General features: G+C 46.7%; 43 protein-coding genes and 1 tRNA gene (2 of these 44 cut by a window edge). 22 read left to right on the top strand and 22 right to left on the bottom strand.

The features are described 5' to 3' along the window. Together dbpA and ACVA58_RS12450 are read left to right on the top strand one after the other, a co-directional pair. A protein-coding gene (gene dbpA / locus ACVA58_RS12445) for an ATP-dependent RNA helicase DbpA (protein WP_446510756.1) crosses the window boundary here: on the top strand, nucleotides 1–332 show its end. Its footprint begins 1057 nt before the window's first position; the window shows 332 of its 1389 coding nt (coding positions 1058–1389); its start codon lies off the left edge, out of view; it ends in the stop codon at nucleotides 330–332. A gap of 149 nt (nucleotides 333–481) precedes the next feature. Beyond that, nucleotides 482–733: an HPr family phosphocarrier protein gene (locus ACVA58_RS12450; protein WP_107346915.1), complete on the top strand. Its 252-nt coding sequence runs from the start codon at nucleotides 482–484 to the stop codon at nucleotides 731–733. Between the two features lie 82 nt (nucleotides 734–815). Here the strand turns inward: ACVA58_RS12450 and melB are convergent, their stop codons facing one another. The 6 genes from melB to ACVA58_RS12480 form a co-directional block, all read right to left on the bottom strand. Then, the gene (gene melB / locus ACVA58_RS12455) at nucleotides 816–2243 is read right to left on the bottom strand and encodes a melibiose:sodium transporter MelB (protein ID WP_446510757.1); all 1428 of its coding nucleotides are present in this window, start codon (nucleotides 2241–2243) and stop codon (nucleotides 816–818) included. 233 nt (nucleotides 2244–2476) lie between these two features. Beyond that, a complete protein-coding gene (gene melA / locus ACVA58_RS12460; protein WP_446510758.1) occupies nucleotides 2477–3823 on the bottom strand; it encodes an alpha-galactosidase in 1347 nt (448 codons plus the stop codon). Nucleotides 3824–4035: 212 nt separating this feature from the next. Continuing rightward, entirely contained in the window at nucleotides 4036–4839 is an 804-nt protein-coding gene (locus ACVA58_RS12465; RefSeq protein ID WP_446510759.1) for a hypothetical protein, read from the bottom strand. Nucleotide 4840: 1 nt separating this feature from the next. Further along, nucleotides 4841–5428: a hypothetical protein gene (locus ACVA58_RS12470; RefSeq protein ID WP_446510760.1), complete on the bottom strand. Its 588-nt coding sequence runs from the start codon at nucleotides 5426–5428 to the stop codon at nucleotides 4841–4843. Between the two features lie 127 nt (nucleotides 5429–5555). Beyond that, entirely contained in the window at nucleotides 5556–5900 is a 345-nt protein-coding gene (locus ACVA58_RS12475; RefSeq protein WP_446510761.1) for a DUF6559 family protein, read from the bottom strand. Between the two features lie 58 nt (nucleotides 5901–5958). Next, nucleotides 5959–6861 carry a LysR substrate-binding domain-containing protein gene (locus tag ACVA58_RS12480; RefSeq protein ID WP_446510762.1) on the bottom strand — a complete coding sequence of 301 codons (903 nt, stop codon included), beginning with the start codon at nucleotides 6859–6861 and terminating at the stop codon, nucleotides 5959–5961. A 103-nt stretch (nucleotides 6862–6964) separates the two neighbouring features. Between ACVA58_RS12480 and ACVA58_RS12485 the strand changes: the two genes are divergently transcribed. Then, complete coding sequence (locus ACVA58_RS12485) at nucleotides 6965–7336, top strand: DoxX family protein (protein ID WP_446510763.1); 372 nt, start codon at nucleotides 6965–6967, stop codon at nucleotides 7334–7336. Here the strand turns inward: ACVA58_RS12485 and ACVA58_RS12490 are convergent. Continuing rightward, nucleotides 7324–7782 carry a GNAT family N-acetyltransferase gene (locus ACVA58_RS12490; RefSeq protein ID WP_446510764.1) on the bottom strand — a complete coding sequence of 153 codons (459 nt, stop codon included), beginning with the start codon at nucleotides 7780–7782 and terminating at the stop codon, nucleotides 7324–7326. The genes ACVA58_RS12485 and ACVA58_RS12490 overlap by 13 nt on opposite strands. 118 nt (nucleotides 7783–7900) lie before the next feature. On the opposite strand from ACVA58_RS12490, the gene ACVA58_RS12495 reads away from it, so the two are divergent. Further along, nucleotides 7901–8596 (top strand): aspartate/glutamate racemase family protein, encoded by a 696-nt coding sequence (locus ACVA58_RS12495; protein WP_446510765.1) that lies wholly within the window; start codon nucleotides 7901–7903, stop codon nucleotides 8594–8596. Nucleotides 8597–8643: 47 nt separating this feature from the next. Here ACVA58_RS12495 and ACVA58_RS12500 read toward each other — a convergent pair whose 3' ends face one another. Continuing rightward, nucleotides 8644–9522: a helix-turn-helix domain-containing protein gene (locus ACVA58_RS12500; protein ID WP_446510766.1), complete on the bottom strand. Its 879-nt coding sequence runs from the start codon at nucleotides 9520–9522 to the stop codon at nucleotides 8644–8646. Between the two features lie 177 nt (nucleotides 9523–9699). On the opposite strand from ACVA58_RS12500, the gene ACVA58_RS12505 reads away from it, so the two are divergent. Together ACVA58_RS12505 and ACVA58_RS12510 are read left to right on the top strand one after the other, a co-directional pair. Next, nucleotides 9700–11046, top strand: coding sequence for a Na+/H+ antiporter NhaC family protein (locus tag ACVA58_RS12505; protein ID WP_446510767.1), 1347 nt, complete (start codon nucleotides 9700–9702; stop codon nucleotides 11044–11046). Between the two features lie 106 nt (nucleotides 11047–11152). Next, nucleotides 11153–12097, top strand: coding sequence for an NmrA family NAD(P)-binding protein (locus tag ACVA58_RS12510; RefSeq protein WP_446510768.1), 945 nt, complete (start codon nucleotides 11153–11155; stop codon nucleotides 12095–12097). Nucleotides 12098–12204: 107 nt separating this feature from the next. On the opposite strand, the gene tyrS is transcribed toward ACVA58_RS12510, so the two are convergent. Continuing rightward, the gene (tyrS, locus tag ACVA58_RS12515) at nucleotides 12205–13389 is read right to left on the bottom strand and encodes a tyrosine--tRNA ligase (RefSeq protein ID WP_446510769.1); all 1185 of its coding nucleotides are present in this window, start codon (nucleotides 13387–13389) and stop codon (nucleotides 12205–12207) included. 216 nt (nucleotides 13390–13605) lie between these two features. Here tyrS and ACVA58_RS12520 point away from each other — a divergent pair, with 216 nt between their 5' ends. The 10 genes from ACVA58_RS12520 to ACVA58_RS12565 all read left to right on the top strand — a co-directional run bounded on the left by ACVA58_RS12520 (nucleotide 13606) and on the right by ACVA58_RS12565 (nucleotide 19064). Further along, entirely contained in the window at nucleotides 13606–14499 is an 894-nt protein-coding gene (locus tag ACVA58_RS12520) for a LysR family transcriptional regulator (protein WP_446510770.1), read from the top strand. A 93-nt stretch (nucleotides 14500–14592) separates the two neighbouring features. Next, nucleotides 14593–15063: a DM13 domain-containing protein gene (locus ACVA58_RS12525; protein WP_446510771.1), complete on the top strand. Its 471-nt coding sequence runs from the start codon at nucleotides 14593–14595 to the stop codon at nucleotides 15061–15063. A gap of 26 nt (nucleotides 15064–15089) precedes the next feature. Beyond that, nucleotides 15090–15335, top strand: coding sequence for a Rho-binding antiterminator (locus tag ACVA58_RS12530; RefSeq protein ID WP_446510772.1), 246 nt, complete (start codon nucleotides 15090–15092; stop codon nucleotides 15333–15335). 299 nt (nucleotides 15336–15634) lie between these two features. Next, nucleotides 15635–16063: a DeoR family transcriptional regulator gene (locus tag ACVA58_RS12535; protein WP_446510773.1), complete on the top strand. Its 429-nt coding sequence runs from the start codon at nucleotides 15635–15637 to the stop codon at nucleotides 16061–16063. Continuing rightward, nucleotides 16047–16415 carry a hypothetical protein gene (locus ACVA58_RS12540; protein ID WP_446510774.1) on the top strand — a complete coding sequence of 123 codons (369 nt, stop codon included), beginning with the start codon at nucleotides 16047–16049 and terminating at the stop codon, nucleotides 16413–16415. The genes ACVA58_RS12535 and ACVA58_RS12540 overlap by 17 nt, the downstream gene beginning before the upstream one ends. Beyond that, complete coding sequence (locus tag ACVA58_RS12545; RefSeq protein ID WP_446510775.1) at nucleotides 16412–16873, top strand: DUF1349 domain-containing protein; 462 nt, start codon at nucleotides 16412–16414, stop codon at nucleotides 16871–16873. The genes ACVA58_RS12540 and ACVA58_RS12545 overlap by 4 nt, the downstream gene beginning before the upstream one ends. 79 nt (nucleotides 16874–16952) lie before the next feature. Then, the gene (locus tag ACVA58_RS12550) at nucleotides 16953–17342 is read left to right on the top strand and encodes a VOC family protein (protein ID WP_446510776.1); all 390 of its coding nucleotides are present in this window, start codon (nucleotides 16953–16955) and stop codon (nucleotides 17340–17342) included. 54 nt (nucleotides 17343–17396) lie between these two features. After that, complete coding sequence (locus ACVA58_RS12555; protein ID WP_446510777.1) at nucleotides 17397–18041, top strand: HAD family hydrolase; 645 nt, start codon at nucleotides 17397–17399, stop codon at nucleotides 18039–18041. 121 nt (nucleotides 18042–18162) lie between these two features. Next, nucleotides 18163–18858 (top strand): DUF4336 domain-containing protein, encoded by a 696-nt coding sequence (locus ACVA58_RS12560; protein WP_446510778.1) that lies wholly within the window; start codon nucleotides 18163–18165, stop codon nucleotides 18856–18858. A gap of 115 nt (nucleotides 18859–18973) precedes the next feature. Next, nucleotides 18974–19064: transfer RNA gene (locus ACVA58_RS12565), tRNA-Ser, on the top strand. Nucleotides 19065–19200: 136 nt separating this feature from the next. Here ACVA58_RS12565 and ACVA58_RS12570 read toward each other — a convergent pair. From ACVA58_RS12570 to ACVA58_RS12620, 11 genes are all read right to left on the bottom strand, one after another. Then, nucleotides 19201–20124: a ParB/Srx family N-terminal domain-containing protein gene (locus tag ACVA58_RS12570; protein ID WP_446510779.1), complete on the bottom strand. Its 924-nt coding sequence runs from the start codon at nucleotides 20122–20124 to the stop codon at nucleotides 19201–19203. A gap of 9 nt (nucleotides 20125–20133) precedes the next feature. Continuing rightward, complete coding sequence (locus ACVA58_RS12575; RefSeq protein ID WP_446510780.1) at nucleotides 20134–21147, bottom strand: manganese-dependent inorganic pyrophosphatase; 1014 nt, start codon at nucleotides 21145–21147, stop codon at nucleotides 20134–20136. 97 nt (nucleotides 21148–21244) lie between these two features. Beyond that, nucleotides 21245–22279: an HlyD family secretion protein gene (locus ACVA58_RS12580; protein ID WP_446510781.1), complete on the bottom strand. Its 1035-nt coding sequence runs from the start codon at nucleotides 22277–22279 to the stop codon at nucleotides 21245–21247. Between the two features lie 3 nt (nucleotides 22280–22282). Continuing rightward, entirely contained in the window at nucleotides 22283–23596 is a 1314-nt protein-coding gene (locus ACVA58_RS12585; protein WP_446510782.1) for a glycosyltransferase family 2 protein, read from the bottom strand. Beyond that, a complete protein-coding gene (locus ACVA58_RS12590; protein WP_446510783.1) occupies nucleotides 23583–24941 on the bottom strand; it encodes a TackOD1 domain-containing metal-binding protein in 1359 nt (452 codons plus the stop codon). Before ACVA58_RS12590 ends, ACVA58_RS12585 begins: the two co-directional genes overlap by 14 nt. A 61-nt stretch (nucleotides 24942–25002) precedes the next feature. Next, the gene (locus ACVA58_RS12595) at nucleotides 25003–27210 is read right to left on the bottom strand and encodes a type I secretion system permease/ATPase (RefSeq protein WP_446510784.1); all 2208 of its coding nucleotides are present in this window, start codon (nucleotides 27208–27210) and stop codon (nucleotides 25003–25005) included. Then, a complete protein-coding gene (locus tag ACVA58_RS12600; protein WP_446510785.1) occupies nucleotides 27191–29245 on the bottom strand; it encodes a bifunctional diguanylate cyclase/phosphodiesterase in 2055 nt (684 codons plus the stop codon). The genes ACVA58_RS12595 and ACVA58_RS12600 overlap by 20 nt, the downstream gene beginning before the upstream one ends. 16 nt (nucleotides 29246–29261) lie before the next feature. After that, nucleotides 29262–29960, bottom strand: coding sequence for a transglutaminase-like cysteine peptidase (locus tag ACVA58_RS12605; protein WP_446510786.1), 699 nt, complete (start codon nucleotides 29958–29960; stop codon nucleotides 29262–29264). Between the two features lie 33 nt (nucleotides 29961–29993). Next, a complete protein-coding gene (locus tag ACVA58_RS12610; RefSeq protein WP_446510787.1) occupies nucleotides 29994–30614 on the bottom strand; it encodes an OmpA family protein in 621 nt (206 codons plus the stop codon). 8 nt (nucleotides 30615–30622) lie between these two features. Next, on the bottom strand, nucleotides 30623–31912 hold the full coding sequence (locus tag ACVA58_RS12615; protein WP_446510788.1) for a TolC family outer membrane protein: 1290 nt from the start codon (nucleotides 31910–31912) through the stop codon (nucleotides 30623–30625). A gap of 69 nt (nucleotides 31913–31981) precedes the next feature. Beyond that, nucleotides 31982–33382 carry an HlyD family type I secretion periplasmic adaptor subunit gene (locus ACVA58_RS12620; protein WP_446510789.1) on the bottom strand — a complete coding sequence of 467 codons (1401 nt, stop codon included), beginning with the start codon at nucleotides 33380–33382 and terminating at the stop codon, nucleotides 31982–31984. 271 nt (nucleotides 33383–33653) lie between these two features. Between ACVA58_RS12620 and ACVA58_RS12625 the strand changes: the two genes are divergently transcribed. After that, nucleotides 33654–45146, top strand: coding sequence for a retention module-containing protein (locus tag ACVA58_RS12625; protein ID WP_446510790.1), 11493 nt, complete (start codon nucleotides 33654–33656; stop codon nucleotides 45144–45146). 130 nt (nucleotides 45147–45276) lie between these two features. Here ACVA58_RS12625 and ACVA58_RS12630 read toward each other — a convergent pair whose 3' ends face one another. Beyond that, nucleotides 45277–46845, bottom strand: a complete 1569-nt coding sequence (locus ACVA58_RS12630; RefSeq protein ID WP_446510791.1) for a cytochrome-c peroxidase — start codon at nucleotides 46843–46845, stop codon at nucleotides 45277–45279. 659 nt (nucleotides 46846–47504) lie between these two features. Between ACVA58_RS12630 and trpB the strand changes: the two genes are divergently transcribed. Continuing rightward, on the top strand, nucleotides 47505–48728 hold the full coding sequence (gene trpB, locus ACVA58_RS12635; RefSeq protein ID WP_446510792.1) for a tryptophan synthase subunit beta: 1224 nt from the start codon (nucleotides 47505–47507) through the stop codon (nucleotides 48726–48728). A 189-nt stretch (nucleotides 48729–48917) separates the two neighbouring features. Continuing rightward, a complete protein-coding gene (gene gltS, locus ACVA58_RS12640) occupies nucleotides 48918–50144 on the top strand; it encodes a sodium/glutamate symporter (RefSeq protein WP_446510981.1) in 1227 nt (408 codons plus the stop codon). Nucleotides 50145–50211: 67 nt separating this feature from the next. Here the strand turns inward: gltS and ACVA58_RS12645 are convergent, their stop codons facing one another. Further along, nucleotides 50212–51789 (bottom strand): EAL domain-containing protein, encoded by a 1578-nt coding sequence (locus tag ACVA58_RS12645; protein WP_446510793.1) that lies wholly within the window; start codon nucleotides 51787–51789, stop codon nucleotides 50212–50214. Between the two features lie 257 nt (nucleotides 51790–52046). Between ACVA58_RS12645 and ACVA58_RS12650 the strand changes: the two genes are divergently transcribed. The 3 genes from ACVA58_RS12650 to ACVA58_RS12660 form a co-directional block, all read left to right on the top strand. Further along, nucleotides 52047–53030: a SphA family protein gene (locus ACVA58_RS12650; protein ID WP_446510794.1), complete on the top strand. Its 984-nt coding sequence runs from the start codon at nucleotides 52047–52049 to the stop codon at nucleotides 53028–53030. 567 nt (nucleotides 53031–53597) lie between these two features. Then, nucleotides 53598–54317: a hypothetical protein gene (locus tag ACVA58_RS12655; RefSeq protein WP_446510795.1), complete on the top strand. Its 720-nt coding sequence runs from the start codon at nucleotides 53598–53600 to the stop codon at nucleotides 54315–54317. 276 nt (nucleotides 54318–54593) lie between these two features. Further along, a protein-coding gene (locus tag ACVA58_RS12660) for an IPT/TIG domain-containing protein (RefSeq protein WP_446510796.1) crosses the window boundary here: on the top strand, nucleotides 54594–57671 show its 5' portion. 1251 nt of this gene lie beyond the right edge of the window; only the first 3078 of its 4329 coding nucleotides appear in the window; the start codon lies at nucleotides 54594–54596; the stop codon falls past the right edge of the window.

A 57671-nucleotide genomic window follows, 5' to 3' on the forward strand; every position in this document is an offset into this window, starting at 1 on the left:
ACAAGGTTGCTCTGCTGGAAGACTACTTAGAGAGAGACATTGTTGGCGAGGCATTGCCTTCTGAGTCGTTGCTAGATCAGCCGACTTTCCGCCCAGCGATGACTACCTTGCAAATTCTTGGTGGTAAGAAGCAGAAAGTTCGTCCGGGTGACATTCTTGGTGCACTAACAGGTGATAACGGTATCCGTGGTGATCAAGTTGGTAAGATCAATGTTTTCGATATGGTTGCCTATGTTGCTGTGAAAAGTGATGTCGCTCGTGTGGCACTGAAGAAGCTGGAGAACGGTAAAATGAAAGGCCGTTCTTTCCGAGTACGTATTCTTAATCGTTAAATATCGCTTTTAATTTTGCATAAAGAGCCATGACTGGATCCCACTTTAGGGAATGTCGTGGCTTTTTTGTTTTTATCTTGGCCTCATATCCCAGAATTAGTCAGAAATTATCGGTACAAAAACAAATAGATAACTACGGAGAGTGCTATATGTTTAAGAAAAATGCCCTGATTACTGCTGAAAGTGGTCTTCATACTCGACCTGCCGCCCAGTTCGTGAAAGCTGCCAAAAAATATGCCGAAGAAATTGAAATTGTTTCTAATGGCAAAACAGCAACAGCCAAAAACTTGTTCAAGCTACAGACCTTGGCTCTTGTCCAAGGGACGCAAGTAACTGTGCAATCGACCAATCAACAAGCGGTTAATGAGCTGACGACGTTTATCGAAAACGTCACGGGGTAGTTTTTGCTTGATTCAGGCCTTGCATTGAAAAGCCCGCTCAATTGAGCGGGCTTTTTGTTTACGCTAAGTACCAGTCTTGTTGCTAGCGGCTTTCTTGTGCCAATTGCGGCTCGGGAGTCAGCGGTGTATCGCCCGCTTCAGGCTCTTCATCGCCGTATTTCTGCATCAGCTTGTGCTGAACGTCATTGAGCAGCGTGCCGTTAAGTTTGTAGTAACGAAAGTAGATGTACAGAGCAATGGCAAAGAAGATGCTTGGCAGGCCAATCATGATGCATTGCATACCAAAGACGGTATCGGCGCTTTGTTCGACGTTCGGTACATAATCGACAATAGTTAGCGCAATACCGATGAAGAAGGCAGCAAAGGCTGAGCCGGCTTTAACCACTAAGGTCTGTACTGAGTAAGCGATACTTTCGCAGCGCACACCTAGTTTGTATTCACCATAGTCGACGGTGTCAGCCACCATGATGACATTGAGTACCCAGAACAGTGCGGTACCGATTTGCAGCAAGATACCCGCTGTAGAAATCAGGATGATACTCTGTGGATCATACATACCAACGTAAACCAGTACCAAGCTACCAAGGATAGGGAAGCCTGATGCGCCTGCCCATAGCACGCGGCGAGAGAACATACCGGCCAGTTTAGGGAATAGGACCAAGGTGATCAGGTTAGCAATACCTGCGTAGGCCATATAGTACGGGAATAGCGCTTCATTACCTACTACATAGGTGAAGTAGTAGACCGCAAAGGCTGTGATTATGTTGGTTGCCAGGTTGTATGCCAGTGCCATACATAGCACGCTGCTAAGTTGGCTGTTTTTGTGGATAAGGCCAACCATCTCTTTTAGCGATATTTTTTCTTGTACTGGACCGCCTTCAAGTTGGGCGGTTGAGTAGCGCTCTTTGACATTGCGTAATGTGATGTAGGTTGAGACGGCAAAGCAAGCAATGAGGAGAATAGTAAAGACTTGGAAACCATAGCCTTTGTCATCGCCACCAACATAGTTGATAAATGGCATCGCAATGGCAGCGGTAACAATCCATGCTAGGCTGGCAAAGAAGCGTGGGTAGGGAACCAATTCTTCACGTTCGCGTTTGTCGAGTGTTAGGGTAGGTACCAGCGACCAGAATGGAATATCCATTAAGGTGTAAGTCATGCCCCATAAAATGTAAGTGACCGCTGCATAGGCGATAAGCCAAGGGCCTTCAAAGTAGTGGGCGTTGAAAAGCATGTAGAGCACAACAGAGTTGGCGATGGTACCGATTAAAATCCAAGGCTTGAACTTGCCCCAGCGGCTTCGAGTATTATTGACAAGCCAACCCATAATCGGGTCATTTACCGCATCCCAGATACGAGCTACAAGGAAAATGGTACCGACAATACCCGCGGAAATGCCAGCTACATCGGTGTAGTAAAACATCAGGTACATATAAACGATGGTGATGGCAAAGTCCTTGCCGAATGCACCAAAGCCGTAGCTTAACTTGGTGTTCATTGAGACGCTCATAAAAGCTCCTTTTTCCTTTTCCTTGTTTTACTGCTTATTTAGGAAAGGTCATTTTTTGTTTGTTTCACGATAGGGATATGCCCAAACCACTTCAAGTTTCAGCGCTCACAATTGGGCACAGCCTCTTGATCTGGCTTGGAGAGTTATGCTTCTTGTTCTTTACCATCACGCCAAAAATGATGACGTGATGGTAGGATAGTTTTATCTTGTGGTGACGAAGTTGCTCTTATGGATTAAATCCACTCAGGCAACCAATCCTGTTGCGCTTCAATCAACTCATCAACCAAGGCATAGATTTCCTCGATGCCAAGCACAGCGGCTGTGTGCGGGTCTAGCATGGCGGCGTGATAAATACGCTCACGGTTTTCGGTCAAAATGGCTTCGGTCAGCAGTGTCTGTACATTGATGTTGGTCTGCATCAGAGCGGCAAGGTGACTTGGTAGTTTACCGGCTGCTGTTGGTTGGATACCGTTGGCATCAACCAAGCAAGCTACTTCGACACAACATCCTTGTGGCAGGTTATCGATCAGCCCTTCGTTCTTCACGTTGCCGTAAATTACGCTTGGGGTATTGGTCCAGATGGCATTCATGATGGTACTGGCATACTCGTGCGACTCTTTCTGCTCGATACGATCGGCTTGCTTGAATTCTTCGAGATCTTTTTTCCAGTTAGCAATCTGTTCTACACAACGCTTTGGATACTCATCCAATGGCACCTTGTAGCGCTCAATCAAGTCAGGGCGGTTTGGTTTGATGAAGTAAGGGGTGTACTCGGCAAAGTGCTCGGAAGATTCCGTGACAAAGTAGCCCAGTTTCTTGAACATCTCATAGCGGACAATGTTTTCGCAGCGTGGGTTACCGTGAATATTCGGCTTCGGCGCTTGTCCCATTTCGTAAGCTTTGAGTAGCTCTGGGTAGATACTGACGTACTCTCCGCTTTCGGTTTTTTTCTCCAGCGTCAGGTAGTAAGCCATGTGGTTGATACCGGCGCAGGTATAACGCAGATCGCTGTAATCAATTTCCAAGTCACGGGCTAACTCTTCCGCGGTACCTTGTACCGAGTGGCATAGGCCAACCTGTTTGATCTGTGGGTACTTTTCGTACATCGCCCAGGTGTTCATCGCCATTGGGTTGACGTAGTTCAGCATTGTTGCTTCAGGGCAGACGTCAGTCATGTCTTCACAGATCTGCCAAAGGTGAGGAATGGTGCGCAGTGAGCGCATGATGCCGCCTGGGCCCAAGGTATCGGCAATGGTCTGCTCTAGACCGTGTTTTTTACACACGTCAAAGTCAATCACGGTGCAAGGCTCGTAACCACCAATCTGGAAGGCAACCACGACAAAATCAGCCCCTTTCAACGCTTCTTTTTGGCTGGTGTAGCAATGAATGTCGCCAGTCGCACCTGCTGATTCCATCAGTTTGCTTACAACAATTTGCGACTCTTCAAGGCGGACTGGGTCGATGTCCATCAGGGCGATTTCAGCCCCTTTGAAGGCTGGTTTATGGAATACGTCACCAAGGATGTTCTTGACGAAAATAGTAGAACCGGCCCCGATGAAGGTAATTTTAGGATGATGCATGGCTGTTCCTTTGTATGCTTTGTTTTGATGGATACATCTTCATCGAATTCCATACGAGTATCTTCCCTATAGTGGGTAATTGTATCCCGTTTCCTAAGATTATCGTCTTGGCCTCACAGATCTGCTTTTGGTGCAAAAAACAGAAGCAAGGTAACGCCTTGCTTCTGTTTGGCTACTAGACGTGGTTAAAAAATGACAGTGCTCTACTGAGCTTATGCGAGAGTTGTCTCTCGTGCGCTTATTGGTGGTAGCGCATCGGAATAAATGCGAGTTGCCAGTTCTAGGTTGGTGGCCGTTATTTGCTGGTATGCTGTTTGAACCATTTGGTAGCGGCCGCATAGGTAAATATCTTGCTCTGCCATCAGCTCGGTATTGGCAAAAAAGATATCCAGTAGTTTTCCTTGTTGTACACCGATGCCAATATCGATGCTTGATGGTGCGTAGGTAGAAAGCGTCTCAACAACAGGTACATAGTGAAACTGCGGGTATTGTTGGCTTAATGCCATCATCGTTTGATGCTCATACAAGTCGGCTAGAGTTTTGGCACCCCAGTACAAGGTGATACTTGATGTACCGGGTTGCGAAAGCGCCTCTAACACCACGCTTTTGGCATAACTGAAGCCAGAGCCACCCGCGACGACAGTTATCGGGCTATTTGTTGCACGAAAATAAGCCTCTCCAGCTGCCGGGCCCAACAATAATGATTCCTGATGAAGCCACTGCGAACCTAACTGTGCAATATCTGACGCCAAGTCAGAACTTGGCAATATCCCACCAATTTGTATCTCAATAGCCGCTAGATCAGTGCTTTTTTGCCCCTTTTCAAATGTCGGATTACTTGCGATAGAAAAAGGCATGCCCTTTTGGCTATCAGGAAGGGGTAAAGTGAGATACTGCCCCGCTCGGTAGGGGTAGGGATGCTCGGGTTGCAGTTTTAGGCTCATTGTATGGGCATTGAGCCATTCCATACCCATAAGCTTAAATGGCGTTGTTGACTGGGTAATTGTTCGTCCCATATTACTGACCGATTGACTTGAAAGTTGCGGTGACTTCACAGCGTTTGCCTGTTGAGGCACTGTCGGCATCGAACATAATATCTAGTTCGATTAAGTTATTTGCCATTTCGCTGCTTAAGGCGACATTTTCAATGACAAAGCAGTTATTTTCTTCACAGCGTTTGTCGAAGTTGATGTGCTCATCACCATGTGCGCCGATGCCGTAGCTATCGATAACAATGAAAGCGGGTTGCTTGGCCAACATAGCATCAAGGACTTCGCGACAAAGTGAGGTATCCGCCTTGCCATATTCCGGTGTACCGTAACCGTTGTTTTCAAGGTTTCCGGTAAACAGCACCAAGGATTTACCTACAATATCAAGTGGTTCAATGTCTTTTAGGCACGGCATTGCTTTGGTGCAGTCCAGCAATACGGTATCAGTGGTGTAGTGGTTATTGGCGGGTACCTTTGTATAGCAGTCGATATGGGTGCCAATATGGCCGAACGCATTCACCGAGTCCGATTGTTTCTTTGCCCACTGGTAAGCAGGGTGCTGTTCATTGATGGCTAAGCTGACGCACTGGCGTGTAAGGTTTGTTTGAGAAGACATACAAAGGCTCCTGTTGGTTGTTGTTGATGTCGGGAGCCATTTTAGGGAAGTCAGTTATTGCCTGTTACAAACATTAAGACTAAAAACATCAAAATAAGGACATGATGAAGACAGTCTTCTATTTCACTTAGTACCTGCTGTTTTGCCCGTAGTGGTTAGAAAGGTTGTCAGTGTTTGCACCACCTTTCCAGCCAATCGGTTTAGCGAGGCTGATGATCTGTAAGGCATTAAAGGCATTACCTTCAAACAAGCCGTCGGCTAGCTCTTGGTGTTTATCAGGGTATTGCTCACCAAAGAGTGCGTGGGCATATTGCTGGTGGCGTTGGCCAACAGCAGACTGCTCAATAACGGCATCAATCTGGCCAGTTGTGTAGCTCTCCCGTGGACCATACGACTTGAGCAGCATTGGGCTCAGTGTCTTAATGTACTGGCGGATAGCTCTTCGCTTGAAGTACTGGGGAAATCCAAACATCACATACCTCTTTAATACCAAAATACCATTAATACAGTGTTCAATAGTGTTTTACAACCTAACTCGATTGTTGGAGCCCACCCAACGCGTCGGCAATAAAATCGATAAAGGCCCTTATCCTGAAGGGTTGTGAGTGTTTGTCTTTGTAAACCGCATAGAGTGGAATCGAATGCGATTTGTACTCGGTGAGAACTTCAACAAGCTCGCCAGTTTTTATATATGGCGCGATCATCCACTGAGGCAGGGCGGTTATCCCTTGTCCTAACATAACCATTTTCAGCAACATTTCTGGGCTATCGGTACGAAAAAAAGCATCAAGGGAGACTTTTTCTGTTTGACCTTTATCGTTGGTAAATGACCAAATATTTGATGGGTACACCAGTGAGTAAGTTAGGCATTTATGGAGAGTAAGCTTATTTGCCTTTACAGGAGAGCCGTAACGTTTCAGGTAAGCGGGCGACGCGCAATAGACCATGGTGTTGTTCATTAGCCGCTTTGCTTTTAACCCTGAATCTTTGAGATATGACGCACGAAAAGCAATATCGATGTTATCGCGATAAAGGTCGATATGCTTGTCGTTGAGTGATAAGTCGATGTCAACGTCTGGGTGTAACGCCATGAATTCAGCAATAGGCTCGGCCAGCAGATGAAGGCCAAGTGATGCTGGCATCGATAGAGCAAGTTTTCCTTTGGCTGTTAGCTGCTCACCTATCAATGTGGTTTCAAAGTTATCATGCTCTTCTAACAAGCGAAGGGCATGATGGTAGTAAGCATCTCCAGCCTCGGTCAGTGATAATTGGCGACTTGTGCGATACAGCAGTGAAAGTGACAGTTGCTGTTCTAGCCAAGCCACTTTTTTGCTCACACTGCTTTGAGTGATGTTTTGTGTATTGGCAACGGCAGTAAAGCTGCCAAGTTGAACGACACGGATAAACGTGCGGATACAGTCTAGTTTGTCCATATCTATTCTTATTTGGAATGGTTGGTAGTTTATTTTAGCTATATATCCATTCATATGGGAATGTTTATGATAGTTGGCAGTTCTTTTTTACGAGGCAGATTTCATGACAACTACTCAAACAATTATTACCGCTCTTCTTGGTGCTTTTTTCGTGTTCGCTAGCTCCATTAAGTTACTAGGTTGGCAGAAGATGATTTTCACTGCTCAATTGGCTTTCTTCAAAAAGTACGGCCTGAACCGACAAGTGATGTTTGCCGTTGGGGTTATTGAATTTGTCGCGGCGCTGCTGTTGATACTCCCGATGCTAACGGCAACAGCCGTTGCCTTTCCTTTCGCTTTGATTGGGGCTGTAGCGATTGCTGCTGTGTCGATGGGGGCGATTGCCTTTCACCTATGGTTTGATACTTGGCGAGATGGAGTGCCGGCTATGCTGACTTTTACACTGTCTGTGATTCTAATACTTCAAGGTGTTTGATCGAACGTATAGATGAAAGGAAAGCACCCACCAGGTAAGTCCCTCGGCTCGCCATTAGGGACAAAGCCCAGTTTTTGATAAAAGTTAACGGCATATTCTGAAGCGTTTAGATGAACGGCTTGCTTGGGCGAGAGTTCTTGACAAGCCTCGAGCGCTTTGGTTATCAACTGGCGAGCAATGCCTTGATGGTGGAAACGAGGGTCGACAAACAAATTGGAGAGGTTCCAGTATTCCTTAACCAGGATGGCGCCGACGATATTGCCGTCAACGCGATAGACATAATGCACGGAGTTGTCTGGGTAGCGTCGCCACCACAGAATACTGTCGGCACAACTGGCGATGATCTCATCTTGGACATCTGCTGGCTCATCAATGCAGGCTCTAATTGCTAGCCCTGTAACGGCAATAATGTCAGCGGTATCCCTAAACGTCGCTTGCTGGATCACTTGATTACTTCCTTGTCCTAGCGTTAAGGCTTTTATCTTAACGCACTAGCTGTTTTTTTCAGCCTAACAGTAGTAATTGTTTACATAAGTTTGGCGAAGAATGACGGATAGAGGCACCATGAAAACAATTGGACTATTAGGTGGGATGAGCTGGGAATCTACAGCGAGTTATTACAAAGCAATCAACGAAGGGATTAAACAAGAGTTGGGTGGCTTACACTCTGCAAAAGTGGCACTTTACAGTGTAAACTTTGATGAAATAGAGAAACTGCAACATGCCGGTGACTGGACTGCAACCGCAGAAATTTTGTCACAAGCAGCCAAATCGGTGGAAGCTGCCGGTGCCGATTTTCTTCTGATTTGTACCAATACTATGCACAAAGTTGCTGCGGAAATAGAGCTGGTGATATCTATTCCCTTACTACATATTGCCGATGCTACAGCACAACAACTTAAAGCCGACGGAATCAAAAAAGTGGGGTTGTTGGGAACTCGCTTTACCATGGAGCAAGACTTTTATATCAGTCGTTTAACTGAGCAGTTTGGTATTGAGGTAGTGGTGCCAGATTTACCTGATAGGGACATGATTCATACGGTTATCTACGATGAGCTTTGCAACGGCTTACTCAAAGAAGAGTCACGGGAGGAATATATTCGAATTACCGAAAAACTGGCTGAACAAGGGGCCGAAGCCGTGATTTTAGGCTGTACGGAAATTGCGTTGTTAATTTCATCTAATGATACCGATGTCCCGCTCTATGACACAACCAGCATTCATGCCGAAGCGGCGGTTAAGTTAGCCTTGAGTGAGTAAGGTGAAGTCAATCGGGTACTCGAACAGCCTTGCCGTACAAATGCCGATTACAGGCTGGGTTTGTGATGTTTTTTTTGGAATTGAGTTGGTGTAAGGCCCGTCAGCTTTTTAAAATACTTAACGAAGTTACTGGCATCCTCGAAGCCGAAATCGTAGGCTATTTGCTGTGAAGTGGTATTGCTAATTATCAGTCTACGCTTCATCTCTATTGTGATATATGAATCAATCATCTGTTTTACTGTTAGCCCTGTCGCTAACTTGCAAACTTGATTCAAGGTTTTATAGGTCGTATTTAGCTGATGTGCATACCAATTGGCATCTCGAACTCGATCAAAGTTATTTTGGATCAGTTCGATAAAGCGCGCTAACCGTACACTTTGCTCTGCCGAGAGTTTGTCATGAATGGATTCTGGTTGAAGTCGGTGAAGATGCAATGCTAATGCAGAAAAGAGATACATCACAATTAAGGGGCTGCGACTGGTGTGCCGCTGCTCTGCAAGTATCTCGTTGATCAAGGTAGACGCTCGCAAGTTGTCCTCCTCATCAAATTGTATTATTGGTGAATGTAATTGATTGAGGTGTGTTGGCGTATAATTCGGCAAGCGCATGTTCGTATGAAGTTTATCTAAGAAGCTCTGTGTAAATAGGATAACCTTCCCTTTAATAGCCGACGTCAGATCAAAGCTATGTACCTGCTCTCGCTGAATAAAAATCATCGATCCTGGTGTAAATGGGTAGTCGACAAAATCGACCATGTGGAATCCTTCACCTTCTTCGATATAGACGAATATAAAGAAGCTCACTCTATGTGGTCGCTGAGGATCATGCTTAAGGTTCTGCATATCATACAGTGACGAGAACTCAATGATTTCGAATTCTGCTTGATTGGTTTTTTGATGATTAAAGCCAATATTGGGAATAGACACTTATGACACCAGGGGAACAAATTTGACTTCGTGGATTATAACAACCTCAGTAACTCATTGTGAAAATAAAACGTTCTGTATTTAACTGGTTCAATAACTACCATCTTTAGGCCTATCTTAACCATGTGAATTAACGCCACCTCGATACACTGAGCCTTCTCAATTTCGGAGGCTAACATGAACACCTGGATTTCCTTACTACCACCGCTATGTGCAATTACATTAGCTATCTCAACCCGTAAGGCATACATCGCCATCTTTTCTGGCATTTTTGTGGGTTCGATAATCTTGGCTCCGTCATTAGTTGCTGGGCTTGAGGAGACGGCCAAATATCTAAGCCTTACTTTACAATCACCCAGTGCGTTGAAGAGCCTGATATTTATTCTGATGATCGGTGCGATAATTAATCTCCTTCAACGTTCAGGTGCTATAAATCATGCCCTTTATGCTATCGCAGAACAAAAGCAATGGGTCAGAAGCCGTACTCATGCACAGCTATTAACATTTCTTGCAGGTTTTTTAATGTGTCTCGAAGGCATTGGGTCAATGATGATGGTTGGTGTTGTTGGTCGCAGCTTGTTTAAGCAATATGAAATATCACCGCAAAAGTTGGCCTTTGTGGCTAACGGTACAGGGGCACCTTTGGCTTGGTTAATACCGGTTAGTAGTGCGGGGCTTTTCCTCACAAGTTTAATTCAAGCACAGATAGACCAACGAGTTATTGATGGTTCGGCTATTCAGTTTGTGATTGATGCTATACCTTATCAGTTCTATACCCTGTTGATCTTACTGTCAGTCCCTTTGCTGTCTGTACTACCCCATGACTTCACCCACCCAAAAAATATGGAAAATCAGAGTGTTGAAGATGATTTTAAACGGGTTGAAATAACGTTTTCGCTGTGGGTTTCTATGGCACCCCTCTATCTATTAATCGTGAGTATTATTTTTGTCACCTACTTATCCGGTGATGTCAGCAATGCCATTTATTGCAGCGGTTATATCGCTTTAGTCGGTAGCGTATGTATATATCGAACAAGTGGGATCACGCTAAAGAGCACCCTAAAATGGGGAGTCGAAGGCGCAATACAGATCCTCCCTGCGGTCATCATATTGGCACTCGCATTTACGTTTAGCCATGTTATTGGCGCATTGGGGACAGGGGATTATCTGGCGAAAATGTTGGCGGGGAGCATCGCGATACAATTTTTGCCAGCGCTTATTTTCCTCACCGGAATTGTGATCTCCTTTGCTACGGGCAGTTCGGGTGCAACGGTGAGCATTCTTATTCCAATTGTTATTCCTATGGCTGCACAGATGGGTCTATCTATCCCAATGATCATCGGTGCAGTGGTCTCTGGGGCTGTTTTTGGCGATCAAAGCTCGCCGATATCAGATTCCGTCATCGTTGCCGCTTCTGCAGCGAACTGTAGCTCCGATAGTCACTTTAGAACCCAGCTCCCGATTGTCTTGAAGGTCGCCCTCATTGCGTTATTAGGCTTTATATATATCGGTGTAACCGTTTAATGGTGGGTTCGATATCTACCATCATTTAGCACATCTACACCATGCCGAATGCAGGCATAGAATCTACAATTATTTTCGTTCAATTAAACCAGATGAGAATAACGCTATGTCCAATATAAAAAAACAAACAATCGCGATTATTGGTGCAACAGGTCAAATTGGTTCGCCTTTGACCCGCACGTTACTCGACCTTGGGCATGATGTAATTGCTATTACGCGTAGCTTGCAAACGGGGCCCATGAACAAGTTACAAGTATTTGCAGATAAGGGAGCCCGAATTGTCGAAGTGGCAGATATGCACGATAAAGCGCAAATGGTCGCGGCGATTCAGGGGGCAGATACTTTGGTTTGTGCAGTGCCTGGTGATCAAACCATCATCAGTGAGCTAGAGCCAATTTGGTTAGAGGCTGCGGTCGAGGCTGGTGTGAAGCGTTTCGTTCCTACCGAGTTTGGGTGCCATACCCGAGGTGTAGACTATGGGGACGGGATTTTATTTGATTATAAGAAAGATCTGCATGAGAAGATCTTTAAATCTGGTATCGGCTGGACCTTTATCTATACCGGTGGGATTTTTGATTATTTTCTACCGAACCTGCGTTTTTTCCGCAGCATCACCACTTTTGGTAATATGGAACAACCAATTTATACCCATGAAATTAATGATATCGGTCATATAGCTGCTCTAGCCGTTACAGACCATCGCACCATGAATCGTTGTGTACAGATGGATTACAACGTGCTGACGCAAACAGAGATGCTAGATCTGGTACATCAGTACCATCCAAATCATCAATTTGAGTATGAGCACTTTTCATCAGAGTTCATTACAGAGCAACGGCTTACAGCCAGTGATGAGGTTACAGCGAAGAAGGGGGCCGAAACAGATCGTGAACGGTGGGGGATCAATTACGTTATTTATGTCATTGGTAAGTTGGCTAATTTTACTGATGAGACGCTGCGAGCAACAGAACTTTACCCAGACTATCACGTAAGTAAAACACCGCAGCAAGTACTCGCCGATCCTGCTTTTATTTTTGACGCTGAGAAATAATTAGCAGTGTTATATGCCGCCTAATATTTGGCGGCATATAACGTTCTCAATTCTTGTTGGAACTGGAGGGGTAAGGTCATACGTACTAATTCAGTACATTATAAGGGCTAGATAACTTTAATCTTGGCAACACGTCGCTTACCCACTTGGTAAATACTTTCGCCTACCGGAAGCTCAAATGAAGTATCCTCAACCTTGATCCCATCAATTTTGACGGCGCCTTGCTTGATCAAACGAATTGCCTCAGAAGTCGATGCGGTTAGCTCAGCTTGTTTAAGTACCTGACTAATGGTTAACCCGTATTGCATTTCAATCGTATCTAGATTGTCTGGCAGGACCTTTGCCGCGAAACGTTGGTTGAACATCGACTCGGCGCTATTGGCCTCTTCATCAGAATGGAAGCGGGCGACGATCTCTTTGGCCAGCAACACCTTGATCTCTTTAGGGTTACGTCCCGTGTCGATATCCCGCTTAAACTGTTCAATTTCATCCATGCTGCGAAACGACAATAACTCAAAGTAGTTCCACATCAAGTCGTCAGAAATCGACATCAGTTTTCCGAACATTTCCTCAGCAGACTCAGTGATACCAATGTAGTTTGCCGCTGATTTTGACATTTTCTTGCTGCCATCGAGGCCAACCAGCAATGGCATGGTGATCACTACCTGTGGCTCCATTTTGTGCTGCTTTTGTAACTCTCGGCCCATTAGCAGGTTGAAGGTTTGATCCGTACCACCCAACTCAATATCGGCTTTTAGTTCAACAGAATCGTAGCCCTGAAGCAGAGGGTAGATGAATTCATGGATGCCAATCGATTGTTGCTCGGCGAAACGCTTTTTGAAATCCTCTCGCTCAAGCATTCTGGCCACGGTCTGGCAGGCGCTGAGTTTTAACATGCCCTCGGCACCTAGTTGAGATAACCAATGGGAGTTAAAGACGATCTCGGTTTTGGTAGGGTCGAGAATCTTGAATACTTGCTGCTGGTAGGTCTCAGCATTGGCGAGAACCTGCTCTGTCGTTAGCGGTGGACGAGTGGTGTTCTTTCCACTTGGATCACCGATTTTACCGGTAAAATCGCCAATCAAGAAGACAACTTTATGGCCCAAGTCTTGAAACTGTCGTAACTTATTAAGAATAACTGTGTGACCAAGGTGAATATCCGGCGCTGTTGGATCGGCACCAAGTTTGACCACGAGTGGTCGGTCTTTTTTTAGTTTTTCAATCAATGCTGATTCAGGGGTAACTTGCTCTGCTCCTCGGTGGATAAGAGCAAGGGCTTGGTCAATATTCATCGTAGCTCCGCCAGTCGTTAAGTTCAGAGCTTATCTATCATTTATCCTGATACTCTGATTGTTGATATTGTGTCAATTCGTAGCTCGGTGTACTAACATTCCACCGCGCTAATTGATGCCTCAGCGTATCAAAAAATATTTCAGGTGAAAGTTAGCAGCTATCACAACTTGTGATAGCTTGTTTGTGATTAATGATTTGGAAGTGAGCAATCCGTTATGTACAGCTTTGAGCAATTGAAAATGTTTGTCGCCGTTTGTGAGTGTGGGTCATTTTCGGCTGCTGCAAGAAAGTATAAACGGGCACAGTCAGGGGTCAGCCAATCGGTATCGAATTTGGAAATCGCGTTGAATCAAACCTTGTTTGACCGTTCGAGCAATATGCCGAGATTAACGGCCCAAGGAGAAGCGCTGCTACCCATTGCTCGTTCAATCCTGTTACAGCAGCAACGTCTGGATCAAAAGGTAATGGCTCTGGATGCTGATGAAGAGCATGAGTTGGTGGTTGCGATTGAGGAAAGCCTGCTTGAACCTGAATTGCTTAGCCAAATTGTCGCTATTGGCGAGCAGCATCCGATGACCAATATTGAGTTAATCTCGGCATCAACTTTCGATATCAAAACAATGGTCAGTGAGGGAAAGGCGCATGTTGGTGTGGTCTATTCCGATGGCAAAATGCTGGAAGATACCGAGTTTGCTACGGTAGGTTATAACCGTTTTCTGACCTTGGCTGCGCCTCAGCATCCGCTTGCTGACAAGGTAGCACTTAAAGATGGTGATTTGCGCAACTATCGCCAAGTTGTGCAGCGGTCTTCCAGTGGTAAGGAATTGTGGTTTAGCTACGCCATTAGTACACAGGTTTGGTACGCCAACAATCATCAGCTTTTACTGGAACTGGCTGCTCAAGGGCTTGGCTGGGTGATCGTTCCTGAACGTTTGGCTGCACCTTATGTTGAACAAGGAAAGTTGATTATATTGGATCTTGCTTTCGAACCGGATGGTTGGTTGACAACGGTTGATGTGATCCAGACCCGCCGTCATACCGAGGGCCCAGTACGCCAAGCTTTACTGCATATTTTAGAAAAGGCGCTCGCTTCTAAACAGAGGCTGTAAGTTTCGGCGCTATAAACCTAAGCTACCTCACTGTTTTTGCTATAGTTCAAATGTACGGGGTTGAACTTACTCAGCGTTAGCAAGGAGGCTGACATGAAACGAATTATTGGACTGATATTCACTCACATTATTGCGGTAGGGATTGGCTTTGCACTTGGCATTTATGCCCTGCCGATATTGATAGCGCCAGATGCACCATCTGTATCAACCATTCAATCGGTCGAGGCGAAAGCGCAGTTTACAGCCACGTTTGATAAAGATCGCCAAGACAGTGATTTCCTGCATTGGGGAGAAGGAAAAGTTGCACTGGCTGCAGATAGCATCAGCTTTATCGGCGAGTTAGCGCCGGGACCTGATTATAAGCTCTATCTATCACCTGAATTTGTTGAAACAGAGGATGACTTCAATCGTCTTAAATCGTCTATGGTAAAGGTGGGTGATATCAAAACCTTTGATCAGTTCATGTTGCCGCTGGACGAAAGCGTTGAGGTTGCCCAATACAATACAGTTATTGTGTGGTGTGAAACCTTCGGTCAATTTATAACTTCTGCTCAGTATCAGTGATGTAATATCAGTAAAAGGAACGCCAAATGGTCACTTGTCATCAAACTGATTATGTCGAAATTGCTTGTATGTATTTTTATCCCGTCAAGCTGACCTTGAAGTCAGGGCAAGAGGTGGTTGGAACTGCACTTGATACCAAGTGGAATACAAGCAAAGAAGAATGTATTGAGATTCAAACAGAAGACTCGATAGAGCTGGTTGTGCTTGAAGCTATCTCGACACTCGAAGTCCAAATTGATAATCCACATTTTAGCCATATTGCTTTTGATTGATCTATCCAAATACCATGCAACCAACTGGGCGAAGTGAAGTATCTGAGTGGATATAGCGGCGACGTCGAGTAACTGGATGCTTCCGACCTCCTTTCAACTATCGACGCTAATTTTCTCGAAGTCGCAATCTAGCGATTTAGATTAGCTAAATGTCGTTCTCTTCATGCGTTTTTTTGCAACAAAATCTCTAAGTAATCAATCAGTGTGCTTTTTAGTGCGTTACTTTGCGCTTTACTGCATTTAATTGCGGTTTTCTGCAGTTTACAATGCAGGATATCGCATATTTACGAGATTAGGTTATGGCAGAGTCATCCCTTGATTTGAACAATCCTGTTACACGGCAAAATTGGCTGCTAGAGCAACTAGGCAAAGGCAAAACCTTGATAGCCAAAGAGGTAGCCGAAGAGCTTGGCGTATCGCTGGACACTATACGGCGTGATCTGATTGCACTGGAACAACAAGGCGAAGTTAAGCGTGTAAAAGGGGGCGCCATAGCCAGCTCTGTCCCAGATCGGCCGTTTATCGATAGGATAAAAGACGCCGATGTCTGGTTGTCTGGCAGTCAATCGTTGCTTCAATCTTTGCTCGACGGAGTTGAGACGCTGTTCCTCGATGGTGGCACATCGATATTGAAAGTAGCCAATGCAATTCCAGTAAATAGTTCAATCACCGTCATTACCCCGTCGCCGGTTGTCGCCGGTTGTCGCCACGGTGTTGCTGGAGCGTAACATCGAGACAATTTTACTTGGCGGGCGGATCCAACCGTCGGGAGCCATTGCAACAGGGGCGACAACAGTGCGTGAAATAGAAAGAATATCGGCCGACATGGCAGTACTTGGTGTTTGTGGGTTAGACAGTGAATTTGGCCTCACGGCTGATGATTTGGCTGAGGCTGAAGTCAAAACAGCTATGGCAAATCAAGCCGCTCGCATCGTCGCCTTGGCAAGTCAGCAGAAACTTAATCGGCGCTCTCCTTACAAAGTTGTTTCAACCGATAGGCTGGACGTGATTGTGACCGATGCCGAGCCTGAAATGACTGCCATTTTTTCACAACTGAACGTTGAGGTAGTCAGCGTATGACAAATATATCATCTGCTATTTTAGCGCCTCTTACTGTTGAGCTGCTCCAGTGGCACAACCCGCCTTTATGTTTTGAGCAATCAACGGATCAAATGATGATTGAGCCACACGGTGAGGCTGATTGTATCCGCTCATTTGAATCGACCATTGCCGACTCGGCTAGCTTTCTTTTTACCCCGGTATCCGGTGATTTTACGTTCCAGGCCAAGCTAAATTGTGAACTTGTAGGGCTTTTTGATGCTGGTGCTTTGATGATAAGGGAAAGCGCTGAACGTTGGGCCAAGATATGCATTGAAAAATGTGCTGATGGCAACTTGGCGATTGTCTCGGTGGTGACTGATGGGTGGTCAGATGACACCAATAACGAAGTACTAGAAAGCGCCGAGGCTTTTCTGCGTATTACCCGAAAGGGCAACATGATAGGCCTGCACTATAGCCTTGATGCAAAGTGTATGTAGAACAAGTGCAGTTGACTGACAAGGCTGTATCAAACTTTCGTAATGGCGAATAGTGCCAGTATCTAATTAGGAGATAGAAATGAAGATTGAACATATTGCTATGTGGGTACGTGATCTAGAAGCAATGCGGTCTTTTTACCAAACCTATTTTAATGCCGAATCTAATGAAAAGTACGTCAACGCCAAGAAGGGCTTCTCCTCATATTTTTTGAGCTTTGATAAAGGAGCCCGTTTGGAAATCATGCACAATGATGCAATTCCAATGACTGCTGATGACCCTATGGCTCAGTTTACTGGGTTGATCCATCTGGCGATGTCGGTCGGCTCAGAACAAGAGGTTGATGCATTAACCGCTTGTTTAGCCAAAGACGGTTATAACTTAGTTGATGGTCCAAGGCGCACAGGCGATGGATACTATGAAAGTGTTGTTTTAGATCCAGAAGGTAATCGATTGGAAATAACGCTTTGATCGCATCCCTTTAAGCCAACCACCACAAACCACCCCCGAACTTTAAGGAAGGATATGAAAGAAGTAAAAGCGGTATTGTTTGATATGGATGGCCTGATCTTTGATACCGAAGGCTTGTACAAGGCCTGTTGGCAATATGCAGCTGAAGAGCAAGGATTAGGTTTAACGGATGAAGACTATCAGTCCTTTATTGGGGTTCAGGATGTAGAGTGTGAACGTCGAATTGTGGTTAAGTTTGGTGAGGCATTGGATCTCGAGCGTTTTTGCCAGGTTAGGGATGCGATGTTTCATGTCGAGCAAGATAAAGGGATCCCATTTAAACCGGGTTTCAGCGAATTGTTTGCAGACATTAAACAAAAATGGCTGAAATGTGCCCTTGTAACCTCTTCACCCCGAAAAAAAGTGGAACATCATTTTGCCGGCACCGACTACCTCTCGCTGTTTGATATTATCGTAACGGCTGAAGATGTGAAGAACGGTAAGCCTGCACCGGATTGTTACTTGATGGCGAGTAGCCAGCTAGATATCGCGCCAGCTAATTGCTTGGTGCTGGAAGATTCAAACAACGGTATGCGCTCAGGGTTAGATGCCGGCTGCCAAGCGATGATGATCCCTGACTTGTTAGTGCCTGCGAGTGATGTTGTGTCAAGATCTGCGTTAATTGGTGAGTCATTGCTGGAAGTTAAGTCATACCTCTAAATTTCAGCGAATCGCAAATTGGCTATTCTGTGATCTAGAAGCATGTCTTTGCTGTAGCCTCTGGCACTATACTTGAGTGGAAACAGTGGTTTAATGGATGCTGATAACGAGCGGGGATTGCATGCGACAGATTGGCGAAAATATTTGGGTTCATGAAGACTCAATGAAAATGATGGGGACTAAACTTGGGCTGAGGATGACGGTTGTCCGATTACAGGACGGTCGTCTTTGGGTACATTCACCGACTGCTATATCGTCTTCTCTGCAGCAAGCGATCAATGAACTAGGTCCTGTCCGTTTCTTGGTTGCAGCCAATAATCATCACAGTAGATGGCTACAAGATTGGATAGAAGCCTATCCCGAAGCTGAAGTGTATGTCAGTGCTGGTATTCCTCGTAAAGTACCACTATCGAATTATCATATTCTGCAGAGTGGAATGGAGAATGTTTGGCAAGATGATCTGGAATGGCTAACCATGCCGTCAGTGCCGTTGTTCAATGAAACGGTTTTCTATCATCGTCGTTCTAATTCGTTGATTGTGACAGACTTGGTGCAAAATTACCCTGAAAATCCGAATAACCCCGGTTTTGCTGGAGCTATGACCAAGTACGTCTTCGAACCGATTGGTTTCAAAGGGTGTTGCGTCGCACCGCCGTTGAAAATGGGGTTCACTCTAAAAGACAAACCGGCTTTCAATCGATTTATTCAAAGTGTGCAAGAGTGGGACTTTAATCAGATTATCGTCACACATGGCGATATTATTGAAGAGGATGCCAAAGCTAAATTTGCTTCTTTATCTTCACGATTTGTTTCATAGATAACTGGTTTAGTAGTTAATTTCAGCGCTCTGTTGTGATAGTGAGCGCTTATCTGTTTTAGTGATATTTTTTCTTTACACCCAGCATCGAACTCCGTATTATCCACCGCACAAAGGAGAGATGGCTGAGTGGTTGAAAGCACCGGTCTTGAAAACCGGCATACGTTTGTAGCGTATCTAGGGTTCAAATCCCTATCTCTCCGCCAAATTTAGAAAGCCAGCTTAATTGCTGGCTTTTTTACATCTATAGCTTGGTAGCCAATGGGATAGAGTGCAGTAAACTCCCATTTATTCGCCAAATAAAAAGAAGCCGCTGAGAAATCAGCGGCTTCTTTGCTTCAGTTACTGCAGCCTCGCTTTATAGCCCAGCATATAGTTGAGCTTGCTGGTCTCTTTGGTCATTATCTTGAAGCTATCTTCATTAAATGACGGGAACTGTCCCATTTGTTGTGCAGATAACCCTGAACCACCAAGATTCTCCGTTTTCATGGATAGGATAACTTCTGCAGCTTCTTGTACCGCTTGCATATAGCCTTGCTGGGAGTCCAAATCAAATCTGTTTAAATCAAATACTGGCTTGAGTTCTTTTGCCCAGTAAAACTCCAGGAAAGGAACCGGTTGTTTCGGCTTGTTCCAGCTTACCCCCCGAGAGAAGTACATCAGCGAGCGGAAAGGGTCGTTGGCAAAGTTAGCCATTCCGAGGCTGGAAGGTAGTTCGTTGTTTGTGATTGCTTGGTTGTTGAGGTCGAACAGCCAAGTGTTTTTGTCTACTTCAAGCTGCTCCCAAAACGTATCCATGTCTTTTAGGTGACGATAATCTTTATCGACTAATACATTGACCTTAAAGCTGCTACCGCCGCCAGCCATGTGCCAGAAAGTATTGAATGTGTGGTGGCCATCGGTGAGAAAAAGTGTATTGTCAGGCGCAATGACAACTGTCTTCATGTCTTTGCGTTTTTGACCTGCTGCAGCTTCACAAGTAAAGCTCTCCGATACCGCTGGTTGTGATTGCTCATTGAATTCACTTATCCCTTTTTGGCCATTTGCTTCGCAGATTTCATCAAATTGTTTTTTTATATCATGCTGGTAGCGACCAAGTTTGTAGTAAATTTGATCATAGCCGACTGATGGCTGAGTTGGCTTTAAATCAGCTAAGGTCGCTAGGTATATATCCCCTTCGCTAAGGGCATTAACATCCTGAGCCCAAGCAGTTGGAAGAGTTAATGTTACTGCTAGTACGAGTATAGAGGGACGTAATAGAGTCATACTCTTCTCCTACAAGCTCTCGATAGCATTTTGGATAGCAGGGCCAATCTGGCGCTTGCGCGAGGTGACGCCTTCCAGCGTTAGCATATTGTCCTCTACGTCAGTATTGAAAGCGGCTTTGATGACGGTAAAGTCATTGTTATCAACCCATAGCAAGTTGGCTTTTTTATCTTTGGTATCGGTGATAGAGAAGAATAGATGGTCAAGCTCATTGGCTTGCTTGTGTGCTTTCATTGCGGCTAACAGGTCTTTCTTACGGTCAATCAACTGCTGGGCGGTCAACGTTTCTGCCACACCAATGCCTACTTTCTTACCGCCATATTCAAAGTTTTTGTAATCCATGGTCAAAATGGTATCGGCAGAAAGGTGGCTAAGATCAGATTTGGCTATTAGCATCTGCTGGCCGAAGTCTTCTATATCGCTGATACCAGCAATGGCCGCGAGCTTGTCAGCATAGTGATGATCATAGTCAGTAGTGGTCGATGATTGGAAGACCACGGTATCAGACAGGATGGCACCTAAGCCGACACAAGCCAGGTGTTTGGGTAAGGTAACATCAAGCTTCTCGGCATTGTCTGCCAAAATCGTTGCCGCTGAACCCCAGCCGCGGATATCCATCGCAACAAGTTGCGGTGTGTTGATAGGCGAACCGCCAATGGCGTGGTGATCAATTACAGCAACAATAGAGCCTTGATCAATGGTTGGGGCCAATTGAGTCACTTGGTTAAAGTCGACAAGGCCGACTTGGAAATTTGCATAATCAGATTCGATGCGTGGCACTTCAGCGTTACAGTAATTAAGAACAAACTCTGACTCAGGGTTAATTTTCTCAGGTACGGTCGCAGTACCACCATAGATATGGGCCGCCAGCATGGCTGAAACGACGGTGTCTGTATCTGGGCTAAGGTGTCCAGTCCAGACTAAATTATCCGTATTGTTGTTGGCTGGTTGCTGCAAGTCGAAAGCGTAGCTAGTTGAACTGACTGAAACGAGAATGGCTGCAACGAGAGGTGAAAGCTTCACGGTAATTTCCCTATCTATTTCATAAAAGTGAAAGCAAAAACTACCCTTGTTTGTTTGCAGAAATATTTCAATACGTTAGAACGACGTAACTAAATGACTAGAATTGCACTTCTACTTCCATCCCTTCGATCCAATACTTTTGCTCCAGTGCTCCTTCGAAGCGTAGAGTGACTTTTAAATAAGCAGGTTGTCCCTCAAACGGGCGCTGAAGCTCCTGCGGTAATTTATTAACGATTTCGACCGGTTTGCTTACAGTCGCATTCATTTTTTTCCCATCAGGAAAGGTGACAGTTGCACTGTTATCCATGTCGCTGTACTTCAGGTACTTGGGGTTGAGGAAGGCGATAATGTCTGGGGTAGTGTTTCGTGCCACCGTGATCAGTGGTGAATCGACGGTAATTCTCTCGCCTTCCAATACGTGGATATCGATGACCCGGCCGTTAATTGGACTCCGAATAGTGAGGTTGTCTTGCTGGGCGCGTTTGACGACCAACTCCTGCATTAACGCCCTATATGCTTGACTCACAGGCCCTGCTAGAGCCATTTCCTTTAAATGGCGCTGGGCTTCAATATAGGCCAATTTTTGGTTATATAGCTGATTGTTGAGTGAACTGCTGATATTGATTATTGCGGCATAGTCAACTTCAGAGACATGGCCTTTTGCCCTGAATGTGTCGTAATTTCGCTGAATTGTCTGGAATTTTTGTAAACTTTGTTCCGATTGTGCAATGGCAGCCTGATAGAGCTTGTCTATTTTTGGCGAGGGAGGGGAGAGTTTAAGTAACTCTTGCTCTATAAAACGGGTTTCTTCATCAAGCGCCGGATCAGACAGCAAAATGATGGCTTGTCCTTTTGTCACTGGTTTTCCAACAACTGTCGGCAGTGGAGCAACGAGACTATTGTCAGCAGAGGTGATGGTGACTGGGTATGACGTAATAATGGCTGGAGCGATAACCAAGACTTGGGTGCGGAACAGATAATACCCCATGATGATGAGTGGGCTGATCACCAAGGCAAGGATCAGGTACCAACGTAGTTTATAACCGCTACGTTTGGCCTGTCCGTAGACGACTTTAACGCCACTTTCTGATTGCGGCTTTTTTTGCTTGTCGAGGTGAAATTCAACCTTCATTGTTTAGAATTTTTTCCCCCGTTTTAGTACCCACCAAGGTGCCATACTGGACTCTTCATGGCCGCGTCGGACAACTTCATTAATCATGGCAAAAGCGGTCAATAGACGCATGAGGAATTGATAAATGGGATAAAGAGGGAGCCAAATAGCCATTTTATAATCACTTTTACGTTCAGAAACCAAGCCGTAATACACAATAAAGAATAGCAATGAAAAGAAGAGGTATACGAAGTACAGCAGCATGCAAAGTGCTAGTACGAAAGCAAGTGGGTAGGAAGCAACGATATACACTGTATAACCAGCCACAATGATGGGGAGCAAGACATTTTGTATGACGCCGTATGCTAGAGTGAATATAAAGTTTCCCCATCCCAATAATGATGGTGATAAACCTTCACTATGCTTGCGCAGAAAAAGAAACAGGAGATCGCCGTCCCATCTTAATCGCTGCATGATTAAGCCTTTCAAGGTGTCTGGAACGTCAGTATGGCCAACCGCATGAGGTGAAAAGTTCAGTTGGTAGCTGGGGTAGCGTACCTTGTATTGCTTTAGCCGCATGGTCAGGTCGAGATCCTCGGCTGTGTGGGTGTCCCATCCTCCAACCTGTTTGAGTATCTGGGTTCTAAACGCGCCAAATGCCCCCGAAATGTTATTTAATACCCCCCAGTTTGCCATTCCCGTTTTTCCAGCCTGCATGGATAACATGTACTCCAGTGACTGCATGCGGGTGAGGAGGTTAGCGTTGTGATTTCGTACTCGCAAAGCACCGCCGCAGGCAATGGTTTGAGGGGAGGAAAAAACGTGGGCCATGTTATAGGCCATATCGTTATCAAATGATGTATCGCCATCAACATTGATAACAAGCTGACCTTTTGCCATGGCAAGCCCTGCGTTGAGGGTGGATACTCGCCCTCCGCGTTGCCATTTAGGGATAACATTTATTTGTCGGTTTTTTCTGTTTATATGACGCTGTTTACTTCGAATCGCGGCAATATAGGTATCGTGGTTTTGGCTCGCTCCGTCAACCACGGCCAGTATCTCGATATGTCCCGGATATACTTGCTCGACGAGGGTATCTATAGTGATTTGTATGGCATCGCCTTCACCGTAGCAGGTAATAATGAAACTGATACTGGGATAATGAGAAGGCGCTGGAGGGGAGGGCTTGAAAGCCCAGCGGAAAATTCCTGTAATGACCAGTAGGTATAGCGGCAATTCGACGATGAGTAACATTGGAAATAGAAGAAGCCATACTTCGTGGTTGTTACGCAACACGAGAACTAAATATTCTAAGATATTCAAGCTATCTGGCAGCATAGATATTACCTACGGTTTCAGCGAGCCATATCTTAACCCCGTCGTTAATGCTTGGATCCGGTATTTTGAATGCGGATACATGCAGAGTAAAAAGATCATCTTCAATTAACTGGGTAAGCTTTTTTATTTTGTCTTGTAAAACAGGCATTGTTGATACCTTGGTTTGAGGCATTAACACCAACAGCACATCTTGTTTGTACTGACAGCAGATATCGGTATCGCGAAACAGGCCGTTTAGTCTGTTGGTAATTTGGTCGAGTAAGGCAAACAGTTTACTGTCACCATACAGGCTGCTGTACTCCTCTAGTCTAGGCAGGTACATGCTGAGCAGCAGGTGTTCATCATTATGACGTAAGGCGACTTTGTTTACCCACAGCAGGATATTCTCAAAGTAACCGGCATCGACTTTACCTTTAATCGACAGATCCGGAGCCTGCAACATCTTGCCATGCTGGTAGACATATTCTCCGAGTTGACCTAGTTTGAGTTGATGTATTTTTTGTACAATCAGTTCAGCGATTTCTGTTTGCGTTTCACAACTTAGGCAGTGACTGAGTGTTTCTGCTTCTACAAACAAATGAGAGCAGTTATGGCAGACATGCGTTTCCAATGGTCGGTCGTAGTCCACCCCAATATGTCGCAATTGGGTCATACATTTAGGGCACTCTAGTTTCCCTTTGCGAAGAAAACTTTTCTGCTCACCAACGTGACCGCAGGTAAAGCAATGCAGTGAGGTTTGTACGTCGATATCGATACTTTTGCAGTTAGGGCAAACTTCAACATAGTTAAGGTGTCCGCTATTACATTGTTTGCATACCCTTATGCGGTCGATGAGGATTTCAGCTTCCAGCATTTCACGGTTAGTTTCGGTCATGATAAAGCGGTAGCTCGAATATAGATTTGGGTAGAGATCTTCGACGATGGGGTAGCGATAAATCGATAGCGAATCGAGCTTTTTAACGGGTTTTACTCTTCGTTTCCGGTTGATGCCAAGCCAGCCAACCAGTGGTTCTATTTTCTCAATATCAGGCAGTTTGCTTAGTTTTATCTTGGTGTTTTGCCAGTGTTCAAACGCGATTTTTTCGTTGAAAACACCGTCAGTTAAACACTCACTGTAGGGATTGTTTTGCACCACGAACGTTGACCAAGACCAAAATTTTGGATGGCTAAACATAGTATCAAGTGCTTTGTTTTGCGCATTGGGATCCTCAAGGTTGATACACAAGATCCCCCCCCATATATCAGGTAGGTCATCCACAGTTCCTACCATCCCTACTTGTTCAAACAATATAACGTCAGGGAGGTTACCTCCTAGCCAGTATAAGCATTTGTCTGTTGATGGCATATAACTGTCCTGATGGTTTCCAAGAAAAAAAGATCACTCGGCAATAGAGGATGAATGCTATCTAAAGTTTTTTCAATTGCTGTAGCACCGCTTCTTTTTCCCCATCAGCAATCACATGCCCTTGATCAAGCACAATAAGCCGATCAACACACTCCAGCATGCTGGTTTTGTGGGTAAACAAAATCAGAGTATGCTGCTCATCAAGCGTTTTCAGAGTGTGCTTGATATGCTGCTCCGAGCGGTTGTCCATCTGGCTGGTGGGTTCATCGAAGATCAGTAGCTTGGGCTGGTTGAGTAATGCCCGGGCAATGGTGACCGCTTGTTTTTGTCCACCCGATAAATATTGCCCGCTTTCCCCAACCTGGCGGTTAAGGCCTGAAGGTTCCTGTTGAGTAAACAGATGGACGCCGGCTTGGTGGCAGGCTTGGTCAATCTCAGCGTCGCTGGCCTGTGGTGAACCAAGGGTTATGTTGTCGCGAATAGAACCGAAAAAAAGAGCATTATCTTGAGGTACACAACCAATCTGCTGGCGTAGTGTATGGGGGTGATATTGATTGATATCGGTATTATTGAAGCGGATGGCTCCCGAACTAGGTTGATACAGCCCCATCAATAGCCGTTGGAGAGTGGTTTTCCCCGAACCAATTTTTCCGATAACCGCCACTTTCTCACCTGGCCTGATGACGAGGGAGAGGGACTTCAATGCGGGAGTTTCGGCATTTGGGTAAGTGAACGTGAGGTTGTCGCATTTGATATGGCCGTTTAGCGGTTGGGTACGATCTGTTTGTTGGCTCGGTCTAATTTCATCTGGCATCGCCATAATATCACTCAAGATGGCAATGGCTGATTTGGCCTGGTGGTAGCGGGTGGACAATTGAGATAACTGGACCATAGGTCCGATAGCGCGACTGGTCAGCATGGAGACTGCGATCAGGCCGCCGACAGTTAACTGCCCTGCTGCTATCAAATAAACCCCGAAGATAATCACCCCCACCGACACGCACTGTTGGGTGAGTCCAGCCAGATTATGTACCGAGTCGGTCAGGCGGCGTGATTGAACACCCCAGTTGGCCATATGGGTGACGGCCTGCTCCCAGCGATGCTGATATTGAGGTTGGCTGTTGAACAGTTTTACCGTCTCAAGCCCGGCAACACTTTCGACCAAGTTAGCATGCTTCTGTGCTGCGAGCTGTGAGCCTTCCTCAATGGCTTTTCGCAGTGGTCGTTGTACTAGTAAGCTGTATAGTGCGAGCAAGGTTATGGCTATAAGTGGAATGGCGACCAGTGGGCCGGCAATAGAGTAGATCACCAATAAAAAAAGCAGTGCAAAGGGGAGATCAATCAAGGACGCGATGGTTGCGGAGGTAAAGAACTCCCTGACCGATTCAAACTCCTGCAAGTGGCGGGTGAATGCGCCTACTGATGGTGGTCGGGCGGCGAGCTTTAGCCCCATGACCTTACGGTAGATATCCGCAGACAGCAGGATGTCCGATTTCTTGCTGGCGATATCGATAAAGTAGCTACGCAAGTATTTCAGCAGCACATCAAAGCCAAAAATAATGACCATACCGCTGGTGAGCACCCACAAGGTATCAAAAGCCTGATTGGGTACAACTTTGTCATAAATCAGCCGGGTAAAAAGCGGAATAGCCAATGCAAAGACATTGAGTAAGGCTGAGGCGATAAGCACGTCACGGTACAGGGGTTTGGATTGCCACAGTGTTTGCCAGAACCACGCTTGGCTTGCGCCAGATATGCTGCGGGGCGGTATATGGTCTGAATCTTGGTTGGCGTGCGGATTGGCCGATGTTGCCGCTTGTTGGCTGCGGGCGTCGAATTGGAAGGGGAGTTTTAGTAAAAATACTCGGTTGAGAAATTGTTGCTCCAGTTCATCGAAACTGATCCAGCTTTTATTTGTAGTTGTGCTTTCTACTCCTGTTGTTTCGGTATCTTGGTCTTTACCCTCCATCGCCAATTCGCAGGGAAGGGCGATTTCTGCCCGTTGTTTTTCCTGATCTATATCGAGCAATACACAGGCACGGTCGCTGTCGAGCAGGGCAATCACCGGTAGCAAAAGCGGGGAGAGTTGGAGAAGGCTAAGGGTCGCTTCCTCTGCTTGGAAACCGGCATTGCGGGCCGCTCTTGGCAGTAAGTGTGGTGAGAGCTGACCGTCTTGCAAAGGCAGCCCTTCCAACAGGCTTTTCACTGAATGGGGTTGGCCGTAATGCTGGCAGAGGTAGTGGAGAGCATTAAGAAGAGGATCTGCCATGGTTTGCCTCCTTCTGATTGGTGATGTAGTGCCCTTGGAAACCCATAATTCCCAACGTCTTTAGTGCCTGGTATTGAGGTTGATGTTCAACCCGGGTGGCAATGGTCTTGATAGAGCGGTGATGGGCAGTTTGGATCAGCGCGCGTAGGGCATCTTGCTGGATATCATCGGTTGGCTGGCGGGTGAAGTCGGTGTCGATTTTGACATACTGAGGCTGGAATTGACGTAAATAGCCTACAGAGTCGAAATGGTGGCCGAAATGATCAATGCCATAGGTAAAATAGTGTTTGTCGAGAACCATACACAACAACCGGGTTTGTGCGCTGTCTTCAAGAAAAGCGACCTCTGGCAGTTCGAAGATAAGCTGCTGGCTGATAACGGGATGTTCGGCCAAGAAGCTATCGAGCCATTGGATAAATTCGGTGTCGGCAATCGAAGTCGGAGCGATATTGATCGCTAAAAAAGTCTGATGCAGTGACAGGTAATGAACGGCTTTTTGGATAATATGGCGATCCAATTCTACGGTCTGCTTGAGGGCATTCAGTGCCGGAATAAACAGGTGGGCAGAATAGCTATGCTCATGGTGTTTGAGTACCGCGAACACTTCTTGATGAACAGGATGTTGTTGATTGTCTCTAACCATTTGAAAGGAAAGCGTAATGTTGTCATTTTTAATCGCGGACAGGCACAGATCTAGCCATTGTTGCTTTCCCCACAGTAGATGTTCGGGTTGATGCATTTGTCGCTGATGTAGTTTTTGTTGCTGCATGTCTTGTGAAAAGCCCGGTGTTTTGCCATCAAGCTGGGATCCTCCTTTTCGTAGTTGGCCATTTTGATGGTGAACTACGGTAAACCGATGGGGATTGTGCTGGGCTTTGGACAGCACATTATCACACTGTGCCAACAGCGCCGACACGCTCAATGAGCTTTGGACGTGCTTGATAATAACACCGCCATAGACGGGTTGGAGGCTGTCAGGAGCGCAACTGGCTTGAATGTGGCTAAGCTGATCAAGCAGGTTCAGTATTGCACTGTTGCTTTGTTCTTGGTCTAGCGGGTTAGCGTGTTCTGGCCGAATAATAACAAATTCACTGTGGCTCAGCCGCCCCAGTTTTTCTGATGTTGAATTCGTACTCTTTAAGTGCTGGCCTACTTTTTCTGCTAACTGGGCAGCCCGTTGGTACTCTTTTTGGCCCCGTAGTCGGCTGATTGCTTCCAATTTAACAATGACAATCGCCCCTGTAGCATCTTGCTCCAGCCAATCTTCCATGTGGAGTAACAGTCGTCTTCGGTTGTTAAGTCCGGACTCTGGATCTTGATAAGCCCGTTTTCGTAATAGATCGGCTTCCTGGGCTTGCTGGTTAAAGTGCTGTTCTATTTTGGCCGACATTTGGTTGAAAGCATGGGTTAAGGGAACGAACTCCTTGGTTGATGGCATAGGCAGTGGCTGACCAAAATGCTTATCGGCAATGGCGTGGGCTTTTTGCTGAAACTGCCTAAGAGGCTTTTTGACAAAATGATCGAGCAACAGCTTCAATGCCAATACGGCAACGACAAAGCCGATGATGAAGGTTGTCAGTAGCTGCCAACTGCTTTGCCAAAGCTTGCTATAGGCCAACGTCGGAGAACTGGTTACCGTGATTTTTCCATACTGTATCCAGCCACTGGTCAATGTATTCTGCCGGGTGACGGGAGAAATATTGACCCATTGCTGAAACCAATGTGGAACATCGCTTGGTTGGGCAGGATAAACTCGCTCAATAAGGGTGTTGTCTTCCAGCAGCTGCAGGGAGACTTTTTGATATAGGCTGCCGTCGAACATGGCGTTAATCACCGACTCGATAGCGATAGTATCGTCTTGTTCAACGTAGGGGGTAATAGCCAGACCGACCGCTTGGATAGCGTTGCCTATTTCGATGGTCTGTTGTTCAACCAAATAACTGTGCGTGGTGGTGAATTGGCTGAAGGCAATGCCTGCAAGCAACAGTAAGAACAATAGGCTCAACCCTAAAAACAACTGGCGATAGAGTGACATATTATTTCATTGCCTCCTATTCGCTATCTAGCCAAAGCACGGGCTTGGCAAACTGATGGTGCAGTACTCGCTGCTGCAAAGACTGCCAGTGTTTGATTCGGCTGGCATCACCGACAAGTTGACCTTGTCCGCGTTGTTTCATCAGCCACAGCTTGCTACCGTTGAAGCTATAGATAGGTTGGAGATCAGGCCGCTGGTTTGCTTGTAAAATCTCTGGGGTCAGGTTATCAAGCAGCAAAGGGACAGCGCTGGGCGTAGGATAATAAGCCAATACCATATGGAACTGGTTTAAGGTTAGCGCTTTGACATAAATCAGGCGAAGTTTTTCATCATTCACCCCTAGCTCACGTAGCGATATGTACTTGGCAATACTGAATTCCTCGCAGTCACCGGCTCCGGCTCCCAAGAACTCTAAGGGAGTTGCCCAGTAATCTTCCTTGCCCCAGATAGTGATATCATCGAGAAACTGTAGCTCGTTGAAGAAATCATTGATTTGTTTTAACTGTGTCAGTTCGTTTTGTTGCCTTGATGCGAGTAATAATTGTCGCCAAGCCATTACCCTCATTGCTGCTTGTCTGCTGTAAGTTTGTTCGATGCGTTTTACGATCTCTTTTTCACCGGCACTTAATGTTGGGTAACCAATATGGGGCTGTTCGGCAACAACATCTGACGGACTTAGCCAGCTGTTGCTAAGCAATAGCGAGATCAATAGCATCCGAATCTCCTTCGTTGTTTTTGTCATTGATGGCTAGTCGGCGCGTAGTGAAAAAATGGTCCACTCTTCTAATACATTTCCCTTTTCTCCCCGTACCCGAGCGGTAACTCGCCGGCTTAATGCGTTGGATTGCTCTTTTGTGCTAGCAGCGACCGGTTCACTGTCACCAAAACCAAGGGTTTTTATCCGGTTAGGGCTGACACCATAGTCGATGAGTTGTTGGCGGACTACTTTGGCTCGGCGCTTTGATAAGCCAAGGTTGTATTCAGACCCCCCCACCGGGCTGGCGTAGCCTTTTAGCTCAATGCGTGCCTCTGCATAGGTCGCCAGAAAATCAGCCATGCGTTTTATTTGCGATAAAAAGGTATCAGGAATGACGGTAGAATCATTGGCGAACAAGATATGCAGATCATTCGATTCAGCGCGTTCGACAAAAGTGGGGCAGCCGTCGTTATCAACAATGGCGGAATGAGGGGTGCCTGGACATTTGTCACGGGCGTTGATCACGCCGTCAGCATCATCATCTAATAAGTCCCGTGATTGATCGGCGATCGGAGGCGCTTCGGCTTCTGTTGAGCAGCCTGATAAACTGAACAGTGCAAGCACCCAGGCTAGTGGTAACCACAATAACGGTTTGGTGTAGAGTTTTATCATGGTTCCCCCTAGCGTACTGATTCCGACCACCGGTTCGGTACATCGACCCGCATTTCTTCCAGTAACTGACCGGTTGAATTCAGTACCCGGTACTTGGCAAGGATCCCGGCATAATGTGCATCGAGGTACGCCTTCCTCGCTTCAAATAGCTCATTTTCAGTATTGAGGACATCCAAGAGGGTACGTTTGCCGATCCTAAACTGTTTCTCATAGGCAATAACTGTGCGGGCTGAGGCATCAACATGTTTTTGTAGGTAAAGGATCTGATTTAATGCTAGTTCCATTCCACTCCAGGCCAGGCGAGTACTTTCTTCCAGTAAACGGTATGCACGATCACGTACATCTTTTGACTGGCTTAGCTGATAGGCGGCACGGCGGCTTTCGGCCAAATCCGAACCACCGTTGTACAGGTTGTATTCCATCTTTAGCATGGCCTTGAATTCATCCGTGTGACCCGGCGTACCATCGATATCTTCTCCCCATTCTTGGGAGGCTTCGATAGAAAAAGTGGGGTAAAAATCCCCTTTGGCCTGTTTGTATTGGTAATTTGCTGCATCGATATCATTTTTTGCCACAAACAATACCGGGTTCATGTCTTTGGCTTCACTGATCGCACTTTCAAGCGAGGTCGGGATATAGGTTTGGTCGACTTCGGGTTTTTCCAGATTAACCGGGGCACTGCCGACCTCACGGTAGAACTCGGTGATCTTATCTTGCAGGTTATTTTCAGCCGCAATGAGGTTGGAACGCGAACGGGCAAGTCGTCCTTCTATCTGGGCTAAATCGGCGGTTGAGCCAATGCCAGAATCAGTCCGTTTTTTGATATCGGTGAAGATGCGCTGGTGGACCGCGAAGTTAGTTTGTGACAAAGCCAGTACTTCCTGGGCCTCAAGGGTGTCGAGATAGATCTCAGTGACTCGTAGGGCTTTGTCTTGGGCATCCGCCAGAAGTTGGTAGCGTTGAGCTTCGGCTTCAGCTTTGTTGCGCTGGATATCATGATAGGTCACGGACCCATCCCAGATAAGCTGACGCAAACTGATGGTGGCATCTAGCGGTTCATAGTCCCCGGTGCTGTTAGTCGTATTGTCGTAGTCCTCGTACCCTGCGCTGGCCTCTAGATCGACAGATGGTAAGTAATCGCCGACAGAAGAGCGGGTAGACTCGTTTCGGCTCATGAACTCATTGTAAGCCCGCTTGATTTCAGGGTTGGTCGCTAACGTATCAGCTACCGCCTGCTCTAACGATTGTCCTGTTGCCGAGGGAACATAAAGTAAACTCGCTATCAGCGTGATCTTCATCCTGCGTTTACTAAAAGGTTGTAAGAATCGTTTATGTAAAAGAATCATAGAAAGCAGCCCCTAAAATAATCACTCTCTGAGTGCTGTTTGCTGTGCTTTCAGCACTGGGTTGAGTAAATACTGCAAGACGGTTTTCTCGCCTGTAATAATGTCGGCTACCGCATTCATCCCCGGAATAATGGGTAGTCGGTTTCCTGCCGGATCGGTAAATTCCGTTTCATCGGTTCGGATCCGAATTTGATAGTAACTATGCCCTTCTTCATCGACTTGGGTATCGGCGCTGATATGCTCAAGCGTGCCAGTCAGGCCGCCATACTGAGTGAAGTCATAAGCGGTAAATTTCACCACCGCGGTTAATCCTGGTCGAAGGAAGCCGATGTCTTTGGGCGAGATCTGCGCTTCTACCAACAAGCTATCTTCGGTGGGGATCACCTCGATAAGATCCATACCGGGCTGGATAACACCACCGAGGGTATTGATATGAATTTTCTGAACCGTACCGTTGACAGGAGAGGTGACGAGGGTACGCACGACCTTATCTTGTAAGCCAAGGTGAGACTGACTCAAAGCATCGAGCTTATCGGAAGTCTGGTTGAGTTCAGACTGAATATCGGATCGGAAATTAAGGGCGATATCGAGCCGTTTGAATATCGCTTCGTTTAATGCCGCTTTCATCGTCGGGATTTGCAATTCAGTCGATGTCATTTCTTTACGGGTTTCATTGACTTGCCGTTGTAGCTTGAGCAGCTCAATCTTGGGCACGACGCCTTCATCGGCCAGTGGTTTGGTGATTCGGTATTCTTCATTGGCCAAGTAATAGCTTTGTTTCTGGTTCTTAAGTCGCGCTCGTGCTTCTTCCAGTTCTCGGAGCTTTTGCTGGATCTGCTGGGCCATCAGGGTTAATTGATTATCTAAACTGGCCAGTTGATCACGGTATTCGTTTTGTTGCCTTTTCACCAAACCGGCGTTCTGCTGATGAAAGTGATCAGGAAAAGCGAGGTTGGCTGGTGAGATGGTAACGGATTGACGCCACAGCTTGCTGGGTGACTTGTCTGGTGGTGATGTGATTATGCTGTTTAATAATGCATTTAGACGGATACTATCGGCTTTGATGCCCAGCAAATCCTGATTTTTTTCATCAAAGTCGGCTTTGAAACGGGTGTCGTCGAGCTGGATGAGCGATTGACCGACGGTGACCTGCTCCCCTTCACGCACCAAAATGGCCTCGACAATACCGCCTTCGAGGTTTTGAACTATCTGTCGCTGCGAAGAAGGGATGACCTTACCTTCACCACGGGTGACTTGTTCTATCGGGGCATAAGCGGCCCACATAATGGCGGCGACAAAAAACAGGGCGATAAGCCAAAGTAGCAGGCGTGAACGACCCGATGCCTCAAGCAATGAGGCGTAATGGGACTCTCGCACATAGTCGAGATGCTGTGGTTTGATCTGCTGCTTCAGGTTTGTCATGCCTTCGTACTTAGCCTCGTACTGACAGACACGTTAGCCAACCTATGTCCTTATAGTGGTAACGAAAACAATAGTTTACCTGCTTTATGTTTATTGGTTCTAACCAGCAGGCGCTGAATCATGAAAGCTTAGGTTATGACCTAGTCCCCTGTCGTAACGAGTTTGGGAATTCTAAAACCTGAGAACCGTTTAGGGTTTGTGAAGGTTGGCTTGAATACGAGACTAAAATTAGGACTTAACCTCCCAAAATCACCAGTCAAGAGTAGTGCGTATGGCTGACTCATCGTCGTTTAACACTTCATCAGATGTATCTTCAAAGCGTATAGAGCCCAGCGAAACAGAAACGGTTGCTAGTGAAACAGAAGCTATTGATAGCATTGAAGTGACGGTGAATCAGGGAGAGGTGTATGTTGTTCAACCTGACGGGGAAACCCAGACCATTGGTGCTAGTGAAACCTTTAAGATCGCATCCGGTCAGATGCTGTTAGCTGATAGCAATGCGAAGTATATGGTTATGCAACATGGTGACCTTGTTTTAGTTGATTGGCCCTGTCCAACCTGTGTGCTGATTGCTCCATCTAGTGATGCCTCTCTTTCTAGTGATACTAATCGTAGTTTGGAAATATTCCCCGAAGGTTTGGCTATTCAACCTTTGGGGCAATTTACGGATGAGGCTTCATTTGCTCAGCTTGGGTTAAGCGAGCAAGAGCTGGAAGCTATACAGGAACAAATATTAGCTGGTGCCGATCCAACCGATATTTTGGCACCGCCAGTTGCTGGCTTTTCCGGAGGAACGGCTAGCGGTACGGGAGGCGTGGGCAGCAGTGGCGAGACAGCCAATGGTGGTTTTGTTGTTATCAACTACAACGGCGATGCGACGTTGGCAGAAGCGGGTTTTGATACTCAATTTGAACGCGGTGAGATTGCCGCTGAGGATGAGACTCCGCCGTTGTTTGCCCCCTCTGGTGGTGAAATAGGTGAGATGCAATTAACCGAAGCCGATTTCTCGCCCAATACCTATCCTTCTGAATCTTCAACGCAAGTGATCGTGAGCGCAGGTTCACTTCCGCTAGCCCCTGACTCCTTTACTTTCGATCCGGCGCAACTAGATGACTTGTTGGCAGAGTTGAATGCCGAGGTGACGTCTAGCGGACTGCCTGTTGTCTTTACTTTTGATCCTGCCAGCAATGCGGTCATCGGTGTCAGTAACGGTAGTACAGTGGTGACCTTCCAGATTACAGCCGAAATCGGGGGAAGGGATGTCACTGTAACTGTCACGACCTTGTTGGAATGTCCGATTGATCACCTTCCCGATGGGGAGGGGAGTGGTGGCCGAGTCACCAATGTTGATGATGCGCTATCGGTATTGTTGCCATTGCAAGGGGCTGACCTGGCAGGTAACCCTTTGGATGCTCCATTGCTGGTCAACTCGGTTATTTTTGACGGCGAGAATCCATTGTTTGGCACTGATGCCGGCACGGTGATTGATGAAGCGGACTCGCTAGGTATCGAACTTGGCGGGAGCGTGCCACTAGACGTGGGGAGTGACGAAATCAACACTCTGGTGTTTGACACTCTTCAACCTGATTTGGACGGTATTACCAGCAACGGCTTTGAGACAACCGTAACAGTTAACGGTAACCAACTAGAGCTGGTGGATAGCCGTGGAGAGTTAGTACTAACTATTTCAATAAGCACTGATGGTAACTATGTAGTCAATCAAATGCAGCCATTTGATGAGCTTGACCGTGCTGAGTTGGTATTGCAATTAGCAGTAACGGCAACCGACTTTGATGGCGATAGTACCGATGGTTTAGTGGTGCTGATCAGTATTGATGGTAACAGTCCTCCGGGCGGGGAAACAGGTGAGATCACTTTTGTTGAGCCTAACTTGGCTCCAAACAATTATCCGGAAACAGGGCAAGATACCATTGAGCTGACACCTGGCGTCGATAGGTTAGATCCCGATACTGTCACCATTGATGAACTGGTGTTGGCAGATTTGATCAATGAACTAGAGCAAGAGATAAGCTCTGGCGGTGAAGCGCTTACTTTTACTTTTGACGAGGCAACCGATGTGCTGTCTGGCGTAAGGCCTGATGGCGAAGTCGCCATGACGTTAACACTGACTTCCGTCCAAAGCGCCGATGGGTTGGGTATCACCATTACTGCTGATTTAGTTCAATTGTTACCACTTGATCACTTAATGAGTGGTAACAGTGAGGGACTCGTTTCTGTCAGTGGTGAACAGATCGTGGTGACGGTGCCGATCCAAGCCAATGATACCGACGGTGATTTCCTTGATACCCCAGCAATATTAACCACCACCATTATTGATGGGGATGTACCTACCTTCGGTACTGATTCTGGCGCTGAAATTACTGATCCGGATAATACGCCTGCTGGGCAGGTCAGTACGACAACGGGTTCAATCGAATTGAACGTGGGCAGTGATGCCATTGCCAGTGTGGTGTTTCTTGATACCCCCGAACTTGCGAGTGTGGTTGCTGGCTTTACCAGCAATGGCGAGTCGGTTAGTTATCAAGTCGATCAAAACCAGTTGGTGATCAGCAGCAACCAAGGCGAAGTTGTACTTACAGTGACCATTACCAATGATGGCTCCTATATCCTCGAACAAAGTGATGCACTTGATCAGCCAGCTGATAATAATCAGCTTATTTTGCCCATAAATATACGGGCAACAGATGACGACGGAGATACTGATGATAGCCAAATAGTACTGACTCTCATTGATGGCTCAGATCCCGCGGGTGGAGAAAGTGCTGTGGCTGCTATGGTGGAGCCAGATCTTGAGCCCGGTAACTATCCGGAAAGTATTGAGGCAACCTTGAATATTGTTGCCGGAGCCGATCGTCTTGTTCCTGATTCGGTATCGATAGATTCAGATCAACTTGCCGGTGTGATAGCTGATTTGCAAGCGGTACTTGGCTCGGCTGGTGAACCATTAGCAGTAACATTTGATGAAGCCAGAGGGTTACTTGAAGCGCGATTGCCAGATGGTAGTTTGGTGCTAACGGTTGCGATAAGCAGTACTCAGGCAGGCAACGGTGACGATTTAACCGTATCGGTAATCACAACTCAACTTCAACCACTCGATCACCTCGACACCACGATTACTTCGCCCTATATCACCAGCAATGAAGAGGAAATAGTTTTTACCTTGCCGCTGATGGCAACCGATACCGACGGTGATGACTTAACCCAACCTGCAAGTGTCTCTGTGACAATTACGGATGGTGAGTTTCCGGCTTTGGGAGACGGAGCTGGAGTTAGTCTCAATGAAACCGATGATGCAAACCAGATAGTTGAGGGCACGATAAGTATTGATAAAGGCAGTGATGATGTTGCTTCACTGCTGTTTGCCGATACCCAGGCAGCACTTGACTTTACTAGTGATGGCAATCCAGTCAGCTTGGTGGTCGGTGGGACACCGATAGGTAGTGAAATCACTTTGGTAGATTCGCTAGGAAATACCATCTTGTTGGTCACCATCAATATTGATGGCGAGTTTGAAGCAACGCTCAGCGGAACGCTGGATCATATCGACAGTGATAGCCTGTTAATACCACTTGATGTGGTGATCACTGACGACGATGGCGACCAAACCTCTGGGCAGGTAGCCATTACGATCACTGATGGCGATGATCCTGCTGGTGGTGGCACTATCGCCGTCGATTTTACCGAGCCGGACCTAGCCCCGCCTGACCAAGCGCCTAGTGGGTATCCGTTGACAGAGCAGCAACTGGAGGTGATTGTCGCGGGCGCTGATCGCTTAGTGCCGGAATCCGTCCAGATAGATCCTGATCAACTGGCTGCGATTTTGGCTGAACTTAATAGCGAACTGACGTCTGGCGGCGGAGAGGCACTAGTATTTAGCTATGATCCAGTTACTAACGAGTTAGTAGGTGTGTTGGGAGACGGCACCACGGTGCTAACTATCGTTTTTACCCCAGAGCAGGCGGCCAATGGCCAGGATATTGGCTTGACCATGACGGTGACTCAATCTGCTCCATTGGACCATAACATTAACGGTAACAATGACGGGTTTGTGTCGGTCAGTGGTGAAATGATCTCGGTGAACCTGCCCCTGCAAGCGACGGATGTTGATGGCGATAGCTTAGTTGCGCTGGTCAGTGCGACTGCTTCCATTACCGATGGGCCGATACCAGAGCTTGCTGAGGGTAGCGCTGTCACAGTAAACGAGACGGCAGATCTTAATGTACCGACACCAGGCCAAATTGGCGTTGATGTTGGCAGCGATGAAGTCGCAACGATTAACTTTGTAGCTGACCAACCCGCTTTTGATAACCTGTTCAGTGATGGGCTTGCGGTAGAGTTTGAGGTGGTAGGCGGCAATACCCTCAATGCCTTCATTGATGTAAACGGCAGCCAGCAGAACGTTTTCACTGTGGTGATGACGCCGACCGGTGATTATACCCTGACCCTCAATAATAACCTTGATCACCTTGTCGATGACACAATATCTCTGCCGCTCAATGTGTTAGTTACCGATGATGACGGGGATAGTAATACAGGCATCATCACTATCAATATCGAAGACGGTGATGATCCCGCCTTTGGCGACGATTCCGGATTGGCCCTCAATGAAGGCGACGATGGGACATCATCGGGGACAGGCAATATCGAGGTCATTCAAGGCAGTGACGATGTTATTTCTGTTCTTTTTTCTACCGCACAACCTGCGTTAGATAGCCTCACCAGTAATGGTTTTGACCTGGTAGTTACGGTTTCTGGCAATCAAATCACAGTGGTTAGGGCCGATGACCCGAATATTGTGGTGCTGGAAATCGATATTGATATTAATGGTGGTTACAGTGTCACTCAGTCGCAGCCATTAGATCAAATAGATGATTCAGATATCGCTACCCTGGAATTAGCAATAGAAGTGACAGATCGCGATGATGACACATCACAAGGTTCTATTGCTGTAACGATTGAAGACGGGACGGATCCTGCTGGCGGTAATACAGCGCAAATTGCCTTTACGGAGGGGGATCTTACGCCAGATCAAGCTGAGCAAGGCTATCCAGTTACAGGAAGTGCCGCGATCACGGTTGCCGCTGGGGTAGATCGATTGGATCCAGATACGGTCGCTCTCGATCCGGTTCAGTTAGCCACGTTACTGACTGAAATAGAAACAGAAATAACTGCAGGAGGATTACCGGTAACCGCAGCTTGGGATACTAGCACTGGCACTCTTACGCTATCTGCTGATGGTGAAACGGTATTAACCGCAGTTGTTACTGCAGTACAAAACAGCGATGGTGAGCAGGTTGATATCACCACCACCGTGACCCAGCTTAAACCCTTGGATCACAACGGAACGGATAATACAGGCTTGGTGCGTCAACAAGACGATACCATTGCCTTTGACCTACCTATTCAAGTGCAAGATACCGATGGCGATTTTCTTGAAACACCTGCGCTTATCACGACCACGATTACTGATGGTACTGATCCGGTAATCGACACTATCCCTTCGGTTACTGTGTTGGAAAGTGATATTGATGAGGGAGGAGATTTTCATCCCGGTTCGACACCGGATGATGATGGGGAAACCGCCACCGCAACAATCACCTTTGATACCGGCTCGGATGAAATCGTTAATTACGAGGTTGATGTCGATGCGTTCAATACCGCGAATGCAGGCACGCTAACGGCTGGCGGGCAACAGATCACCTTGGTTTTCAATACCACCAACAACACCTATGAAGGCCAAGTGAACGGTGTGGTGATCTTCGTATTAGCGTTTATCGCAACTGGCACCTCAACCGATGATAGTTATAGCTTTACCTTGCTGGGTGCACTGGATCATATCCAGCCAGATAACGATACCGAGCTGACGATTGAGTTCTCAGCTACCGCGGTCGATCAAGATGGCGACGCTAGCTCTGCTGTGACGTTTGTCGTGATGATAGATGATGATATTCCACAGACCCAAGATGCAGCATTCCAATCGATAGAAGAAGGGGAGTCGACAGAGACCCTCGATGTACTGACGGTTCCTGAAGAAGGGGCCGATGATGCCGAAGTTACGGCAGTTATCATTGAAGGTGTTAGGCAGGAGTTGACGGGCACACCTGATGCAGAGGGCTTCTTTAGCTTTGACGTTAATCAGGACGGTCAGTTGCTCGGCCAGTTATTGATCAGTGCCGAAGGCCAGGTGTTATTTAATTCCCTACCCGATCTCACCCATGGCGCCGAGCCTATTGTTGCCAATGTTGATTTTGAAGTGACTGATGGCGACAACGATACTAGCCAGAGTACATTAACGATCACTATCACTGACGAAGAACCGACTTTGGTGGTACAGCCTTCCGAAGGTGTTGAAGATCAAGGTCGGAACCCCGACGAATCGCTTGGCGATCCTACGACAGGGATCCCGATCAATATGTCGATAGATATTGGTGATGCGGATCGCGGCGAGCAGATCGGAGATGTATTTATTGTGCTGCCGGATGATCCTCACGGGCAGTTTTTCCTCAATGGTGTCGAGATCGTACCTGTTGGGGGGCAAGTGCAAATTGATCCCACCGCCTTTGATGATCCCGATGGTGATGGGGTGTTCGAGCTACAGGGTGTCACTTTCGTGCCGGAGCCGGATTATTCGACCTTGTTTGAGCCGAATAATCTATTGGACTTTACGGTAACCGCTGAGGTTGTCACCGTTGATGGAGTAAACCAGCCTCTGCAAGATGGCACTTTATCTATCAGTGTATTGGGTATTGCAGATGAGCCATCTTTCGCTGATACCGCAGTGTTTTACTATGGCGATGGAGTGGAGGACGGTGACAATATCAGCCTCAGTGAGTCTTTTCAGGCACTGTTACAAGATACCGATGGGTCGGAGGAGCTAACCTATTTTATAACCATCACTGAAGGGCAAGCCCAGCTCATTGGTGAGGGGATAATTGAAGTCGCTCCAGGTGTGTTTGAAGTGCCAGTGACAGCAGTAGATACTATTGAGATTGACCCCATCGATAATTTCAGTGGTGATATTCGCTTGAACCTAACTGCGCAAAGTACAGAACTAGGACATTTTGTGCCCGGCTCGGAAACGGCACAAATAACGGAAGAGATACTGGTGAACGTTCTTCCTGTAGCCGATGACGCCCAGCTCAAGGTCAGCCGAGTAGAGTCACTGGAGGATGAGTTTATCGCTCTTGCTCCGCTTATCGAGTTAACTGAGCTTGATGATCTTGATGATGATTTCGGGGTTGAAACCCTGTTTGTCCGTATTTCTGAACTACCCGATGGCGCACTGTTATCACAAAATGGCGTCACCCTCACTCCAGATGCCGATGGCGTGTATGAAATTCTCTATGAAGAATTAGATCAAGTCGTGCTGATCCCGGTACCGGAAAGTAATGTCGACTTCCAGTTCAAAGCCGAAGGTGTCGTTAAGGATGTGGTTGATATTACCCTTGAAGACGGCACTGTCGAAACGGTCGAAGATGTATTGGTCACACCGGAGCAGTTTATTGAGGTGGCATTAACCGGCGTGGTCGATGAACCTGAATTTGAACTCGGTGGCAGCAACTGGACCGAAATTATAGGCAGCGAAATCCCCGGTATTGAAACCACGGTTGATGAAGATACCGATGCGGTACTTGATTTTAGTTTAGTATCAGGGGAGTTTGCCAATGCACCGCTGGATGAGTCTGAAACTCTGACCTTTGTGGTTTCTAATATCCCTGAAGGTACCCAGATTTTTGATGCTGAGGGCAATGAGCAGACGCTGGTGTTTGTTGGGTTTGATGACGATGGTTTACCGCGCTATGAAGTAAAATTAACCGGGGAAGATATTGGTAATCCTGACCAACCCGTGGCTATTAGTATTCGTCCGCCGGAGAACAGTACAGAAGATATCGTGCTCGATGCCAATGTTGTGGTAACAGAAAATGATGGCGACCAAGGGGAGTTCGAATTCCAGCTTGTTATTCACATTGAACCTGTGGTCGATGCCGAGGACTACACGCGCCAAAGTAATGGATTGGAAGATCAGGCGATCAATCTTAACTGGCAGCCAGTGATAACCGATAACAAGGAAGAGGTTACCGGTTTAGTGATTAACAATATCCAGCCCGGTTACGGGCTACAGATCAATGATGGTGGCACGATTACGACTTTAGCTGTCGATGCGGCGGGCTCTGTAACCTTGACTGATGCGCAATTGACCCAGTTATTAAATGGTGCCCAGCTGCAGCTGTTGGCTCCGGAAGATTCAGATTTAAATCTCACTGGCGCTACGGCTATCACCACAGAGGTAACGATTACCGAAGTGGATGTCGATTCACCAGCGACGGATGTCCAAGTGATTAATGGGACCCTGAATGTCATTATTCAGGCTGTGGTAGAGCCGGATGCCGAAATTGGAGTGACTCCTACAGGTAGCAATGATTTTGTCGATACGATAGTTTCTATCGATGGCAGCTTGGATCTAGGTGGCGGTCCAGACTCAGATGGTCAGATCGTGTTTGAAGATCTCGATCCCAGCAGTGACGAGATCATCTTGTCAGTTGTGATCACCTTCCCTGATCCAGAAGCAGACTTTGTTGTCATTGGTGGTATCAATAACGGTGATGGTAGTTGGACAGTACCTCAGGGGAGTTTGGATGACATCCAGATCCTTGCTCCTGCTGACTTTATCGGAACTGTGGACATCGCCATTGCTGCTCAGGTGCAAGATCAGAGTGATGATGTGAACCCTAGTGCCATTGAGATAGTAAACAGCACCCTGACCATCGATTTCCAAGGGAATACGCTCAACGATCAATTTGCGGCCGATATTGTGGTGGATGACAGCATTATTGTTACCGGTGAAGAAGATACGACGGTGACTTTGGGGACTTTCCTGAATCAGATTGTGAGCCTAAGCACAGTCGGGGAGAACCAGGGAGATGATGAGCTTTCATTGGTGATCAGTGCTGCTAGCTTGCCTAATGGGGCCACAATCTCTGGCATGGATTTCAACTTTGTCACTGGTGAATATGTGATTAAAGTACCGGTGCAGGCTGATGGTAGCGTCGATTTATCCGGTATTACCTTGAATCTCCCTCAGGACTTTGCCGGTGACTTCATTCTTGATGTGAAATACGTCAACACCGATACCGCCAGCGGTGATTTCAATGAGTTAGTCGATACGATTCCGGTGCGTATTGCGCCTATTGTCGATGTTCCCGACAGAACCGGTGACAATGTTCGGGTGCCAGATATTGATGTGTCTGTGGTCGAAACCCAAGGGTTGGATGCGGACCGCCAGCCAATTGAAGGTGGTGAACCCGAGGTGATTTACCCAGATATTGCCTATGAAGACGGTACGATAATTTTAGATGTTACTGCGACCGTGGCCGATATCAGCATCACAACCCTTGAAGGCCTAGAGACCATCGATCAGGCTGTAATTAGTGTTGGCGCAGCTGGTGGCTTTTTACTTAATGCTGCGGGTGAGCAGGTGACCAGTCTGACGATCACCGATATCAGCGAGTTAGGTGCGATTCGCTATGTTCCTCCTCAAGACTTTAGTGGTGATGTCTCATTGGATGTGGCTGTCACGATTGTTGATACAGCCGAATATGATGAAACCACAGGGGCGACTGTCCAAACCGATACAGCCAGCTTTGATGGCAGCATTATTTTTGAAGTGATAGCGGTTAATGATGAGGTGAACTTCATCGGGATTGATACTCCGGTTGAGGGCGATGAAGACAGTGGTGCCATCAGCTTTGCCGGTATTAGTGGAAATGTGGTCGATATTGATGGTTCTGAATCAATCTTGTCGATAAAAATCGCAAACGTACCGGAAGGTTTTATTATTGACGGTGCAGATAACAATGGTGGGGGCGAGTGGAGTGTGGCCGTGCCGCCCGGTAGCGACTCATTTGACTTGAGCAGTCTTGGCCTTATCCCACCAAAAGATTTCAGTGGCTCGGTGGAGTTGGATATTGTCGTGTTTTCCAAAGAGGACAGTTTGGACTTACCTGTCGAAAATACGGCAACTTTCACCGTAGTGGTAAATCCCATTGCGGACAGGGTCGATATTGATGTCACTCCAACAGCCGAAGGCACCGAGGATGACAATGTTGACCTTACCCTCAACATCGAAGCCTTTGATGACAGCGATAGCTATACCGGCACTGGAACTAACGTGTCAGAAAACCCACCGGAAACGCTGCAAATCCAAGTCAGTAATGTACCTGATTCGAGCCAAATTGCTCTACCTGATGGTGTCACAGGCACGGTTACGGATCAGGGAAGTGGTGTCTGGTTGGTCACGGTTGATAACTCGGATTTGGACCGTCTAGTGTTTATACCCGGCGATGCTAACAGTGATAACTGGGATGGCCAATTAGACTTTGAAATCCGCGCTGTTGACCAAACCGATGTGGCGACAGACGATATTGCCCAGTTCGTGACAATTAACTTGGATATTGAAGCGGTTAATGATGCCCCCGAGTTACCGGATATAGCAGATCAGACCGTAGAGGAAGACTCGCCATTGGTGATCAACGGCTTGAGTGTTAACGATATCGATTTTGATGAGGTTGGAAGCAGCGGTGTCATGACGGTGACCGTCACAGCAAACAATGGCGTTTTGACGGCGATTGAAACCACGGGGGTAACACTCACAGACAACGGTAGTGCTGCGGTTACTTTGGAAGGTAGCCTAGCAGACATCAATACAGCACTGGCGGCGGGGATCACGTATCTGGGTAATCCAGATTTCAAAGGCGATGATGTTGTTACCGTTGTTGCCAACGATAATGGCAATGTCGGTGCTGGTGGGCCGCAACAGGCAACGACTGTCATCAATGTCACGGTCACTCCCAAACCCGAGCCGCCGACCTTGGAGCTAACCGTTCCACAGCTTGCTGATACCCGCGCAACCTTGGGTACCTTAGTGCCGCTCTTAGGGTTAGTCGTGCTCTCCGCAGATGCGGATGAAGCCTTGTTTGTTGAAGTGCGCAACCTAGGTGCCGGCAGGTTGGTCGACAGTGCAGGAACAGAAATCGGCACAGATAACGGTGACGGTAGCTGGCGGGTGGCAAGTAACGAACTGGATGATGTCTTTATTACTGATTTACCCGAAGGCGCGAGCAGTTTGACCCTGGTGGGTATCTCGCAGGAAATAGATGGCAGTGAGGCGGCATCGACCGAGCTGTTGATCGATGTCCGTATAGATGACCTAGCCAATACCGGCAATGACGTTGGGGCTGGTGATAACGACGCTGAGAACTTAGTTGTAGGCAGTGATGCCGATGAACGCTTGCTCGGTGGATTGTCTGATGACATCTTGGTTGGCGCTGGTGGCAGTGATGAGTTACTTGGCGGTGCAGGTAATGACGAACTGTGGGGCGGTGAGCTAAATGGCTCAGGAGACGGCGTTGCAGATGTCTTCACCTGGCAGTCCGCAGATGTGTCCACTTCCGGTACTCCTTTTATTGATACAGTGAAAGATTTTGAAATTAACCTCGATCAGCTAGATATTGCTGAGATCTTACCGGATAACGGCGAAGAGGATCTCGATCGCCTGCTCAATAACATCACTGTTGGTATCGATGCAGACGAGACCGTGATTCTATCGGTCGCGGTCAGCGATACCTCTGAGCAAAACATCGCGGTTGAAAATATCGATGTCGCGGCGTTGGGGTTAGGTACGGGCTCGACATCGAATGAAATCATCAATGAGCTATTTAATAATGGGGTGTTTATTGTTGATTGAGTTCAAGTTGCACAGAACTGATGCGCCCCATAATCCCGAGGTGCGAATACTTTCCCCTTTCCATGAATGAAGTAGACCTTGGTGAATCAAGGCCTACTATCTTAAGATCTATCATCTCAATTTTATTGTTTTAAGGTTTAGCCTGATAGTTATGATATAGCCGTGCCTTATCAAATTTGGCTGAATGATATGGCTTAGGAGTTTCAACCACCGTTGTATCAGACAGTGTTTTTAGGTAAGCCACAATCGCGGCTTCTTCCTCAGCTGTTAGAAGTAGGTTGCCGACTATAGCCGGTGGTGGGGTGTTTTCTGAGTACTCTGGCGTTGGCCAACAGTTATTGGCGATAGCTTCTTCAACTGTCGCGTCTTTTATGCCGTGTTCTGTTTCACAGTCAGGTTTAACAGCTCGTGTATTGTAAAAATGCACTAACTGCTCCAGTGTTTTGAAATAACCGTTGTGGGTATAGGCCTTGGTAAAATTAGGGTTAGGCCGTAAATCTACGTTACGTAGAGTTGGGGTTTTATGTAGTCCTTTGTGGCTTGGGTCTTGGGTTAAGAACATCACACCAATATCTGGTACTGTTGCTTCAGTTGTACCTGGTATCTCATAGTTTTTGGGTACTCCAATATTGTGATAGGCATCATCGGTGTAGCGTTCAAATTTATCAGTACCGTCATTAGTGTCGCCAGTTTGTACACTACGGTGACAGAAAAGGCAGCCAGCACCAGGGCCACCAAATAATTTGGGGGCACCATAGAACAGGTCGTGACCCAGGTTTTCCTCGTACGTTAAACCGAGCAGAGGGAACTTGCCGTCGTCATGCTTGATATCGTAGGCCAGTGCGGCGTCTCGCTTGGAGTTAAACACGTTATTCTGGGCAGACATCTGCCAGGCAGCCAAAGCAACGGCAAAGCGGCCAAAGGCAATATCCGTTTCTTTTTTACAGTCGAGCTCGACCCCCCACGTATAGTAGTAAAGCTCCGCCCCCCACTTGGTTTTCGCTACTTGCTCGCAAGTGGCTTGCTTGTCTTTGTGGTTTTGCTCAACCGGGTTAATAAATGGGCTTGCATGGGCCTGATCGGCTACAGGGCCGAGGTATTTTTCATACATCGTTTTGTACTTGTAGCTTGGTAAGCCATAAAACACATCAATGCCGCTATCTATGATGTCTGTTCCTGTCGCCCGTCCGTTCCAAAATGCACCGCCACAAGGGGCGTTTGCGGGTCCTCCGCAGTTGGCGATAAACGTTGATGTACCTTTGGGATCACCATATTGGTCTAGAAACTGAACATACATGTTTGTTGGTGGCTTCAGGCCACCAATGTTGGGCCGACCGGGATTTGGGTTTCCACTTTCCCTATCAGGGTTGTGACCATGATTGACGCCGTTTGGATCTGCTCCTGTAACAACGACTTGAGTTGCGTTGGTTTGTGAGTGCCCATTCGTTCCCCCTGCTGCAGGAAGGTGGCAAGAGGCGCAGGCCATTCTTTTGGGATCTGAGATATTTTCAAAAAATAGTCGTTTACCGAGTTCCTCTAAGTAGGTGAGCCCACTTTCTTCTGAGCTAGGTTTTGCATTTGCATTATGAGAAATGGCTGTTGCGCTGATAGCTAATAATATTGAAGGTATTAATAAAGAATATTGTTTATCTTTGCTTCCTATTTGATATGCCGTTTTATTTTGTTCGTGATGAGTCATTGTTCTATGCCTCTAGGTGTGTTTTTATGTACAATTTTGTCGACACCATAGTGCTATTAGTTAGATGTAGTTATGCCTTTTATATCGAGCAATATTGTCATGGTTTATAGACTTTATTTTACTTGGTGTCTTTCTCAAAATAGAGTGATAAATGCTGAGTAGTGTCTCAATATCTGGAAAAATCCCAATCCTGAATAGTGTTAAAGTTGTTGAATTATATGTTTTTTTTGTTTTCATGAGGCTGGCTGTATGATTTTTCTCAAATTTGTACAACTTTTCTTTTGATTGCTACATGAAACTTATATCGTTTTTTTTGTGTAATTGGTTGAATTTAATCAATGAGAAAATACCATTGATTAAATTAACGAAGCGAAAAGTTAATAATAAAATAGTGATTTTTTAAAAGTCAAAATACTTTAATTTTTAAATAAGAACATATCGAACTATTATTTTTTTCTTATGGCCTTCAGTGAAAAATACGCCCTTCTTATGAGATTCTCGATGGGCTTTGGTTGGCATTTAATCGATTGGAAGTCACATTAACAAGATCAATCTTCGAGATCACATTTATACTAAATACTCATCCTGTCACTATTCAACCTTGGCATATAAGTCTTTATGATTACTGAGTGTACTCATTGAATAGGACAAGGATCGTCATGAAGAACTCGTTTGATCACGCTTTACCTAATGCTCAGGGTTATTTTGGTGAATATGGCGGAAGTTTTATTCCCGAAGAGCTGCAAAAAGTGATGGAAGAAATTACGGCAGCCTATGATGAATGTCGCCGAGATCCAGCGTTCCAGGAAGAGCTAGCGCGTTTATATAAACATTTTGTTGGCCGACCGAGTCCTATCTTTCATGCTGAGAACCTATCGGCAAAATACGGTGCACCGATTTATCTCAAACGTGAAGATCTCAACCATACCGGTGCCCACAAGATTAACCATTGTCTTGGTGAAGCGCTGGTTGCCAAAAAAATGGGTAAGAAAAAGCTGATTGCCGAAACGGGGGCCGGCCAGCATGGTGTCGCGCTTGCTACCGCAGCGGCTCTTGTTGGGTTGGAGTGCGACATCTATATGGGTGAGGTTGATATCGCCAAAGAGCACCCAAATGTCGTTCGTATGCGCATTCTCGGTGCTAATGTGATCCCGGCTACCCATGGTCGTAAAACTCTTAAAGAAGCAGTGGATGCGGCGTTTGAAGCTTACTTGAAAGATCCTATCAATCAGCTGTATGCCATAGGTTCTGTAGTCGGCCCGCACCCATTCCCGATGATGGTTCGAGATTTCCAGTCGATTATCGGTAACGAAGCTCGTATCCAGTTCAAGGATATGACCGGAAACTTGCCAAACAACTTGGTGGCCTGTGTCGGCGGCGGCTCGAATGCGATGGGGTTGTTTACCGCATTTTTAGATGACAAGGATGTTGCGATTCATGGCGTTGAACCAGCAGGGCGTTCCCTAACGGAAGTGGGTGAGCATGCTGCAACGCTATCATTAGGTGAGCCGGGCGTAATGCACGGGTTTAAGTCCTATATGCTCAAAGATGAGCAGGGCGAGCCTCAGGAAGTGTATTCAGTCGCCAGTGGCTTAGACTATCCATCGGTGGGTCCTCAGCACAGTTACCTGAAAGATCTAGGCCGCGTGAACTACGGAACGGCCAACGATCAGGAGTCGATTGATGCCTTCTTTGAGCTATCACGTAGTGAAGGCATTATCCCGGCTATCGAGTCGGCTCATGCTTTGGCTTACGCGTTGAAGTTGGCCAAGCAAGGTGAAACCGGTTCAATCCTGATTAACTTGTCTGGTCGCGGTGATAAAGATATCGATTTTGTGGTTGAAAATTACGGCAAAGAATACGGAATTGAATCGCTAATTTAATACGAATTTTAATTGGGAATATTGAGAAAGCCAGCAAGGTTCTTTGCTGGCTTTTCATTGTCTCAAATTCCATAACACTGATTCTTGCGTGTCAGTCAGTGTTTATTGACCTTGAAACCGCTATATTTTACAGAGTTTTGCTAGGGTTAATGAATGATTTAGGAATGTTAAGGGTATAACGAAATGGAAATGGATTGGGTCAATGGCATTTTGAGGTTTGATTCCTTTTTTGCCGTCACCATCGGGATTTTGGTGCTGTTTGTCGGTCGTCAGCTCAATAATGTATTTAAGCCGCTAAAAGAGTTCAGTATTCCTGAGCCGGTGACGGGCGGGATTCTGTTCTCCGTTCTGATTGCGATTGTTTATAGTGTGTCTGATATTGCTATTGAATTTGATCTCGTCGCGCGAGATGTGCTGCTGGTGTATTTCTTTACCACCATAGGTATTAACGCCAGTTTGAAGGATCTTCTCAAGGGGGGCTTGCCTCTCGTGATTCTTTTGGCGATCACCATAGGTTATATGATTGTCCAGAATCTAACTGGGATCGGTGTGGCCAGTGCCTTCGGCCTTGATAGTCCTGTAGGTATGTTGGGCGGTAGTGTTTCCTTAATCGGCGGCCATGGCACAGCAATCGCTTGGGCGCCGCGTATTGCAGATGGTTACGGTATCAGTAATGCGATGGAAATCGGGGTAGCGTGTGCCACCTTTGGCTTGATTCTGGCCAGTTTGATGGGCGGTCCTATTGCCAAGTTTTTGATCACAAGACACGACTTGAAGCCAGAGAAGAAAGAAGCGCTCGATGTAGGGATAGCGGATGATCAGTCCAATGGCCATATTACGGGCTTTGACTTTCTTGATGCCGTTTTCTCTATCCATGTCTGTGTCATTCTGGGTTACATACTCAATGAGTCAATCGCGGAGATGGGCTTGCAATTACCGTTGTTCGTGACCTGTTTGTTCGCCGGTATTGTCATGACCAACTTGGTGTTCCGGGTTAATATCCGTCGTATTACAGGAACTGATTGGCCAGCAAGGAAGCCTGCAATCGCTTTGATTGCTGATATCGCGCTAGGTACTTTCTTGGCAATGTCTTTGATGAGCATGCAGTTATGGACGCTGATTGACTTGGCTGGGCCTATTTTTGCCATTCTTACCGCGCAGTTTATCGTTGCGATATTAATTAATATTTTTATCGTTTTCCCTGCGATGGGTAAAAACTACGATGCGGCGGTGATTTGTTCTGGCTTTGGGGGGATATCACTAGGCTCTACACCAACGGCGATGGCCAATATGTCTGCGGTCTCCCAACGCTACGGTAACTCTCACCTTGCCTTTATTATTGTACCGCTGGTGTGTGCGTTCTTCATCGACTTGGTCAATGCCCTGATGATCCCGTATTTCTTGGCGAACTTTTAAAGCCTTTTAATTTGGATTATCTGACGAACAGTCGGCCCAGCGGAATGACAAGTATTGCTGGGCCGGTTTAGTTTTTATGGTTATAGCTATTCGCCAAGGCCTTATAATCACAAATATTTAGAGGCTTACTGTGTAAGTAGCCCTGACTGAAATCGATCTCAAGCTGACGCAAGAAATTTAACTGCTGCTGGGTTTCTACGCCCTCAGCCACAATGCTGAGATCCATCGATTTGGCAATACTGACGATGTGTTTTATTAAGCTCTGCTTGAGAGACGGTGTCTCTGCTCCCCAGATGAAGCTTTTGTCAATTTTCAATGTATCGACGCTCAGCTCTCGCAAGCCCTCTAAATTAGAGAAGCCTGTACCAAAATCATCGATAGCGACTTTGAAGCCCAATAGTCTTAATTGACGGACGCCTTCTTGAAGGTCTGAAAGGTTCATGATCTGTTTTTCGGTTAGCTCTATGGTAAAAAGAGAATAGTCCCTTACCGAGAGCTGCTTACACAGAGTGCGTAACAGGTGGCCTGATGCAATGTCATCGGGAAACGCATTGAGTGCGACTCGGTACTTGCCGAGCATGTTTGCAGTTGATAGTTCTTGGATGCACTTTGTTACGACCAAGCTGGTTAGTTCGCGGGTCTGATTGTTTTCTTCAACAACATGGATGAATTTATCGGGTTGGAGTAACTCACCCTCAGCATTGCTCCAGCGGCAAAGTACCTCACAGCCGGCCAATGATAAGTCATTCATTTTAACAATGGGCTGGTAGTTTAACGTTACTTGCTCGGGCGTTAGGCCAATACGGACTTGACGTGTAAGGCTGTACAACCATGCATAAAACCGTGTTGAGTAAATGGTTGTTAGCATAAGTATGGTAATTAGCAGCATCGATAAAATGAAAATGACGTTGGGTTGGCTTTTTAAATATTGCTTTATATCAATCGCAATAACCTTGCATTCAGTACTCGGTTTGATGTCACAGCTTTTGAATAGCCAGTGGCCAGATTCGTACCACTGTTGGCCTGAGTTGTGCTGTGTATGGTCGCTGAGTTGAAAGCCTTCTGTGCCATAACTATAAGCTGTTTTGCCATCGACCAAACCATAGACACGGTACTTCAACCAAGAATATTCTGTTTGGCTGGCTCCTCGTTGGTAATCAAGGAATGCCAAAAAGTCCCCTTTTTGGACTGTACGCCCAGTCAAAAAACCTTCAAAGACAGGTATACCTTGTTCTAATATCACTTTCACATCCATCTGAGTAACCCAATCTGGATCTTTTAATGGCATGGGGTTGTGAAGTGTGCCCATGTAGGCCGAACAGACAATTTTGTTATTTTGCACCAATGCGAAATTTGTCAGATTTTTTGCCTTGAAATCTGTCGTTTGCAACTTATGAACCAGTTCTTTATTGCATACATAAGGGGGAAGGAACGCTTCATTGAGAGGCGCTAAATGCTTTTTTATATCATGGTTGAAGCCATTTGAAAGGGCGTCAATTTGGCTTGATGTGGAATCTTGGTAGTTTTTCCAGCTGCCAATGACAGATATAGAAATAAGAGGGAAGATGATAGCAAGTGCCAGTAGCCAACTGAGTAATACAAAATAAGGTTCTTTGATATGGGCAAGCCCCTTAATTCGTCCCACTGTCATTTCCTCTCAATCGAAGCGTAATTTGAAAGTCGGCTATCATAATCATTGTGAATGTATTGTCTACGATTTAATTGAATTGAACGGGAATATATGTGCAAACAAAGACTCCAAACTTTATTAAGCGTTAAAAATAAACAAGACGGATCTACTTTTGATTAACCCAATGCCTAACCGAAATCAGTTTAACGACTGAGTAATTTTTAAAATCTCATCTATATTTCAATCTATTGAGGGTATTAGGGATATCTTTTATGCGCGCCATCTTGGCCAGCAGCTTTTTTTTGTTGTGTTTGGTTTTATTGTTACTCACTTCGTTGGGGATGCTTCCTCGTAAAGTGAAGGCTGAGGAAGGAGTGAGTGGTCACTACCGGCCCGGTAGCTTGTCATCAAGGTTCAATAAACTCCCGCCCAGTCATTCAGTCAAAACTTATGTGGATTTGAGTAAGTATGAGGGTAATACTCAGGGCGGACTCTCTATACCGCTGGCCGGATTGGTAGTCACTGATTTGGATGTTAAATCCCAAACGTCTTCTTTGAATTTCACCTGGAATCCGGGGATAGAATTGAAAGGTGGTTGGCAATATGCAATGGCTATTTCTTTGCCATATAGCTCGGTAGAGGTTTCTGCTCGTGAATCAAATGATGCTGGTGGTCGCGGTCAACGGCAGCGAGACAAAGACAGTGGCCTTGGCGATATTATGTTTTCGCCGCTGATGCTGGCTTACTCAATATCTGAATATTGGCAATCTGAGTTTCATTTCAATATTTACGCTCCGACGGGCAATTTTGAGGTTGATAAACTAGCCAATGTCGGTAAGAACTATTGGAGCTTTTCTCCTGTAGCTTGGTTGCAATATATTGAACCGGTAACCGGACAGGAGTTTACGGTGTCTGCTGGGCTTGATTGGAATAGTAAGAATGATGATACCGGTTATCAGACTGGGGCTCAGATGCACATTGACTCGACGGTGATTCAATATATCCCGCTATTGCGGGGCTTTACGGGAATTGGCTTATCTGGCTACTGGTACCAACAGATCAGCGCTGACTCTGGAAGTGGGGCGGTACTTGGCGATTTCAAGGCAAAAGCTGTCGGACTAGGGCCTGTACTTAGCTACCAATCAAAGTGGTCTGGGCGACCTGTGCGTGTAGAGTTCAAGTGGATCAATGAGCTGGAAGTACAAAACCGGCCAGAAGGTGATCTGATTTCACTGAAGCTTTTAGCTCAGTTTTAGGAGCTCTATTTTCACCTTTACGGACACCTCTATGCCAAAAATTAAATTCCTTGAAAATGTGTATCACATCTAAGACACATGATGTATTAGCATCCCAAAAGTATTCGCAATCACTAAGCTCTGAGTATTATACCCAAGTTACCTCAAGGTGCAGAATTCAGAGGGTTGTCAGCGCCTTCAATCCGAGGCGAAGGTTTGCAGAAATGGCAGTCCCTTTCAAAAAGCTTCAACGATGGAGCGAATGGGCTGACAACCTCCCGAAGGGCGAGTTTTCTAAGCTCATATACAGCGTTATTGTTTTTTGATTTAGAGCCACTAGATCTTCAAAACAATGCCCTGTCTATAAGCTTATAAATTCTCGCTGAACCTGCATCTTGAAGTAGCTTGGGTATAAAACGTTTCCCACCGGACGGGATAACTTTTCTTGTTACATCCCGCTGTAAAGTTACGCAGATAGGCTGTAGCAAAATGATATTATTGCCTATGGCCGTTATGCATGCTTTTTCCGCGACTACGCTGCAAAACCGACTTAGGCGCTTTCAATTATTTTATTGAGTTGATGTGGTTATGGCAGCAATGATGTATCAGCCGACGTTCGATCCTATCGAGTCGCTGAGTGATGAGCAGTTGCAGCAAGCAATTGCCGATAGGCTTAACAAGCAGTTAAATAATAAGGATGTTGCCAATAAAACTGCACAGTTCTTTATGGATTCTTTACTCAATTGGCACGCTGAATCAGTATCTGTTACACAGGTAGAAAGCATTCTCGCCTTTGCATTTGGTAATCGTATAGCCCCCAATGGCAATCAACACCCTGGCCCGATGAATGAGGCGATTGCTGATACGGTAGTAACGCTATATCGCCAAAAAAGTGTTCCAGTTTATGCCCAATGGGAAGTCGCTGAGGCCATCGGTAGTCGAATTCCCGCCCATGATCTTCATGCTATTTATCCTCGCCTTTCTAGTAAGGGCAATACAAAATATCTGTGTACCTTGGGAGTCGCTGAGAAAGCGGTATCAATAGCAGGAAGTGTTTCTAATTTGGGTAAAACGGCGGTGATTGCTTTTTTCGAACACAGCCTGCGTACCGTAGATACTGCGCGTGATGCGGGTATCGAGGCGTATTTGCCGCTTGGCGTAGATATGCCACGCCAGTTTGACCCTGATTCAGGACAGGCCTGGACACGTGATCAGCAAACCTATGTCATGCATGAAATCCGCACTCGTGCTACCAATGAGCGCGATCGACTTATCCAAAGTGCGGGATCTCATGACAACTCGAAGTAAGTTTTTGATATTAAATACCTAGTTACTTAATGGCCTATGCCTTTCTCCCGCTAATGAAAGGCATTGCCCGTTATTTACATTATGAGCAATTATTTGCACATAACATTTTCCTGCCTTACTCAATAACTGAACCGCATCGAATAATTGTGCTTGCAAGTCCTGCTTCCACTTTTGCAAATGTTACTTTCCCCGACCTGTGTCTAGTTGAGCACTGCGCTTAACACTAACCATCCGGGCATAACCACATTTACAGGAAAAGGGATAAAGGATTATTCAATGAGGAAACGTCACCTTCAACAGCCAGTGAGGCAAAGCGTCACATTGGCTACAGCTATCATTACCAGCGCACTGCTGTCAGGATGCTTCGGTGGGGATAGCGACGGAAGCAGCTCAACGCCAACAACCACACCTAATCCGGAGCCTACACCGGATAACAATACGATTGAGCTAGTTATTAAATCTTCTGAGTATGCAGCTATTAACCGAGCGATAACCTTGAGTGCCGCCGGAAGTACCACGGAAAATGGTAGCGCGCTCACCTATCAGTGGCAGTTCGTTGAAGAGCCGGGCAAAGAAGCTGGCAACATCCTGGCTCCGTCGTCTAGGAATACCCGTTTTCTCGCATCGGTCGAGGGGAATTATACGATTAAGCTGACGGTGTCAGATGGTGAGTATTCCCGTTCGGGAACCAAGACGCTATATGTCGATTATGATGGTGACGGCATTCCGTCAAGCCGCGACTTGGACATTGACGGGGACGGCGTGCTAAACGCCGACGACCAATTCCCAGAAGATATCGCGGAGTGGATCGACTCTGATGGAGACGGGGTCGGCAACTATGCCCAGGGCGATGAAGATGGCGATGGCGAACCCGACCAGAGTGATGCCTACCCGTTTGATCCTGAGCAGCAGGATTTGTTTGTTTATTCTGAAGTGGAATTTAACGGCAACCTTTATCCTAACGGTAACCAGCTGAACCGCACTTATCCATTTGCAGTAACGGGAGCAGTCGAATCGGGCTCAGGTTATGAAGTGGATACGGATTATTTCCTGTTTGACGCCAAGGCCGGCGATATCATCACCTTGCTGCTGCATAAAACCAGCAAAGAATTTGCCCCATCTCTGGCCCTTCTGAGCAGTGCTGGCGCCAGCTTGCCAACCGTAAAAGTTGACTGGAAGCACGAAGATTACCTTGCGGTGAGCTCACGCATTACTGTCGATGGACCCCATGCCTTCTCGGTAGCCGATATCAATAATGCGGCATCGGAACAATTTAGCTACCGGGTTCGCGTGTTCAAAGACAGCGATATGGATGGGCTGTCCGATGATACTGAACTGGCGCTAGGCATGCAGCCAACCAACCCGGACAGTGACGGCGATGGCATCCTCGACGGCTTGGAACAACTGCTCTCTGCTGGATATGTTGATCAGGATGGTGATCAGCTGCCGGCCTGGTGGGATCTTGATAGTGATGGCGATTTAATTGACGACTCAGTTGAGGGCGTGCAGGACATTGATGGCGATGGAGTGGCTAACTTCCTCGATACGGATTCCGATGGCAACGATATTACCGATGATGTGGAAATCGGTGTTGACCCGATATTGCCTGAGGACTCAGACAACGATGCTATTTTGGATTTCCTTGATACTGATGATGACAACGATAGCCTCAAGGATATCAATGACAATGATCGTTTGTCTCCATTAGAGCAGGCAGAGCCGGGAGATAAAGAAGGTCGCCTGGTAGTCACAACTGTCACGGTGATCACCACTGATAGCAGTCATGCCATAGAAGGTGTTGCTCGCTGCGGAGATACTATTCGCCTCGAGGGTGAAGGGTTTGGCACAACACCAATGATCGCATGGCAGCAAGGGGCTGAGCTACTAAACCTTGTACCACAAGTCGATGAGTCAGGTGTCCTGACATTCACCGTACCGCAAAATGCGCAATCAGGAGAGATCAAAGTGTCTAACGGCGGGAAGATCTCCTACCCTCACCAGATCACCGTGGTGGATGCCGATAGTCCATTGCTGTTTGATGTGGAAGTCACTGGCGATGTGGGTTATGCCTTTGCAGGTGAGAGTATCACTTTGCAAGGGGTAAACCTGAGTGCGCCATCCGTCAGGGTGAACTTGAATGGTGTGGAGTTGATCCCAACATCTGTTTCCAATAATCGTATCCGGGTTACCCTTCCGCTGGATGCTGCCAGTGGCGTGGTTGCCGTGGTTAGCGACGTGATCTCTAACCGCCTGCCCGTTGAGGTTCGCCAGCAGACGGGAGGCAGTGTCGTCTTGCCATCGGGGTCGACCTTGGCCTTAGATCAGCTAACGGCTGAGTTTCTGGGGTCGTCAGACAGCGCTGTTGCCGCTAATGGCAGCTTCGTCTTGCCAACACGGAACCAGGGAGCAACAACTGTCCACCTGTTTGCACCTGAACAAGCAGGCAGGGAGCCGGCGATTTTCCTAAGTGGTGTCGTGCTGCCGGGGCAGAGTACCATTGAAATCAGCCCATACACCATGGCGGCTGGCTTGGTGTATACCAGTATGGGGCTAGAGGCAACGATCCATGCTGACGACCAGCGTGCAGTGATGGACGTATTGCTAAACTCGACCCGGGCATTTGGTGATTACCTTGACGAGAAGCTAGGGCAAGATCCGTACTACCTCGAAGACTACCGCCGGGCAGACTTTACCGACATGTACCTGAAGGCTATCGAAGCGGCTGGTAGCGCTGTAGATTCAGCGCTGTCACAGGGTCAGCTACGCCAAAAAACGGCTCCGCAGGTGAGTGCTAAGTCAATCGTTGCTTATGCAAGCCAGGCTGGGGGCGCAGAAGTGACGCCACAGCCTTTCCAGCAAGATTTCGGAGTCAGCTTCCAAGACGCTGGTGACAGCGTCAACGGTAAAATTGATATTGAAAATGATACGATGATGTTTGCCGACTATAAGCTGCTCAATGCTTATAATGGCAAGATAATCCGGGATTATGCCAACAGCTATTTCTCCTCTGACTTGCTCGGGCCACAGGGCGGGATCTTCAGCTTCTACAATGCCAATGTGAAGGCGGAAGATCTCAAACACCGCTCGGCAGATCTACGACTGTACACGCCAGGCTTCAAAGGTGAGGTGTGGAGTTTTTACAGGCTGTCACCATCCTACAAACTGGCGGTTCGCACCTTCATGAGCCAGGCGTTTGTGCCGGTGGTCAATACTGTGGTAGGGCTGCGAATGACAGATAGCACCACCAGTAAAGTGCTTGATATCCTGTTCAAATATGGGCTGGTTGATGCCGTTGAGTCTGGTTGGAGCAAGGGGACGGTAAGCGGCTTTGCCGAAGGTGTCGGCGCGATGATC

The organism is Photobacterium sp. DNB22_13_2, assembly GCF_052873915.1.

Coding starts and splice junctions, on each gene's coding strand:
- ACVA58_RS12580 (WP_446510781.1), bottom strand. CDS start 22,279: ATGAAGGTTGAATTTCACCTCGACAAGCAAAAAAAGCCGCAATCAGAA.
- ACVA58_RS12595 (WP_446510784.1), bottom strand. CDS start 27,210: ATGGCAGATCCTCTTCTTAATGCTCTCCACTACCTCTGCCAGCATTAC.
- ACVA58_RS12590 (WP_446510783.1), bottom strand. CDS start 24,941: ATGCCATCAACAGACAAATGCTTATACTGGCTAGGAGGTAACCTCCCT.
- ACVA58_RS12655 (WP_446510795.1), top strand. CDS start 53,598: ATGGCAGCAATGATGTATCAGCCGACGTTCGATCCTATCGAGTCGCTG.
- ACVA58_RS12555 (WP_446510777.1), top strand. CDS start 17,397: ATGAAAGAAGTAAAAGCGGTATTGTTTGATATGGATGGCCTGATCTTT.
- ACVA58_RS12530 (WP_446510772.1), top strand. CDS start 15,090: ATGGTCACTTGTCATCAAACTGATTATGTCGAAATTGCTTGTATGTAT.
- ACVA58_RS12475 (WP_446510761.1), bottom strand. CDS start 5,900: ATGTTTGGATTTCCCCAGTACTTCAAGCGAAGAGCTATCCGCCAGTAC.
- ACVA58_RS12610 (WP_446510787.1), bottom strand. CDS start 30,614: ATGATAAAACTCTACACCAAACCGTTATTGTGGTTACCACTAGCCTGG.
- ACVA58_RS12550 (WP_446510776.1), top strand. CDS start 16,953: ATGAAGATTGAACATATTGCTATGTGGGTACGTGATCTAGAAGCAATG.
- ACVA58_RS12510 (WP_446510768.1), top strand. CDS start 11,153: ATGTCCAATATAAAAAAACAAACAATCGCGATTATTGGTGCAACAGGT.
- ACVA58_RS12535 (WP_446510773.1), top strand. CDS start 15,635: ATGGCAGAGTCATCCCTTGATTTGAACAATCCTGTTACACGGCAAAAT.
- ACVA58_RS12570 (WP_446510779.1), bottom strand. CDS start 20,124: ATGACTCTATTACGTCCCTCTATACTCGTACTAGCAGTAACATTAACT.
- ACVA58_RS12625 (WP_446510790.1), top strand. CDS start 33,654: ATGGCTGACTCATCGTCGTTTAACACTTCATCAGATGTATCTTCAAAG.
- gltS (WP_446510981.1), top strand. CDS start 48,918: ATGGATTGGGTCAATGGCATTTTGAGGTTTGATTCCTTTTTTGCCGTC.
- ACVA58_RS12525 (WP_446510771.1), top strand. CDS start 14,593: ATGAAACGAATTATTGGACTGATATTCACTCACATTATTGCGGTAGGG.
- ACVA58_RS12495 (WP_446510765.1), top strand. CDS start 7,901: ATGAAAACAATTGGACTATTAGGTGGGATGAGCTGGGAATCTACAGCG.
- ACVA58_RS12465 (WP_446510759.1), bottom strand. CDS start 4,839: ATGGGACGAACAATTACCCAGTCAACAACGCCATTTAAGCTTATGGGT.
- tyrS (WP_446510769.1), bottom strand. CDS start 13,389: ATGAATATTGACCAAGCCCTTGCTCTTATCCACCGAGGAGCAGAGCAA.
- ACVA58_RS12480 (WP_446510762.1), bottom strand. CDS start 6,861: ATGGACAAACTAGACTGTATCCGCACGTTTATCCGTGTCGTTCAACTT.
- ACVA58_RS12505 (WP_446510767.1), top strand. CDS start 9,700: ATGAACACCTGGATTTCCTTACTACCACCGCTATGTGCAATTACATTA.
- ACVA58_RS12545 (WP_446510775.1), top strand. CDS start 16,412: ATGACAAATATATCATCTGCTATTTTAGCGCCTCTTACTGTTGAGCTG.
- ACVA58_RS12470 (WP_446510760.1), bottom strand. CDS start 5,428: ATGTCTTCTCAAACAAACCTTACACGCCAGTGCGTCAGCTTAGCCATC.
- ACVA58_RS12485 (WP_446510763.1), top strand. CDS start 6,965: ATGACAACTACTCAAACAATTATTACCGCTCTTCTTGGTGCTTTTTTC.
- ACVA58_RS12620 (WP_446510789.1), bottom strand. CDS start 33,382: ATGACAAACCTGAAGCAGCAGATCAAACCACAGCATCTCGACTATGTG.
- ACVA58_RS12520 (WP_446510770.1), top strand. CDS start 13,606: ATGTACAGCTTTGAGCAATTGAAAATGTTTGTCGCCGTTTGTGAGTGT.
- ACVA58_RS12560 (WP_446510778.1), top strand. CDS start 18,163: ATGCGACAGATTGGCGAAAATATTTGGGTTCATGAAGACTCAATGAAA.
- ACVA58_RS12630 (WP_446510791.1), bottom strand. CDS start 46,845: ATGACTCATCACGAACAAAATAAAACGGCATATCAAATAGGAAGCAAA.
- ACVA58_RS12450 (WP_107346915.1), top strand. CDS start 482: ATGTTTAAGAAAAATGCCCTGATTACTGCTGAAAGTGGTCTTCATACT.
- ACVA58_RS12650 (WP_446510794.1), top strand. CDS start 52,047: ATGCGCGCCATCTTGGCCAGCAGCTTTTTTTTGTTGTGTTTGGTTTTA.
- melA (WP_446510758.1), bottom strand. CDS start 3,823: ATGCATCATCCTAAAATTACCTTCATCGGGGCCGGTTCTACTATTTTC.
- ACVA58_RS12585 (WP_446510782.1), bottom strand. CDS start 23,596: ATGCTGCCAGATAGCTTGAATATCTTAGAATATTTAGTTCTCGTGTTG.
- trpB (WP_446510792.1), top strand. CDS start 47,505: ATGAAGAACTCGTTTGATCACGCTTTACCTAATGCTCAGGGTTATTTT.
- ACVA58_RS12615 (WP_446510788.1), bottom strand. CDS start 31,912: ATGAAGATCACGCTGATAGCGAGTTTACTTTATGTTCCCTCGGCAACA.
- melB (WP_446510757.1), bottom strand. CDS start 2,243: ATGAGCGTCTCAATGAACACCAAGTTAAGCTACGGCTTTGGTGCATTC.
- ACVA58_RS12605 (WP_446510786.1), bottom strand. CDS start 29,960: ATGCTATTGATCTCGCTATTGCTTAGCAACAGCTGGCTAAGTCCGTCA.
- ACVA58_RS12600 (WP_446510785.1), bottom strand. CDS start 29,245: ATGTCACTCTATCGCCAGTTGTTTTTAGGGTTGAGCCTATTGTTCTTA.